Below are 57,422 nucleotides of genomic sequence, written 5' to 3'. Positions count from 1 at the left end.
CGTTGCGCCGCTGGCGGAAATTGTTGATATCAAACGTCGTCTCGGCGGATATTTAATTGTCGATGAAGCTCACTCGTTCGGCGTGTTAGGCGCAACGGGGCGCGGACTGGCTGAAGCTGTCGGCGTTGAAGATGATGTGGATATTATCGTTGGCACCTTCAGTAAAAGCCTGGCCTCGATTGGTGGTTTTGCCGTGGGTTCGGAAGCGATGGAAGTGCTGCGCTACGGCAGCCGTCCGTATATTTTTACCGCCTCCCCTTCTCCTTCCTGCATTGCGACCGTGCGCTCGTCGTTAAGAACCATTGCCACTCAACCAGAGCTGCGGCAAAAGCTGATGGATAACGCCAACCATCTGTATGACGGTCTGCAAAAACTGGGTTACGAGTTAAGCTCACATATTAGTCCGGTAGTGCCAGTAATAATCAGTTCGAAAGAGGAAGGTTTACGCATCTGGCGTGAGCTTATTTCGCTGGGCGTGTATGTGAATCTTATCCTGCCACCTGCCGCGCCGGCGGGCATGACGCTGCTGCGCTGTAGCGTTAATGCTGCCCACAGTCGCGAGCAAATTGATGCCATCATTCAGGCGTTTGCTACTCTGAAGCAGTAACGTGAGCCCGCCGTGGTGTTGCGCCACGGCGGGTTTAATGTTGACTGTCATACCAATACACCAGGCTCAACGCCACCAGCACAAACGCTATCGGTAAACCGAGCGCGGTAACGGGTGCGCTCAACGCAAATAGCAATCCCAGATTGACCATGATTTGATAGCTGATCCAGGTGAGTAAGCCAACGATGACGCCTACAGCGAGACGGCTACCCATCCCTGGCGAGCGCGGAGCGCTAAAAGTAAACGGTACAGCCAGCAAAATCATCGCCAGGGTTAAGATCGGTTGCCCCAGTTTTTCCCACAGTGCAAGGCGGTATTCACTGCTGGGTTGCCCGGTTTCCTGCAAATAATGGATGTAATGATTAAGCTGACGGACAGAAAAAGTATTCCCCGGCATCGATAACTCTTCAAGATTCATACTGGTGAAGGCCGATTGCCAGGCAAGATTATCTAATGTTTCCAGCGTTTCTTTGCCATTCAGCCATTTTTTATGATTCACACCATGCAGGATCCACGTTTTGTCGTCTTCAATGGTGGCGCTGCGTGCATAAATGTAGGATTCGAGCGAGAGATTGTCGCGGTAATGAAATATCTCCACGCCCACCGGCTGGCCCTGCTCGTTTAGCGATTTCACCGTCACAAATTCATTACCGCGCCTGGCCCACAGCATATTGCCGGTAATGTCATCGTCCTCCCCCAACGCGGTGGCAGTCGATTTGATTTGCAGCGCCTGTTGCTGCAATGGTGACGCCACCCACTCATCTATCGCGCCTAACGAAACAGTCCACGATATCCCGGCAACCAGCGCCACCAGTGCAATACGGAAGATAGAAAACCCCGTGCTGCGAATGGCGGTAAGCTCACTGTTTTTCGATAACTGCCCCAGGCCAACAATACCACCCAATAAGGCGATAAACGGCGAAAGTTCGACCAGTGTGCGCGGTAAGTTCATCAGCACCACCAGCACCGCCTGAGTCCAGCGATAACCGCCCGGACTGACATCATCCAGTTCGTTAATCAGGTTGAAGGTGGTAAAAAGCGGCAGCAATAGCCCTGCGGCGGCGGCAAAACCGAGAAAGAGGTAACGGATTAAATAGCGACTGAAAACATTCATCGGGAAAATTTCTGCAGCAAGGAGAAGTCGCGTGCGACCAGCATCAACAGGCCCATTAGCATGAGTCCGGGCACTAACCACAAACCAGGAATGAGGGGAATAGCGCCGTTAGCCACCAGCGTACGGCAGACGTCGCCGCCATAAAAAATGGCAACAAACAGCAACGTCAGTGGCAGTAACGTTGAAAATCGCCCTTGCCGCGGTTTTACCCGACTTAAAGAGATAGCCAGCAGAGCCATTAACAACGCTGTCAGGCCACGGCTTTGTCGCCATTGCAGTTCGGCATGATCGGCAGGAAATACAGAGCGCGCCAATTCCGCGACCGATTTCGCTTTACGTTTGACGTTGGCACTTTGATCCAGTGGATTGAGATGTAATTGCAGATTACGGTAGATCTGTTCGTTGTCGTCACTGCCCTGATGATCGAGTATATAAGCCGTGCCGGTATGCAACATAACGGTTGGCTTCTCCGGAGAGGGGTCAACAACATCAAGCGAACGGGCACGGAAAATGCGGGTTCGGTTGGCGGTAGAGGTGTAAATCAGCGCGTCAGTCAGGCGATTATTGTCTTGATCAACCGTCTGCGAAAGGATCATTCGTCCGTTATCGTTAGTGTTAAATTTCTTTGCCCGCAACTGGCGAACATCCAGCTCCGACTGCGACTGTTGTTCCAGTTGATAAATCTGCGCATAAGCCCAGGGCCGACCATACATCGACAACAGCGTGACAAAAATGCTTAATGGAATTGCCAGATACAGAACGGCTTTATACAAACGTGCGGGACTGGCGCCCGCCGCAGAGATAGCGGTAATTTCTGAGTCGGTATACATCTGCCCAAGTGTCACACCAACCGACACATACAGGCCCACTGGGAGTAACATTTCAAGCGCTATCAGCACGTTATAGAAAACAACATTAAGTACTACATCAAGCGCTAAAGTCCCATTGGCTGCTTCGGTCAGGTAACGCTGTGCAGAGTAACTGGCGAAGATAAAGATCAAAAAACCAACGATAATCAGCACCAGACGGCGTGTACCACGCATGATGTAGTGTTCAACCAGCTTCATCTCACTAACGCCCTCAATCCTTTGAGTTTTTTATTCATTGATCAGCTTCTGCGCCAACGCAATGACCTGATCAACCTCTTCTGGCGTCAGGCTGCCGTCCTTCGCCCACTGAATTTGCCCGTATTTATTCAGCACCAGAATGGTTGAACTCTGTTCCGGCAGTTGCCAGGCAACGCGCCCCAGACCGCTGCCGTCGATTACGAATTGCGCCCACGGATAACGACGTTTATTTTTTTCAATTTTACCTGTCACAAAATAGCCGGTGCCGAAGATGGCATCATCGGTGTTCACAATGGTGGTGGGCTGAAAACGATCCTGAGGAAAGTTTGCTGTTTCTACTGCTTTGATTAACAGAGAGTTCTTCTTCTTCGCTGACTTTCGTCCGGCGATATACTGAATAATGCGGACTTTTCCCTTCAGCTGCGTGCTGTTCCACTTTTGATAGTAAATTTCGTCATTTTTGAGCAGCAATTCACCACCGTCCTGAATATAAACAGGTGTAACCGGTTTTCCGATGACGAAATTGTGCGCAGTAGCGCCGAACGAGAAGAGTGAAAATATCAGCGCAGTAATCAGACGAGAGGGCATCATTACTCCGGTTATAGCGGAAAACGCGAAATCAGCAGTTCTAAGCGCTGACGAATATCGCTGTCGAGTGCCACTGGCGCATCATACGATTGGCGATTTTCCAAATCATCCGCCACCATATCGTCGTGCTTATCCCCCATCAGGCCATTAATGGCCGCCAGGAAGCGGGAAATCTGCAACGCCTCTGTATTTTCGGGATCAAGCGATCTTAGAGTGTCGTAATAAGAAACCTGCTGACTGATGATTTTTCGCACATCATGAAATTCCCTGCCGGTTAGCTGCGGCCTGGCAATAATTTCTTTCAGGATGCGCATTTGCTTCTGCCGATAAGCGATAAAACCATTAACGCTTTCTAGCTGGCTATGGCGTAATGAATAGTTCACCAGCCACCAGACAGGAGAGCTTAAATAAATCCGTAACAGGTTGCCGTAATACGACACAATATTTTTCTTACCGTTACGAAAACCATCCTGAAAACGCCCCAGAAAAACGGTCGTTTTGCCAAATAAAAAACCAGCCTGATGCTTCTTTAAATACAGCCGTTGCGCAAAACGCAGATGCTTGTAGCGCGCTCGCATGTATTTATACTGTTTGCGTTCTTCGTCGGTAAGAGGGTCACCTTTAGCCTGCTTCAGGGTCAGGTGGAGTAACGCCTTGCGATTGACTCCGTCCAACCAGAATCTCAGGCATAATGCATAATTATCATGAATAATTTCCGATGAACAACGCAGTGCGATCGTTGGTGGTAAGCTAACTTGAGCGTCAACAACATCATCTTCTTCGACCGCGATAAATAAACGCTCACTGACCTCAAGTGGAAAATATTTTTTCATCATTGGGATTTTTCTCCCACTGCGTTATAGGCCAATAAATGGCGTTGAAAGAACGCCTTCAATGTCGGAATTAACGAGAGCACCACATCAAGACATTGCCCACCGAAGTAAGCAAATGCTGCCCCCAGCACGCCAAACAGATGGCAGAACATGAACAGCAACACGATGTAGCCGATAGAGGCGATGGTTTGCGCCACGAGAAAGGCACGCTGTTTCCCCGCCATTAGCAATAATGACTCCTGTGGGAAGCCCAGCATCGAAATAACAATGGCTCCGAGCATCACCTGGATCAGGTCATACGCTTCGAGATACTTAACACCAAACACCAGTGAAATAAGTGGCTTGCCAACGATTAACACGGCCAGCGCCACCAGAATGCCAATCCCACCTGCCAGCAATCCAGACTTCACGCCCAGGAGCCACGGTCTGGTAGTTCGTGGATCTAAGCGCATGACTTCAGGGTAAAAACTCTTACCCAACAAACTGGCGGGCGTCCCGGCGGCATCGAAGAATGTCATGGCGATTTTAAATAACCCGGCAGCAGCTGGCCCTAATACGATCCCCACCAGTACCGTGCTACATGAATTACGCGCCGACCAAATGGAATGGGCAATGTTGGTTGACCAGACAAAACTCCATGCGCCTTTGATGTGTCGGGCAGACTCAAACAGATTCAATTTGAACGCGTTATGGATATTTCTGCGGCGTAATTCGCGCGCGGCAAACCACCAGTACATAGTGCCGCCAACCAGATTCGATGCGTACCAGGCGATAACAAATCCGGCAAAGCCAAAGTTAAAATACCAGGCTATTACGCTGCCCGCCGCACGCAGAAAAGGTTTCGTCGCCTGCTGTACAGCAATTAAGTCGAAGCGATCAACCGCACGCAAAATGCCGGTCGGCGTGGAGGAAGCCATTGAAGGAATGAGCGTGCAATAGAGCGCCGCCAGCCAAAAACTTTGGTCATCCAGACCTAATGAATGGGAAAGGAATGGCAGTAAGGCAATGCCGCCGACAATCGCCACCGCGCCGCTGACGATATCCAGCGAGAAGGAAAATGAGACGACATTGCGGAATTGCTGGGGATTATTGTTGGTTAATGCTGGCGTTCCGTACTGCACCACCAACTGCCATGTCTGAAACTTAATAAAATCACTAATCGACTTGGCATAAGACTGTATGACGACAAGTACGCCAAACATCGCTGGTGTCATCCCTTTACCGGCGCACGAAAGCGCCAGTAATCCCAGCAAGGCACTCACGACATTGCTGGAACCTAACCAGGCGCTGTTACGAATAATGGTGCGAAAGGCTCCATCTGCAAACCAATGTTTGATGTTAAAACCTGCCAATTCAGCCTGACCTTATCGTTGAAAAATGAAAAATATCCCACCTGCCTTAAGTCAAACTTCGGCGGTCAGAAACGATGGCAACCAGAGAAACCGCTTTCAGTGCCTGTTCCAGTACTTCGCTGTAGGGCGCTCTGGAATCAATCTCTAAAATTTTTGTGCCGTTATAGCCAATCTTCGACATGACGCCGATTTTGTCCTGCAGCTCGGCATAGTCATGGTCAGGCTTGCGGGAAATGGCAGTATCAATATCAATCCCCAAACGAATGATTAATTCAGGACGGTACTGCGCCATTTGTTGGTATAACTGTCGCTCGCGCTGCGCCAGAAATTGGTTGATTTTCCCGGTCGCGCGCTCGACGCCAATCCCCGGCCCGTCATAATAAAAACCGGAAATTTCCGCCTGCGGAAAGCGATCGCTGACCACCAGAACGCCGCTTTGCGCCAGTCGCTGGACCTTGCGCAGATTCGCCATTCTTCGCAGCGAGAAGCAGTACATAATCACCGCCGCCCAGAGCGCCGGAGAGCGAGTTTTCATGCTTTGGGTTTTAGAGGATTTGCCGCCAGTCGCCGCTCCAGCCAGACACCAACCAACGGTAATCGTTTGATTTTGTCACCGTCTTCGCCCGAGAGCAGCCCCAGATAGCGCCGCTCGGTTTGCCAGTGCTGTTGCAATGATTTCACCAGATCGGTGGTCAGCGTGGATTTGCCGGTGCCATCGCACCCGACCACCGCAATTAGCCCCGGAATGTAGCTGGGCCGCGGCGCGGTAGTGCTGTTAACAGCTTGCGTTTGTAGTGCATCCATTCTTTAAATCATCCCCTATCCATTTTGGTGATCAGGAAAGTGCGGCGTGAATTGCACGTAGTGACGCTTGCAGGATTTTATCGGCTGGTTGCCGACCATCCAGTTCAAGGATCCTGGCGCCGTTGAAAGTCAGTTGCGGCGTAACGGCGATTTTTTCCTGTAACGCCGCCAGTTGATGGTCAGGTTTACGCGAAAACGCGGTTTGTTCATCAATGCCAAGACGAATCAACAATACGGGCAAATAAGACGCCATCCATTGGTACAGCTTCAACTCGCGCTGCCTTAACATTTTTACCCAGCCATTACCGCCTTTAGTTTTAGCCAGTTGTGGGCCATCAAAACGAAAGCCAGGGACTTCAACCTGCGGGTAACGGTCGGTAATCAACAAAAAGCCATGCTGGCTTTTTCTCAACATTTTGCGAAACTTGTACGCCCGCCAGCAGGAAAGCAGATAGATAACCAGCGCGGTAATATTGCCGGGCGGTGTTGAGGGTTTTTCATGCACATGGGCTGCCTTACCCCGCAGATAACGCCCAAAAGGGGCGCCAATTATAGGGAGCTGTGAAATCCATTCGCCAATTCGTCCGGAAGACTGCCCAAGATAAATGTGTTCTGTTGGCATTATTGCTGCCAGTTCATTCACCAGGCTTGCCGTGAGGGTCGATTTACCTGAACCATCACATCCCACAATGGCAATAACACGCACTGGCATGGAATTAATTATTGACATATTACGTTGATTCACGAAAAACCCGGCAGCAAATAATGTATTGAATATTACGTGGTCCGTGCTCAGAATATCCGTTCAACCTTATTGTGACAATGGTTAATTGCGACATTGACCTGAATTACGCTTTCATTAAAACATATTAACCAGATAAATATTTGGGATGGATATTTAAATTTAAGGATATATTCATGCAGTCTATAACACCTCCATTAATAGCCGTTATTGGTAGTGATGGTTCAGGCAAGTCAACGGTTTGTGAACATCTCATTACCGTTGTCGAAAAATATGGTGCCGCAGAAAGAGTTCATTTAGGAAAGCAAGCCGGAAATGTCGGTCGTGCAGTGGTAAAACTGCCCTTAATGGGAAAATCGCTTAATAAATCAATTGAACGCAATAAAGTGAAAACAGCGAAAAAATTGCCTGGGCCAGTTCCGGCGCTGGTAATTACAGCGTTTGTCGCCCGCCGCTTACTGCGCTTTCGTCATATGCTTGCCTGTCGTCGTCGCGGGTTAATTGTTTTAACCGACCGTTATCCACAGGACCAGATTCCTGGCGCTTACGATGGTACGGTGTTCCCGCCTAACGTTGAAGGTGGTCGTTTTGTGTCATGGCTGGCAAGTCAGGAACGTAAAGCATTTCACTGGATGGCGAGCCATAAGCCTGATCTGGTCATCAAACTCAATGTCTCCCTGGACGTGGCCTGCGCGCGTAAGCCTGACCACAAACGAGAATCTCTGGCGAAGAAAATTGCCATAACGCCAAAGTTAACCTTTGGAGGCGCGCAACTGGTTGATATCGATGCCAATCAACCGCTGGAACAAGTGCTGGTTGATGCGGAAAAAGCGATAATGGATTTTATGACAGCGCGAGGTTATCACTAGTCAGAAGTGATAATGCCCGATCGCAGGACCGGGCATTAACAGGAAGGTTAGATAAGCTGCAATGCAATCCAGTACAGACTACCAGACAGAAAAATTGCCGCCGGTAAGGTAAACACCCACGCCATCAGGATACTGGTTACCGTTTTACGCTGTAACCCACCGCCATCTACCACCATCGTCCCCGCCACCGCAGAAGAGAGTACGTGAGTTGTGGAAACAGGCATCCCAATATAACTGGCAAGACCGATAGATACCGCCGCCGTCATCTGCGCCGCCATCCCTTGCGCATACGTCATGCCGCGCTTACCAATTTTCTCACCGATGGTCATCGCTACACGGCACCAGCCAATCATGGTGCCAATACCGAGTGCTAAAGCCACCGCCATGATTATCCACACTGGAGCATATTCAATGGTGCTTAACATATCGCTGCGCAGTTTTTTCAGCAGGCTCTGGTCTTCTTTGCTAACGCCTGGCAGTTTCGCCAGCTTCGCGGAGGTATCAGAGATGCAAAGCATAATACGGCGTAGCTGACTGCGTTGACTTACGTTTAACGGCTCGTAGCTTTCCATATTACCCGGCAGCATCGTTTTGACGCGCGCAATCGCATCAAAGGTATTTGCTGGATGACAGTGAAACTCCGTCGCTTGCGTGCCATCAGTCGATGCCGCAGGCAATGGAGGTTCCATCGCAATTAACTTCTGCGGCAGTTCAGGATGCTGTTGCAGATAGTGTTCGAAGTTAGTCACTGCATCGCGGGTACGGGTAATTTCATAGCCAGACGCATTCATATTGACGACGAAACCAGCAGGGGCAATCCCCACCAGTACCAGCATCACCAGGCCGATCCCTTTCTGCCCGTCGTTCGCGCCGTGCGAAAACGCCACGCCCGCAGCGGAAACAATCAGCGCAATACGCGTCCAGAATGGCGGCTTACGTTTGCCTTTTTTCTTTTTGCGATCTTCAGGAATGCGGTGAATACGGTCACGCTTTTTCGTCCCGCTCCAGAAACGGCGCAGCAGGAAAATCAGACCACCCGCAATGACCAGGCCGACGATGGGGGAGACAATTAACGAGGAGAAAATCTTGGTCACTTCACGCAGGTTTAACGCATCCATCACCGACGAGCCGGTCAATAGCGCGTTGGTTAAGCCGATGCCGATAATCGCGCCAATCAAGGTGTGCGAACTGGAGGCCGGTAAACCAAAGAACCACGTTCCCAGGTTCCAGATAATCGCCGCCAGCAGCATGGAAAAGACCATCGCCAGACCGTGGGTTGACCCCATATTCAGCAACAAATCAGTTGGCAACATATGGACGATGGCATAGGCGACGCTAAGTCCGCCAAGCAATACGCCAAAAAAGTTAAAAAATGCCGCCATCACCACGGCAAGTTGTGGCTGCATGGCACGAGTATAAATAACGGTTGCCACCGCATTCGCCGTGTCATGAAAACCATTGATTGCTTCGTAGAACAACACAAATGCCAGAGCAAGTAATAACAAAAGCCCTGTGTATATATCAAGGCCAACAAATAAATTTAGCATATATTAGATTACGCCATTTTGAATTTACGAACGGACGCATTATCAGTGACTTTAACGGCGTGGGCAAAGTGAAATATCATTTTTTAACGATAAAAAGAGTGTTATTTCTTTAGTATCAGATAATAAGTTGCTATTCAGAATTTTAAGAAATAATTAATGGCGAATCATTTCAATCATTAATATATTCATATTGTGAATTTATTAATTTAATATATTTCAATATTCAATATTTTGAGCATTCCATGAACGATTATCCGTGCTGATTATTTTTGATAATCAGCACGGGTTTGCGAAAAAGTCTATTACTCTTTCACCACAATTAACGGCTCAATATCACTCTCTTTTTTGATGACCAGAGATTCATCGCCGCGCAAACACGTCCCGCCGTAGTTGCCGCCCACGGTGAAGGTACATACCTGAATGTATTTACCGTCCACTTTTGGCAGGCACCACAGTTGCTGGTAGATATTTTTCTGCTCGGCAAATTTACCGCTGGTTTGGTCGAGCACCTCTTCATGATGGCTGACCAGGTCGATATTGCTACCACAGCGACCGGCAATCGGTTTCACGGCGTAACCGGTTTTCACCAGTTCATCATTAACAGTGAAATCGGTATCCAGCAGATAACGATGATGCGGGAACAGCGACCAGAGAATTGGCAGAATCGCTTTGTTGCCAGGGATCACCGTCCACAGCGGTTCAAAGACCAGCACTTCCGGACGCAGCAGAACGTCGATCAGGCGCACTTCATTTTGCGGATGACCGGTACGAATCGGTACTGCGGCAAACTCACGGTCGCTGACTTCGCGAATCTGATCAAACGCCGTTTCCCACGCCCAGGTCTTCCACACGCAGTTAACCAGTCGCCCTTCCCCATCAATCAGTTGTCCGGCAGCATCCCAGCCCAGTTCATCTAGCCCACGCAAGATACGCGTTTCAAAGCCCGCCTGTTGCAGCGCCTGCTCCATAAACTGCGCGTGATAGTTTTCCTCGATATCTTTGTCCTGCATGATATGGACAAACGGACGCGCGCGACTGTGTTTCCACGCGCCAGCCAGTTCGTTAATCAGCCCTTCCGCCGGATTGAAGCCGTTGCCTTTATAGCCCTGCTCCGCCCAACGTTCGAGGATCAAGCCCGCTTCAGTATGACAGGAGGCGGAGTCGGCGTTGTATTCATAGACCTTCAGGCCACGCTCATCCATACAAAAATCCATACGACCGGTGATCATATGGTGACGACGACGCTGCCAGGAGAGGCGCAAACGCGGCCAGAGGATTTTCGGAATATCGAACAGTGCCAGCAGGTTGTCATCTTTCAGCACTTTATCGGTAGCGTGAAGATACATCAGATGCAGCTCGTTGGTGGCTTTAACCAGCTCCTGTTCGGCGCTCTCCGTAATGGTGTAGTAATGATACGGATCCTGATTGATCACCTGACCGTTCGCCTGCACGTAGGCGTTTTGCAGCGGATCTTTTTCATCCAGCCATTTACCGTCAAACTGGCCATTGTCTTCCAGGCGCGCTCCGCTGATCTTCAACAAATCGCCTGCGATTTCCGGCTGCGGTAAGCTGTATTCAGTATCTTCCGTCTGGATCATCCAGCCCAGAATAGTGGTGTCATCGAAGGTGTCTTTGAGGGTATAGCAGCCGTTTTCTACTACCATCTCCAGCTCGCGCGTCCACTGTTGCCCTTGCGGCAACGGGGAATGAATCACGTTCTGTTCGGCAATACGGACTTTGTTGCCATGCAATTGGGTAATAATGGCGACATGGCCGGTGTCTTTAAATTCACCGCCTTTATCCCAGATAAGAAGCGCGCCCGCGACCGGCGCACGCGGCGAACCGTTAGGAAATGCCTGCAATGGCAGAATGTTGTCATTAACCACTTCACGCAGGAAGCGCAGCGAGAAAATCTCCCACGCCATGCCCACGTCAGTGAAGACCACACCGTAGTTCAGAAAGAGAAAACGGCGAGCAAACTCAACGCATTGCCATTTGTGGCCCATATATTCGTCGTCGATATAGCTACGGAATACGGCGTCATCTTCGTATTCCTGCGGATCGAGAGAACTGTAATCTGAAGAGTAGATTGCTACACCACCGGGGGCGTAGCCCAATAACGTCCCGAACGGGGCATCCTGGCTGGTCGTTCCTTTGCTCATCACTTTACCTTTAACAATACAACCTAAGCAGTTGGCGTAATTGTTGTGCTCTGATTACCTGCTCAGCGACATTAACCGGACAGAGGTTAGACTTATCATACACCTCAACGCAGCGGCTGGCGCAAAGGGTTAAAAAATTCACATTCTGTACAGCAAGTGACCTGCTACACTGCTTCAACACTACCACTCAGAAGGCAACTCACTATGGCAGACAATACTTATCAGCCCGCGAAAGTCTGGACGTGGGATAAATCCGCTGGCGGCGCGTTCGCCAATATCAATCGCCCGGTTTCTGGTCCGACACATGAAAAAACGCTGCCCGTTGGCAAACACCCATTGCAACTCTATTCGCTGGGAACGCCGAACGGTCAGAAAGTAACGATTATGCTTGAGGAGCTGCTGGCGCTGGGCGTCACCGGCGCAGAGTACGACGCGTGGCTGATTCGCATTGGCGATGGTGATCAATTCTCCAGCGGTTTTGTCGAAGTGAACCCGAACTCGAAAATTCCCGCTCTGCGCGATCATACGCATAACCCGCCAATCCGCGTGTTTGAGTCAGGATCGATTCTGCTTTATCTGGCCGAGAAATTTGGCTACTTCCTGCCGCAGGATCTGGCGAAGCGAACTGAAACGATGAACTGGTTGTTCTGGTTACAGGGCGCTGCGCCGTTCCTCGGTGGTGGTTTTGGTCACTTTTATCATTACGCGCCAGTGAAAATTGAGTACGCCATCAATCGCTTTACCATGGAAGCCAAACGTCTGCTCGACGTGCTGGATAAGCAACTGGCGCAGCATAAGTTTGTTGCGGGCGATGAGTACACCATTGCGGATATGGCGATTTGGCCGTGGTTTGGCAACGTGGTGTTAGGCGGCGTGTATGATGCCGCAGAGTTTCTTGATGCGGGCAGTTATAAGCACGTGCAACGCTGGGCGAAAGAAGTGGGCGAACGTCCGGCTGTGAAACGTGGGCGTATTGTTAACCGCACCAACGGACCGCTGAACGAGCAGTTGCATGAACGCCATGACGCCAGTGATTTCGAGACAAATACGGAAGATAAGCGCCAGGGGTAATGGTTACCGTTCGTCGCAGCAAGCCATCCAGACCAATGTAGGCCGGATAAGGCGTTCACGCCGCATCCGGCAATCAGGCACAATGCCTGATGCGACGCTCGCGCGTCTTATCAGGCCTACGAAAGCATCCGGCTTTAATCATCACGCGCTGGTAATGTCGTAATCCATTTGGCGCAGCGCGTCTAATGTGGCTTTGGCTTCATCTTCGTCGATGATGCTCATGGCAAATCCGACGTGCACCAGTACCCACTGGCCCAGCAGATCGGCAGGGTTACCTTCGCAAATCAGGGCGATATTCACGTCACGCTTGATACCACATACTTCAACCTGCGCAAGCTGGTGAATATCTTCACCGACAGCCAGCACCTGGCCTGGAACGCCAATACACATTGTTAACTCCGGTTATTCAACTTCAATACTTTTGACGATCAGCGAATCGCCGGTATCGACACGCAACCGCTCGCCGTGACAGAGCGGGCACTGCGCATCGTGCTGATGAATCTCCACCACCTGGCTGCAATCCCAACACCAGGCCTGGGCGGGTTTATAGACGATATGTAAATCGCACCCTTGCGCCACCGTTCCCTGGCAGACAATTTCAAAACTAAAACGGACGGCGCTCTCCTCAACGCAGGAGAGCGCACCAATTTCCAGCCACACGGCGGTGACGCGCTTAACATCGTGCTGCTCCGCCTGCCGTTGGATAATCTCAACGGCGCTCTGGCAAAGCGACAACTCATGCATTTTCGCCACTCCTGCGACCAAACAGCAGGGCGCGACGCCCTGCATGTGGTACATCCGGATTAGTGACTGGCAGCGAAAGGATCATTCGTGCGCAGTCATCCGTCAGGCGTTGGCCCTCTTCAATCGACATGCTGTGCGAAAGCGGCGACATCAGCGAACAGGAGAGGTATTGCGACACACCGTCCAGTTCGCCAACGGTAAAGGTCATAGTGCCATACGGCAGTTGCAGACCGATTTTTTCACTCACTTTGCGCAGCGGCCAGAGTTGATCCGGGCCGGGGAAGATAACTGCACTCAGCATCCACGGGGTGATCACACACCCCGTCCACTGACCTTCGAACAGCGTAAAATCAGAAACATACACCGGCATTGAAGGATGCAGAAAAGAGAGATCGTGCATCGAACGCCGGGCAATTTCTTCAAACGCTGCCTGTACTTGCGCCTTCGGGGAGGTCTGGAAACCTGCTATCTCTTCAGTCATGAATCGCCTCCCGTGGGATAGCTTCCACGCCAGATTCACGCAGCGCAGCCAGAACCTGCTCAAGCGCAGGTTCAATCATCGCTTCGACCGTCGGCGTCAAGCCGATGTGCGGCTCCAGTGATTCCGGAATTACGCCGACCAGGGTCAGCTTTTTCGGAAACTCGCCGGTGAAGCGCAGGGCCGACAAGACGTCGGCCAGGCCAAGCTGATGCGGAGAGATTTTGTTGGTAAACAACGCCGGAACTTCTTCATCCCGCAGGATCATCATCGTTCCCGGCGCGCTCTTCTTCGACACAATGGCATCCGCAATAATCAGATGATCGCGATTTGCCATGTCGCCAAGCAGCTCCATTCCCGCCGTGCCGCCATCGAGGATCTCAACATAATCCGGCAGAATGTATCGTTGCTCTAACGCTTCAACAATCCGCACACCGATGGCTTCATCGGTCAGCAAAATATTGCCGACCCCTAAGACTAAAATACGCATTACAGAACCTTCACTGAAACCACTTCGTTGCCGTCGGCATCCACTACGTGTACCGCACAGGCCATGCACGGGTCGAAGGAGTGAATGGTACGTACCACTTCCAGCGGTTTATTTGGATCGGCAACCGGTGTACCCACCAGCGACTGCTCGTAAGGACCGACGTCATCATTGAAGTTACGCGGGCCAGAGTTCCAGGTTGATGGAACAACTGCCTGGTAGTTGCTGATGATACCGTCTTTGATCACCATCCAGTGAGAGAGCATACCGCGCGGCGCTTCGAGGAAGCCAACGCCTTTAAACTCACCCGTTGCCGGAATGTTCGGCTTCACAAAGGTGGTGTGATCGCCTTTGCCGATATTGGTGATCAGTGCACTGTATTGGTTTTGCAGGATATCCTGCAATTCACAGCAGTGAACGGTACGACCAATAATACGGCCCAGCGTGGAGTGCAGCTGTGCCACTTCCAGCGTGTTGCCAGTCAGTTTCTGATAAATCGCAACGATTTCATTCAGTTTGTTCTGGGTAGATTCGCGACCTGCCGCCAGTTTCACCAGCATATTAGCCAGCGGACCCACTTCTACCGTTTTGCCGTAGAAAGTCGGCGATTTCACCCAGGAGTATTTACCGTCGTCAGACCAACCGTCGTAAGCCGGAATGGTGGTGCCTTCCCACGGTGCCTGTGGCGCTTCGTCCTTATACCAGGAGTGCTTCGCGCTTTCCTGAATTCCTTTGATCAGGTATTCATCGGAATGAGAAGTGATCGGACGATACGAGGACAGATCCGCATTCTCAATGTAGCCGCCCGGGAACAGGAAGCTGCCGTTTTTACTGTCGGTCGGGAATTCCGGCACGCTCAGGTAGTTCACCGCACCTTTACCGCGCGTCAGCCATTCCGGGTAGAACGCGGCGATAACTGCGGTATCAACCTTGTAAACCTGCTCAACAAAGTCGCTCAGCTTGTCGATGAAGGACTTGATGTACATCAGGCGCTCAAGGTTCAGCACGCCCAGACCGTCGAGGTTGATTGGGTTAGCGACCCCGCCTACCGCCAGGTTCTGAATGTGCGGCGTTTTACCGCCCAGCAGCGCCACGACGCGGTTAGCGTCACGCTGGCACTCCAACGCTTGCAGGTAGTGCGCTACCGCAATCAGGTTCACTTCCGGCGGCAGTTTCATCGCCGGGTGACCCCAGTAGCCATTGGCGAAAATACCCAACTGACCGCTGGCAACCAGATCTTTGATCTTGTTCTGAACTTTGGTGAACTCTTCCGGGCTGTTCAGATGCCAGGTCGAAACGCCTTTCAGCATTTCGGAGGCTTTGGTTGGATCAGCTTGCAATGCAGAAGTGATGTCCACCCAGTCCAGCGCCGAAAGCTGATAGAAATGAACGATATGGTCATGCGTGGTGTGCGCAGCCAGAATGATGTTACGGATGTATTGCGCGTTAACCGGAACGTCGATATTCAGCGCACTTTCTGCCGCACGGACGGAAGACAGCGCGTGAGTAGTAGTACATACGCCACAGATACGTTGCACAATCATCCATGCATCGCGCGGATCGCGGTTTTTCACGATCTCTTCCATGCCGCGCCACATGGTACCGGAAGCCCATGCTTTCGAAACGACGCCATTTTCGATTTCGCAATCGATGCGTAAATGCCCTTCAATTCGGGTTACCGGATCAATAGTAATTCTCTGGCTCATGCTTTGCTCGCCTCATGACGATTATGATCGTTTTGTTTTAAAGGAGGAAGTATCGGCAGTAGACGAATGAGTACGATGTAAGCGCAAATCTCAATAGCCACAAAACCAATAGAAATCAACAGTTCTTCCCAGGTCGGGAAGTAGGCGTAACCGCCGCCCGGGTTGAATGCCACCAGCGAATAGGTCAGACGCCAGGTTGCACAACCTAACAGCGCGCTCAGTGCCGACAGGAACAGCATGCGGGAATCATTACGCAGCTTCGCCACACGCAGAACCACCAGCGGGAAGAGCATCAGCAGGACTTCAATCCAGAACATCACGGAGTAGAAGTCACCGGCAAACGCTAACGACAGCTTGTCGCGATAGATAAGCTCGCCAAAGCGCAGCACGATGAAAATCGCCAGCAACACACTGATGGTGTTGGTCAGCTTGACGAACAGGCTCTTTTCATCTGGACCATTGCCACGCAGACCCGCCTGCACCAGTGAACCTTCAAAGATGACAATCGAGAAGCCCATGATGAACGCCGTCAGCAGCGAGAACAGCGGCAACATTTCATAGCTCTGCCACAGCGGATGCACCTTGTAGCCCGCCGAGATCATCAGCGACCCCATTGAAGACTGGTGCATAGTTGGCAGCAGCGCACCGAGCGCGATGATGAAGAACATCACCTTGTTCAGACGCTTGAGCGACACTTTCCAGCCCAGACGTTCAAACAGTGCCGGAGCAAACTCCAGTGCCATCACGCCGATGTAGATGGTCATACAGACCGCCGTCTCGAACAGTACCGAGTTCACGTTGAAGTGACCCGGAATGTAGAAGTACGGCAGGTTCCAGTAGCGACCAACGTCGATGGTGATCGACAAGCCACCCAGTGAGTAACCAAACAGACTCGCCAACAGCGCCGGACGCACCAGCGGATGGTATTGCCCACGGTTAAAGACGTATACCGCCCACGCCAGCGCCCAGCCGCCACAGGCAAAGCCGGTGCCGATCAACAGGTCAAACGCGATCCACACGCCCCACGGGAAGCCGCCGTTCAGGTCAGAGACAGAGCCCAGACCGAACACCAGACGCTTCACAATCAGGAGCATACAGATGACGATTAACGGTCCAAAAATCATGACCGGTTTACTGATGATTTTGCCGCCCAGCGGTTGTGGATCATGACTCATGATCGTCTCCTCCGTCGTGATGGTCGTTTTTGGTGTTGCGACGAACCAGCACGGTTAAGCCCGCCAGCACAGCCAGTGGTAGCATCATGCCTTTATACAGGGTGTGTTGAATATTTTCGGAACGCGCACCGGTAGAAAGATCGTCCAGTTTCGGCAGGTCGAGATTTTCATAAGGCACACCCGTCAGTACCAGAACCTGAGTACCGCCGCCCTCTTTCTCGCCGTACAGATGCGGATAATATTTCGGCACCGTGTGCAGGTAAGTGTCGCCAGATTTCAGCGTCTGACGCGGATAGTGGTATTCGCTGCCAGGCTTCAGCGCCAGACGTTTTTTCGCCTCCGCCATCAGCTCTTCACGCGTACCAAAAATCACCGCGCCCGCCGGACACACTTCTACGCAGCCAGGCAGACCGCCTTTATCGAGACGTTCCACACCTTTCTGGTTGCACAGTTCGCACTTATGCAGCGCACCAAACGGGTTGTTGTAGTCGTACTTCGGCACGTTGTACGGACAGGCAACCATGCAGTAACGGCAGCCGGTGCACACGTCTTTGTCGTAATGGACAATGCCGGTTTTCGGATCTTTTTTCAGTGCAGAAACCGGACACACGGAGACACAGTTCGGATCAACGCAGTGCATACACTGTTTCTTAATGTACGCGTAGCCGTTCTCCTCCTGGTCTTTGTTGACGCCCGTGCCGCTGGTCCACACCTGAATGATGTTATTGGTGTACGGCGACAGTTTGTCGTTGTTCGACCAGGTCTGTTCCCCTTGCGGGTTACGCTCAGGGAAGTTGATATCCTGACACTTGGTGACGCAAGCCTGACAGCCTACGCACAAGGTCGAGTCGTACAACATCCCCAGCGATCCCGGAATTGGCGGGCGGTTTTCAGCAGCCGCATGGCTGACAGATGGCAGTGCGCCCGTCAGCAATGCCCCGCAGGAGGCTGCTTTAATAAAATTACGTCTGTTCACGGTTATTCTCCCCGTGAGTCAGCGTTATCTTTCTTTTGCTGACGACCCAGTTCACGCACCGCCATCACGCTGACACCGGCAACCAGCCCAACCACACCGCCGAGCAAACCGATAGCGCCCGCAGAGACGTTGCCGCCTTCTTTAGCGTTGACGTCCGGTTTTTGTGAACGCGGAGTCTGGTTTTCGACGTTGGCAAGCTGATGGATGCCTTTATGGAAGCCGATACCTTCTTCGTTACAGCCGTAGCACGGGTGACCAATCGCCACCGGCCACACGCCGCCAACGTCGCAGAATTGCAGCGTTGAGCAGTTGCCGTAAGTTTCTGGCCCTTTACAGCCGAGGTGGTACAGGCACCAGCCTTCACGGTGGCCTTCATCACCGAACTCTTTGGCAAAACGACCAGCATCGAAGTGCGGGCGGCGTTCGCAGTGTTCGTGAATCAGACGACCATAGGCGAAGGTCGGACGGTTTTTATCATCCAGCTTCGGCGGTTTGCCGTAAGTGATGAGGTGCGCAACGGTCGCGAGGAAGTTGTGCGGGTTTGGCGGGCAGCCAGGAATGTTGATTACAGTTTTGCCTGGCAGAACTTCTTGCAGGCTGACTGCGCCGGTTGGGTTAACTCCAGCCGCGGCAACACCGCCCCACGCGGAGCAGGAACCGATAGCGATAATTGCTGCTGCGCCTTCTGCCGCTTTGCGGATGTGATCCACAATCGGCTCACCGGCAACCATGCAATAAATACCGTTATCTTTTAATGGGATGGAACCATCCACAACCAACACATACTGCCCTTTGTACTTCTCAAGTGCGTTGTGTTTGTTCTCTTCAACCTGATGGCCGAAGGCGGCAGAAAGCACTTCGTGATACTCCAGAGAGATAGTCTCCAGCACGAGGTTTTCTACCGTTGGATGCGTCGCACGAAGCAGAGATTCCGTACAACCGGTGCATTCCTGCGCGCCAATCCAGATAACCGGCGGGCGCTGCGGGTTAGTGACCGATTCGGCCATCTCTGCGGCGGCTTTGCTACTTAACCCCATGGTGGCGGCTAATGCTGCACAAAGCTTCATGAAATCACGACGATTAATGCCGTGAGAATGGATGAGGGTGTTATCTCCAGTCATTTATTGTTATTCCGTTGCGAAGACCTGGCATATATTTTGCCTCAACCGCAAAATCAATAATGCGATCGATGCGCCATTTACCACACATTTATTATGGTTATCATTACAATGATACTGCGGCGGGGCGCTAAAACGAAGGGAATAAGCATTAGTGTAATTAATTAAAGCAAGATAATACGTATGTTTGATCAATTTTCGAGGCGATAACCAGCCATAAAAAAGCGCAACGTAGAACAGGAATTATTCTCACGAAAGAAATCCATTACCATCTCTTTATCCAGCCCATAACGGCGCGTCAGAATACCCGCTTCCCAGGCGCTGAGCTGGCGATCGCCGGTCTTTTCATACATCCGGTGCGAGTAGCCTAATACAAAACCACGTTTATAATCGGCGCAAAATTTAGTCACATTAACTGCACTGTCGGCATGCGTTGCTTTTAATCCCGCCATTAAGCCTTTACCGAAATGGTTATTCATCGTTTACCTCAAACGCTATATATCAGTATATATAGCGATATTTTAGGCAAACTCCGACTTTTACGCACGCTATTTTTTCCTGCACATGTAGGACGTTATCCTTTAAGGGATAAACACTTCAGGAAAGATATTTATCGAACCATGTCAGCGTCCTTTGCCAGGCAAGATCGGCGGCTGATTTGTCATAACGTGGCGTGGAATCATTATGGAATCCATGGTTAACCCCCGGATAGATATACGCTTCATAGACTTTGTTATTGGCCTTCAACGCCGCCTCATAAGCGGGCCAGCCCTCGTTGATTCGGGTATCCAGTTCCGCGTAGTGGAGCAGTAAAGGCGCTTCAATCTTCGCCACATCGGCAGTGGGTGCCTGACGACCATAAAACGGCACCGCGCAGGCCAGTTCCGGATACGCCACGGCAGCCGCGTTCGATACGCCACCGCCATAGCAAAATCCGGTAATACCCACTTTGCCTGTCGCTTGCGGATAGCGTTGCATAAACTCAATTGCGGCAAAGAAATCATTCATCAGTTTGGTTGGATCAACCTGCTGTTGCAGCTCACGACCTTTATCATCATTACCCGGATAACCTCCAACGGAACTTAAGCCGTCAGGTGCCAGGACGATATACCCCGCCTTCGCCACCCGCCGTGCTACATCTTCGATATACGGATTCAGCCCACGATTTTCATGCACGACCACCACAGCGGGTGTTTTGTCGCTCATCTTCGCAGGCTTCACCAGATAACCACGAACCTCGCCGTGACCATTTGGCGAAGGATACGTGATGTACTCAGCGACAATCTCCGGGTCAGTAAACTCCACCTGGGTCGCCCACGCGTAATTTGGCTTGAGCAAATCAAACAACGCTAACGCCGTCATCCCGCCCACCGCGTACTTCGCTGCCAGGTTGAGAAACTCACGTTTTGATATTTTCCCATGAGCGTAATAGTCGTAGTAATCCAGCAACTCTTGCGGAAAATCTTTGGCGGTCAAACGCGGCATCGTTTTACTCCTCAGCTGTTGTTTTTTTAAGCAAAGCATAAGCGTGTGTTTTTGCCCAGTTTTTCGTCACTCTGTGAGCGATGCTACGGGATACGTCCTGGTAAATCGCTAGACTAGAAACATTGTTTCGAAATTGAATGGTGGAAAGGAGATGTCATGGTCTGGTTAGCGAATCCCGAACGTTACGGGCAGATGCAGTACCGCTATTGCGGAAAAAGCGGTTTACGCCTGCCCGCGTTATCGCTCGGTTTATGGCACAATTTCGGTCACGTTAACGCGCTGGAATCACAGCGTACGATCCTGCGTAAAGCGTTTGATTTAGGCATTACGCACTTTGATTTAGCCAACAATTACGGCCCGCCTCCAGGAAGTGCAGAAGAGAACTTTGGTCGTCTGTTACGGGAAGATTTTGCGCCTTATCGTGACGAGTTAATTATCTCCACCAAAGCTGGCTATGATATGTGGCCTGGCCCGTATGGCTCTGGCGGGTCGCGTAAATACCTGCTCGCCAGTCTCGACCAAAGCCTGAAGCGTATGGGGCTTGAGTATGTCGATATCTTTTACTCGCACCGTGTCGATGAAAATACGCCAATGGAGGAAACCGCCTCTGCGCTTGCCCATGCGGTGCAAAGTGGTAAGGCGCTGTATGTTGGGATCTCTTCATACTCGCCAGAGCGGACGCAAAAAATGGTCGAGTTGCTGCGCGAGTGGAAAATTCCGCTGTTAATTCATCAGCCTTCATACAATTTACTGAACCGCTGGGTGGATAAAAGCGGCCTGCTGGATACCCTGCAAAATAACGGCGTGGGCTGCATTGCCTTCACCCCACTGGCCCAGGGATTGCTGACCGGAAAATATCTCAACGGCATTCCTGAAGATTCACGGATGCATCGCGAAGGTCATAAAGTGCGCGGCCTGACACCGAAAATGCTCACCGACGCTAACCTCAACAGCCTGCGGTTATTGAATGAAATGGCACAGCAGCGCGGTCAGTCTATGGCGCAAATGGCGTTAAGCTGGTTGCTGAAAGATGAGCGAGTGACGTCGGTATTGATTGGAGCCAGCCGTGCGGAGCAACTGGAGGAGAACGTGGAGGCGCTGAATAATCTGACGTTTAGCACCGAGGAGTTAGCGCAGATTGACCAGCATATCGCTGATGGCGAGCTGAATCTGTGGCAGGCGTCGTCCGATAAATGACGTATTGATAACGGGCGCGAGAACCGCGCCCGAATCAGATCAGTGATTATGACGAGTTAGTCGGTCAAGATAGCCCATCACAAATGCAGAAAGCACAAACGTCAGATGGATAATGACGTACCACATCAGTTTGTTATCCGGGACATTTTTCGCATCCATAAAGACGCGCAGTAAGTGAATGGAAGAGATTGCCACAATCGACGCTGCCACTTTGTTTTTTAGCGACGTTGCGTCCATTTTCCCCAGCCAGTTCAGTTTCTCTTTGTTCTCGGAGATATCCAGCTGCGAAACGAAATTCTCATAACCGGAAAACATCACCATCACCAGCAAACCGCCAACCAGCGTCATATCCACCAGCGACAGCAACACGAGGATCAAATCTGATTCTGCCATTGAGAAGATATTCGGCAGGACGTGAATAATCTCCTGGAAGAACTTCAGTGCCAGGGCAACCAGCGCCAGCGAAAGGCCAAAGTACACGGGGGCAAGCAGCCAGCGAGAAGCATACATTGCATTTTCAAGAAAACGTTCCATACATTCCTGTCGTGTAGTTAAAACGGGCAACAGTATATCGCAATTGAGTTAACAGCACGCAACAGCAAATCAACATATACGTTAACCCGTTATCGCATAAATCCGAGGTTTAGGGATCTTCCTGGTTCCCTGATTACCGTGGCGCGTGCGTCTACCCTTAAAGGACGTTGAACCTGAAGGGAGAAAAGCGATGTCTCATTTAAAAGACCCGACCACACAGTATTACACTGGTGAATATCCCAAACAGAAACAACCAGCGCCCGGCATTCAGGCGAAGATGACGCCCGTGCCAGATTGCGGCGAGAAAACCTATGTCGGTAGCGGTCGCCTGAAAGATCGTAAAGCACTGGTGACAGGGGGCGATTCCGGAATCGGTCGCGCTGCCGCCATCGCTTACGCGCGTGAAGGGGCTGACGTGGCGATCAGTTATCTTCCCGTGGAAGAAGAAGATGCTCAGGATGTGAAAAAGATCATTGAAGAATGCGGACGCAAAGCCATTCTGCTGCCGGGCGATTTAAGCGATGAGAAATTTGCCCGTTCGCTGGTTCACGACGCGCATAAGGCATTAGGCGGGCTGGATATTATGGCGCTGGTCGCCGGGAAACAGGTTGCCATTCCTGATATTGCAGACCTCACCAGCGAACAGTTTCAAAAGACCTTTACCATTAACGTTTTCGCGCTGTTCTGGCTAACCCAGGAAGCAATTCCCCTGCTACCGAAAGGCGCCAGTATCATCACCACTTCCTCAATCCAGGCCTACCAGCCAAGCCCGCATTTGCTGGACTATGCGGCAACGAAGGCGGCAATTCTGAACTACAGCCGTGGCCTGGCAAAACAGGTCGCGGAGAAAGGTATTCGGGTGAATATTGTCGCGCCAGGCCCTATCTGGACAGCACTGCAAATTTCCGGCGGACAGACGCAGGATAAGATCCCGCAGTTTGGTCAGCAAACGCCGATGAAACGTGCGGGGCAACCGGCGGAGCTGGCCCCTGTATATGTTTATCTGGCAAGTCAGGAGTCGAGCTATGTCACCGCAGAAGTGCACGGCGTGTGTGGCGGCGAACATTTAGGCTAAAAAATACCCGGTTGTGTGATAGCAACCGGGCATCATTGTGCTTTTAACCTTGCCGGATACGGCGTGAACGCCTTACCCGGCCTACAAACTTATGAAAACTCAACACGTTGCGATAAATTTTGTAGGCCTGATAAGACGCGCCAGCGTCGCATCAGGCAATTCTCTTTACTTCGCTTTGGCTGTTTCTTCGCCGACCAGACCAATCTTCAGGTAACCTGCCTGATGCAGCTTATCCATTACCTTCATCAACATCTCGTAGTCGACGGTCTTATCTGCACGGAAGAAGATGGTGGTGTCTTTCTTACCTTCGGTTAACGCATTCAGCGCCGTAACCATCGTTTCATCGGTGACCGGATCGTTACCGATAAACATTGAGTTGTCCGCCTTCACCGACAGATAAACCGGTTTTTCCGGGCGCGGCTGCGGCGTGCTGGTAGAAGCAGGCAAGTTCACCTTCACATCTACCGTCGCTAACGGTGCCGCCACCATAAAGATAATCAGCAGAACCAACATCACGTCGATAAACGGCGTCACGTTGATATCATGCATTTCGCCGTTATCGTCGAGGTTTTCGTTAAGATGCATTGCCATCGGACATTATCCTGCGCGTAATTTTTGTGCAACACGAACCGGATGCGCAGCGGCGCTGGCTTCCAGATCCAGGTCACGGCTTTGCAGCAACAATACCTGCGCTGCGACATCGCCAAGCATCGCTTTAAAGCCGCCAATCTGGCGTGCAAATACGTTATAGATAACGACCGCCGGAATCGCTGCCACCAGACCGATTGCCGTTGCCAGCAACGCTTCTGCAATACCCGGTGCAACCACTGCCAGGTTGGTAGTTTGCGTTTGCGCGATACCAATAAAGCTGTTCATGATGCCCCAAACCGTACCAAACAGACCAACGAACGGCGAAATTGCGCCGATGGTAGCAAGATAACCGTTACCGCGGCCCATTTGACGACCTACTGCGGCGACCCGACGCTCAAGGCGGAAACTGGTACGCTCTTTAATACCTTCGTTATCGTCGCTGCCTTCCGACAGTTCCAGCTCATTTTGCGCTTCATTGAGCAAATGCAAGCTTAAGCTTTTGCTACCAAAATCAGCGGCGATATCGCTGGCCTGGTTTAAAGAGCGTGCTTCAGCCAGCAGTTGCTGCTCGCGCTTCAGGCGACGCTTCTGGTTGAAAAACTCTACGCTCTTACTGAAAAAGATTGCCCAGGTGACTACGGAGGCCAAAATAAGCCCAATCATCACGCACTTAACGACAATATCGGCGTGCTGATACATACCCCAGACGGAAAGGTCCGTCTGCATTAAATTATTACCCACTGTGTATCTCCAGGACGCAAGTCACAAAATCTGCGCACAATAATATCAAAACGACGTCGAATTGATAGTCGTTCTCATTACTATTTGCATACTGCCGTACCTTTGCTTTCTTTTCTTTGCGTTTACGCAGTAAAAAAGTCACCAGTACACCTTTTGCGAAATTTTTCTGCTTTATGCCAATTCTTCAGGATGCGCATAACCTCATTCGTGCTAGTTTAGACATCCAGACGTATAAAAACAGGAATCCCAACATGGCAGACAAACAACTTGATACTCAACTGGTCAATGCAGGACGCAGCAAAAAATACACTCTCGGCGCGGTAAATAGCGTGATTCAGCGCGCCTCTTCGCTGGTCTTTGACAGTGTGGAAGCCAAAAAACATGCGACGCGCAATCGCGCCAATGGCGAGTTGTTCTATGGACGGCGCGGAACGTTAACACACTTCTCATTACAAGAAGCGATGTGCGAACTGGAAGGTGGCGCAGGTTGCGCGCTGTTTCCTTGCGGGGCGGCTGCGGTTGCAAATTCCATTCTTGCTTTTGTTGAACAGGGCGATCATGTGTTGATGACAAATACCGCCTACGAGCCGAGCCAGGATTTCTGTAGCAAAATCCTCAGCAAGTTGGGCGTAACGACATCATGGTTTGATCCGCTGATTGGTGCCGATATCGTTAAACATCTGCAGCCAAACACTAAAATCGTGTTTCTGGAATCGCCAGGCTCCATCACCATGGAAGTCCACGACGTTCCGGCGATTGTTGCCGCCGTACGCAGTGTGGTGCCGGACGCCATCATTATGATCGATAACACCTGGGCTGCCGGAGTGCTGTTCAAAGCTCTTGATTTTGGTATTGATGTTTCTATTCAGGCCGCCACCAAATATCTGGTAGGGCATTCGGATGCGATGATTGGCACTGCTGTGTGCAATGCCCGTTGCTGGGAGCAACTGCGGGAAAATGCCTATCTGATGGGGCAGATGGTCGACGCCGATACCGCCTATATGACCAGTCGTGGCCTGCGTACACTGGGCGTGCGTCTGCGCCAACATCATGAAAGCAGCCTGAAAGTGGCTGAATGGCTGGCCGCACATCCGCAGGTTGAGCGAGTTAACCACCCTGCTCTGCCAGGCAGTAAAGGCCATGAGTTCTGGAAACGAGACTTTACAGGTAGCAGCGGACTATTTTCCTTTGTCCTGAAGAAAAAACTTAATGACGAAGAACTGGCGAACTATCTGGATAACTTCAGTTTATTCAGCATGGCCTTCTCATGGGGCGGGTATGAATCCTTGATCCTCGCGAACCAGCCAGAACATCTCGCCGCCATCCGCCCGCAAGGTAAGATCGATTTTAGCGGCACCTTGATTCGCCTGCATATTGGTCTGGAAAACGTCGACGATCTGATTGCCGATCTGGACGCCGGCTTCGCGCGAATTGTGTAACATTGCCAAATTTGGACAATTTTGCAGACATTTAATTGTGAATAGTCTTAAATTGTTGCGTCCGGGATCAAGGCGTCCCGGACGATTCAGGAGTACAATAGTCAAATTAAGGCTTAAACGCTGTTCCACAGGAAAGTCCATGGCTGTTATTCAAGATATTATCGCTGCGCTCTGGCAACATGACTTTGCCGCGCTGGCGGACCCTCACATTGTTAGCGTTGTTTACTTTGTCATGTTTGCCACGCTGTTTTTAGAAAACGGCCTGCTGCCCGCCTCATTTTTGCCTGGCGACAGCTTGTTGATTCTGGCTGGCGCATTGATTGCCCAAGGGGTTATGGATTTTCTGCCAACAATCACGATTCTGACTGCCGCAGCCAGCCTGGGTTGTTGGTTGAGTTATATTCAGGGACGCTGGCTGGGTAATACCAAAACGGTGAAAGGCTGGCTGGCACAGCTTCCGGCCAAATATCACCAGCGCGCCACCTGTATGTTTGACCGCCACGGTCTGCTGGCGCTGCTTGCTGGACGTTTCCTCGCCTTTGTCCGCACGCTGCTGCCAACCATGGCGGGGATTTCCGGTCTACCAAACCGCCGCTTCCAGTTTTTCAACTGGTTAAGCGGGTTGCTATGGGTCAGCGTGGTAACCAGTTTTGGCTATGCCTTAAGCATGATCCCGTTTGTAAAACGCCATGAAGATCAGGTGATGACGTTCCTGATGATCCTGCCGATTGCCTTGCTAACCGCTGGCTTGTTAGGCACGCTGTTCGTGGTGATTAAAAAAAAGTACTCTAGTGCCTGACGATTTCCTCCGTTCCCGGTGGCCATGCCGGGAACACATTTAACTCCCCTGCATCGCCCGCATTCTGGCTGCATCTTCTCCCGGCGTCACACCGAAATAACGTTTAAACTCACGGCTAAATTGCGACGCGCTTTCATAGCCGACGCGCATCGCCGCCGCGCTGGCCTTCATGCCGTCGTGGATTATCATCATTCGCGCCTTATGCAGACGGTAATTCTTCAGATACTGCAACGGCGAGGTACTGGTGACAGACTTAAAATTATGGTGGAACGCTGAAACGCTCATATTGGCTTCTGCTGCCAGTTGCTCAACGCTCAGGTTTTCGGTGTATTTATTCTCAATTCGTTTCAGCACGCGGCTAATCAGGCTGAAATGCGTCTGGCGACTTACCAGTGCCAGTAACGCGCCGCCGCAAGGCCCCGTCAGCACATAGTAAAGAATCTCGCGGATAATCTGTTTACCGAGAATGCGCGCATCCAGCGGTCGTTCCATCACATCCAGTAACCGCTCCGCCGCGCATAAAATCTCTTCGGACAATGTAGCGGAATTAATACCGCTGGCAGCCATCGACGGCTGGAAATGTTCATCTTCGCCAATGTCCATCAACAGCTCTTGTAACTGCAAAATATCGACATTGAGACGCACCCCCGCCAGTGGCACCTCTGGCGTGGCATAAGTTTCGCACTCAAACGGCAACGGCACCGTCAGCAGCAGGTATTCATTGGCGTCATAGCGAAACACGCGTTCATTGATATAACCGATTTTATGCCCAGAAAAGAGAATTATGATGCCAGGTTCATACATCACTGGCGTACGCGCACCGGGGTTCTCGCCATACAATAAGCGCACATCAGGCAACATATCCGACAAACTATTTTCTTTATCTTTCAGTCTATTAATTTTATCCGTCAGTAGGCGGCATATCTCTTCACGTTTCATATCGCGTAATTTCTTAGGAATAATGCGGCAATTTGATTGTGCGCAATTTTGTACCATTTCTCCAGTACTCTGGAGAAATAGGCAAGACATTGGCAGAAATGAGCATTGAGAGCCACGGCGCTGGCGACCACAATGAAAAACATCAGGCAGACCGATCTCTGCCCTCATATTGGCCCAGCAAAGGGAGCAAGTAATGAACAACTTTAATCTGCACACCCCAACCCGCATTCTGTTTGGTAAAGGCGCTATCGCTGGTTTACGCGAGCAAATTCCTCATGGCGCCCGCGTATTGATTACCTACGGCGGTGGTAGTGTGAAAAAAACCGGCGTCCTCGATCAAGTTCTGGATGCACTGAAAGGTATGGACGTGCTGGAGTTTGGCGGTATCGAGCCAAACCCGGCTTATGAAACGCTGATGAACGCCGTAAAACTGGTTCGCGAACAGAAAGTGACTTTCCTGTTGGCGGTTGGCGGCGGGTCCGTGCTGGATGGCACCAAATTTATCGCCGCAGCGGCAAATTATCCTGAAAACGTCGATCCGTGGCATATCCTGCAAACTGGCGGCAAAGAGATTAAAAGCGCTATCCCGATGGGCTGTGTGCTGACACTGCCTGCAACTGGTTCAGAATCCAACGCAGGCGCGGTTATCTCCCGTAAAACCACTGGCGACAAGCAGGCGTTCCATTCTGCCCATGTTCAGCCGGTATTTGCCGTACTCGATCCGGTTTATACCTATACCCTGCCGCCGCGCCAGGTGGCTAACGGCGTAGTGGACGCCTTTGTGCACACCGTAGAACAGTATGTGACCAAACCGGTTGATGCCAAAATTCAGGATCGCTTCGCAGAAGGTATTTTGCTGACGCTGATCGAAGATGGTCCGAAGGCCCTGAAAGAACCAGAAAACTACGATGTGCGCGCCAACGTTATGTGGGCGGCGACCCAAGCGCTGAACGGTTTGATCGGCGCTGGCGTACCGCAGGACTGGGCAACGCATATGCTGGGCCACGAACTGACCGCTATGCACGGTCTGGATCACGCACAAACTCTGGCTATCGTCCTGCCTGCTCTGTGGAATGAAAAACGCGACACCAAGCGTGCGAAACTGCTGCAATACGCTGAACGCGTCTGGAACATCACCGAAGGTTCCGACGACGAGCGCATTGACGCCGCGATTGCCGCTACCCGTAACTTCTTCGAGCAATTAGGCGTGCCGACACATCTTTCCGACTACGGTCTGGACGGCAGCTCTATCCCGGCATTGCTGAAAAAACTGGAAGAACACGGCATGACCCAACTGGGCGAAAATCATGACATTACACTGGAGGTCAGCCGCCGCATCTACGAAGCCGCCCGTTAAGCTTTTTACGCCTCAAACTTTCGTTTTCGGGCATTTCGTCCAGACTTAAGTTCACAACATCTCACCGGAGCCTGCTCCGGTGAGTTCATATAAGGAGGAACGTATGGCTAATCCAACCGTTATTAAGCTACAGGACGGCAATGTCATGCCCCAGCTGGGACTGGGCGTCTGGCAAGCAAGTAATGAGGAAGTTATCACCGCTATCCAAAAAGCGTTAGAAGTGGGTTATCGTTCAATTGATACCGCCGCAGCCTACAAGAACGAAGAAGGTGTCGGCAAAGCCCTGAAAAATTCCGCACTTAACAGAGAAGATCTGTTCATCACCACGAAACTGTGGAACGACAACCACAAGCGCCCCCGCGAAGCCCTACTCGACAGTCTGAAAAAACTCCAGCTTGATTATATCGACCTCTACTTAATGCATTGGCCCGTTCCCGCAATCGACCATTATGTCGAAGCATGGAAAGGAATGATTGAGCTGCAAAAAGAGGGATTAATCAAAAGTATCGGCGTCTGCAATTTCCAGATCCACCATCTTCAGCGTCTGATTGATGAAACTGGCGTGGCGCCTGTCATTAACCAGATAGAACTTCACCCGCTGATGCAGCAACGTCAGTTGCATGCCTGGAACGCCACACACAAAATCCAGACCGAATCCTGGAGCCCATTAGCCCAGGGCGGGAAAGGCGTATTTGATCAGAAAATCATTCGCGATCTGGCAGATAAGTATGGCAAAACCCCGGCGCAGATTGTTATCCGCTGGCATCTGGATAACGGTCTGGTCGTAATCCCGAAATCGGTCACCCCTTCACGAATTGCCGAAAACTTCGATGTCTGGGATTTCCGTCTCGACAAAGACGAACTTGGTGACATTGCAAAACTCGACCAGGGTAAACGCCTCGGCCCCGATCCCGACCAGTTCAGCGGCTAACGCACAAATTCTCCCGGTAGCGGTAATGTTCCGCTACCGGACTTTTCAGAAATCATTTATTCCCCTCGCCTCCCGCCCGTTGTTACTCTCCCCTGTTCAGGAACACCAAATATAAGGACATCATCATGCGGAGCTGGAAGCTCTTAAAGGAACAACTCATCTACACCAGGGATAAACGCAATGGAGAGGTGAAAAACAGATGAAAATAATGGTTCTGTTTTTGGCAGTCTTTTTAAGTTTTACCCTCCAGGCGCAATCCCCCTCGCTAACCGCTGAACAAACAGTCAGGCAGATTTATCAACACTATACCGGTGGGGCTAGTGTTCCTTATTTCGCTGATAACAGTGAGCAAGCAATAACATCAACGCGAATGCAAAAGGCACTAACCCTGAATGACAATCTCACACTGCCGGGTAATATTGGCTGGCTGGATTACGATCCGGTTTGCGATTGTCAGGATTACGGCGATCTGGTGTTAGAAAGTGTCGCGGTTACTCAAACGGATGCCGATCACGTGGATGCCCTTGTGCGCTTTCGTCCCTATAAAGACGATAAAGAAAAGACCACGCAAACACTGAAGATGGTGGCAGAAAATGGTCGTTGGGTGATTGATGATATTGTCAGCAATCATGGCAGCGTCTGGCAGTCGGTTAATGGTGAGAATGAAAAAATATTGGCGGTACTGACATCGCTACAAAAAGAGCAGCCTGAAGCCTTTGTCGCCGAGTTGTTTGACCATATCACTCATTATAGCTGGCCCTGGACGTGGGTTGTTTCCAACACCTATCGCCAGGCTGTTAATGCCTTCTATAAAACCACCTTCAAGACTGACAGTAACTCCGATGAAAATATGCAATTAGAGCGGCAATTTATCTACGACAACCCAATCTGTTTTGGCGAAGAGTCGTTATTTTCACGCGTTGATGAAATTCGTGTGCTGGAGAAAACTGCCGACTCCGCTCGTATTTATGTTCGTTTTGCATTGACCAATGGCAACAGCGAAGAGCAAGAATTTGTTTTACAGCGGCGTGAAGGTAAGTGGGAAATTGCCGATTTTATCCGCCCAGGCAGCGGAAGCTTACTTAAACAGATTGAAGCGAAGACTGCCGCCAGATTAGCTGAATAATTAACACCAGATAAAGGAAACTGGAAATGAATAATCAACTGTTACTCTTTTTTCTAATGTTCATACTCACAGGCTGCGTCAGTAATGAAAAAATCAGTCATGTAGAAAATGATATTCATCTGATAAATATAAAAATCGATCAACTCCAACAAGATATCGACGCTTTACGTCAGGAAATTCAGATAGCGAAAGAAGCGGCAGAAAAAGTTAACACACGGCTGGATGATGAAGGGAGATGGCCTGACGGAATTTGGGCGCACCCGCCACGGTGGTAATACTCCACTAAACGTCAATCAACTATTAACCATAACAATAAAAGACAGGGAGAAATAAATAATGAAAAAGACTTTCAGCGTGGGAATACTAATTCTGATAACCGGCTTATTAAGCGGGTGCGTCAATGAGCAAAAGGTCAATCAACTGGCGAGCAATGTGCAAACATTAAATGCCAAAATCGCCCGGCTTGAGCAGGATATGAAAGCATTACGCCCGCAAATCTATGCAGCCAAATCCGAAGCTAACAGAGCCAATACGCGTCTTGATGCGCAGGACTATTTCGATTGCCTGCGCTGCTTGCGTATGTATGCGGAATGATAAAAATATCCCCGGCAGCATTCAGTTACCGGGGATGTTTTTTTAACGTCCAACCGCCGCTTTAGGGCGTTTCTTCGCGCCAGCATTCACCGGACGAGATTGCGTAGACGACGCTTTTTTTGCCGTAGCAGGCGTCTGACGCTGGGTCGCCATCGGCGTATGTTTGGTCAACGCCGGACGGGTATTGCGGTTCTGACGGCGAGCTTCGCGCATCTCTTCAATGGTTGGCGCAGGCACTAAGCAATCGCGACGGCTGCCAATCAGATGCTTTTTACCCATCGCTTCCAGCGCCTGGCGGATTAACGGCCAGTTTGCTGGATCGTGGTAACGCAACAACGCTTTATGCAAACGACGCTGTTTGTCGCCCTTCGGTACGAAGACGTCTTCACTCTTATAACCAATCTTCGCCAGCGGGTTTTTGCCGGTGTAATACATGGTGGTCGAGTTAGCCAGCGGCGACGGGTAGAAGTTCTGTACCTGGTCGAGACGGAAACGATGCTTTTTCAGCCACAACGCCAGATTCACCATATCTTCATCACGCGTACCGGGGTGTGCAGAGATGAAGTATGGGATCAGATACTGCTCTTTACCTGCCTGTTTCGAGTAGGTATCGAACAGCTCTTTAAAGCGGTCATAGCTCCCCATGCCCGGTTTCATCATCTTCGACAACGGCCCTTCTTCGGTATGTTCCGGGGCAATCTTCAGATAACCGCCGACGTGATGGGTCGCCAGCTCTTTGATATAGCGCGGGTCTTCCACGGCAATGTCGTAACGCACGCCGGAAGCGATGAGGATCTTCTTGATACCTTTGAGATCGCGAGCACGGCGATAGAGATTGATCGTCGGTTCGTGATTCGTGTCCATATGCGGACAAATATCCGGGTAAACGCACGACAAGCGACGGCAGGTCTGTTCAGCGCGTGGCGATTTGCAGCGCAACATATACATGTTGGCAGTTGGCCCACCGAGATCGGAAATCACGCCAGTAAAGCCAGGAACGGTGTCGCGGATCGCTTCGATCTCATTGATGATCGAATCTTCGGAACGGCTCTGAATAATGCGCCCTTCATGCTCGGTAATAGAGCAGAAAGAGCAGCCGCCAAAGCAGCCGCGCATAATATTGACCGAGAAACGAATCATTTCGTAAGCCGGAATACGGGCATTACCGTAAGCCGGATGCGGCACGCGCTTGTACGGCAGCGCAAAGACGCTGTCCATCTCTTCGGTAGAAAGCGGAATAGCAGGCGGGTTGATCCACACATAGCGGTCGCCATGTTTTTGCATCAACGCGCGGGCGCAGCCTGGGTTAGTTTCGTGGTGCAGAATACGCGAAGCATGAGCGTATAGCACTTTGTCGCTCTTCACTTTCTCGAAAGAAGGCAGCAACACGTAGGTTTTTTCCCACGGTTTCGGGCGCGGCGGCTGCACGGTAACAGCTTTGGCTTCTTGTTTTTTCGGTGCCACTGGTTTGTTATCCGCGCACGGCAGGTCTTCACCATACGGATGCGGAATTGGGTCGATTTTTCCAGGTGTGTCGAGACGGGTGGAATCCACGCCGCTCCAGCCTAGCAGCGCCTCTTTCACGATTATCGCGGTATTACGCACATCGCGGATTTCACTAATCGGCTCGCCCATCGCCAGACGATGCGCCACTTCAACCAGCGGACGTTCACCGTTACCGAACATCAGCATGTCGGCTTTCGAATCCACCAGCACGGAACGGCGCACGGTATCGGACCAGTAATCATAATGCGCGGTACGGCGCAGACTAGCCTCAATACCGCCGAGGATCACCGGCACATCTTTCCACGCTTCTTTACAACGCTGGGTATAAACCAGTGTGGCGCGATCCGGGCGCTTACCCGCGACGTTATCCGGTGTGTAGGCATCGTCATGACGCAAACGGCGATCGGCAGTGTAACGGTTGATCATCGAGTCCATGTTGCCTGCGGTAACGCCGAAAAACAGATTCGGTTTACCCAGACGCATAAAATCGTCTTTGCTGCTCCAGTCCGGCTGGGCGATGATCCCAACGCGAAAGCCCTGCGCTTCCAGCATACGACCGCAAATCGCCATCCCGAAGCTTGGGTGATCGACATACGCGTCGCCTGTAACCAAAATGATGTCGCAGCTATCCCAGCCAAGTTGATCCATCTCTTCACGAGACATCGGCAAAAACGGTGCCGGTCCAAAACAGGCGGCCCAGTACTGCGGCCAGGAGAACAGGTCGCGATCCGGTTGGATCAGGGAGATAGAGCTCATTTTGCTTCCAGAAATGGTAAAAAAATAATCAAAGGCCGGGGATTATACGCTGTATCGCGCGCGGAAATGAAGTGGTGTTGATGAAAGGTTACGAAATACCCTGGTGAAGTTTTTCACTGCCGATCGAGGCAAACACATTTAAGGCTAGCGGTAGCGTGGCAACTGCCGCTACTATTTATGCCGATCAGCAACGTTCAGGTCATGTTGCACGACGATCAGCTAACCGAGGACACCCACAGTAAGGCAAGGTATGGAACAGGTTATTACAAAGCGCCGCTATTACGATATTGGTCTACAGATTGAAGAGCTGCTGTATTCAGGCGTATTTAAAGCCGGAGAGCGCTTACCTTCAGAACGTGAACTGAGCGAGCGGTTTAATACCAGCCGGACTACCATTCGTGAAGCTATCATTATGCTGGAACTCAAAGGCGTGCTGAATGTGAAGCAAGGGTCAGGGATCTTCTTTGTCGATTCCACCGATAAGCTCAATCAGAAATCATTAATGCCTTATTCAGAAATTGGCCCGTTTGAACTGTTGCAGGCGCGTCAGGTGATCGAGAGCAATATTACTGGTTTTGCAGCCAGCCAGATCAGCTTTAACGAATTACAAGAATTAAAGAAAATCATTAGCTTGCAGGAAAAGGCTATCGCAGCGGAAAGTGATAAATTTGAAGAGTTGGATCACCGTTTTCATAGCCTTATTGCCGAAGCAACGCAAAATCGGGTGCTGATCAAACAAGCGGCCGAATTATGGCGGGCAGTGCGCACAGAAAACCCCCGCTGGAAGAAGCTGAACTACAAATACCTTCACGAAAAGCATTTGCGTCTGCAATGGCTGGAAGATCACCAGGCTATTTTCCTTGCGCTGCAACAGAAAGATTCAGAGCTTGCCAGAGAAGCGTCCTGGAACCATCTGGAAAACAGCAAAAATGAACTGATCAAAATCTTCAAACAAGACGCTTCCATCAGCGACTTTGATGACTTTTTCTTCGCTCGTTAACCTTCATTAGTCCAGAGCTGACGTGAAAAATAACGCTGGCTCTGTGTTCCGCCCTCCACTGGTACACGCTCTCTTTTCAATTGGTCTAATAAATCGATTATCATCAGATATCTTAGATTAGCGGCAATTATCCCAAAAACTTACCTCTAAAAAACTTTCCTTTCAATTTATTCTTATAATCCATTGATACAGATATAAAAAACACCTTGTTGTTCTGTTTCGTACTTTTACCTTTCTCTGCAAGCGTGATGCATCTCTCTGTTTTTGGTCTAGTGAATTATGTAAATTGGTCTACACACACCAGCTACCAGGAGTAAGAGCATAATGTCAGGGAACGAAAGCATCGCTGTCGCCAACTATGATCAGGTAACCATCTGGCCTCGGGACAGGTTACAGGCAGATATTGTCCATATTGGTTTTGGCGCGTTTCATCGCGGACACCAGGCTGTCTACACGGATCTCACTAATCAGCTCTCGGACACCCGCTGGGGGATCTTTGAGATCAACCTGTTTGGTGATGCTCAACTGATTGAAAACTTAAATGCGCAAAATGGGCTGTTTTCGGTGGTGGAAACGTCTGCATCGCAATCTACCTCACGCCTTGTGCGTTCGGTGACTGGCGGTATTCATACCCCCGTGGATGGCATTACCGCAGCAATCCAGAAATTGACTGAACCTCAGGTAAAAATCGTTTCATTAACCATCACCGAGAAAGGCTATTGCCTCGATTCGCAAACGCGATCACTTGATCTCACCAATGGATTAATCAAACACGATCTACAAAATCCGGATGCGCCTCAGTCGGCTATTGGGTTGATCGTTTGTGCTTTGCAACAACGTAAAGCGGCAGGACTCGCCGCTTTTAGCGTGCTCTCCTGCGACAACTTGCCAGACAATGGGCATCTGACGCGAAATGCCGTTCTCGGTTTTGCCCGACAACTGGATCAGCCCCTGGCTCAGTGGATCGAAGAAAATGTCTCATTTCCAGGCACGATGGTAGATCGCATTGTTCCGGCAATGACCGAATCGCAATTCGCCTTACTGGAAACTAAAACCGGTTATGCCGATCCCTGCGGGATTGTCTGCGAATCATTTCGTCAGTGGGTGATCGAAGATAATTTTGTTCACGGGCGACCACAATGGGATAAAGCAGGCGCGATGTTTGTCAGCAATGTTCAGCCTTATGAAGAGATGAAGTTACGCATGTTAAACGGTAGCCATTCATTTCTGGCTTATAACGGCTCACTGGCAGGCTATGAATTTATCTGGCAATGCATGGAAGACGCTGATTTTCGTTCCATTACCCGCCAGTTGATGATTAATGAACAAGCCCGAACACTTAATCCAGACTTAAATATCGATGCCCAGGAATACGCCGACCTGTTAATTGAACGCTTTAGCAACCGTAATGTTGCACACCGTACCGGGCAAATCGCTATGGACGGTTCGCAAAAGCTTCCCCAGCGGGCGCTGACTCCCTGGCTCAAATTGCATCAGCAAAAGCAAAACAATGCAGGTCTGTCACTGCTCGTTGCTGGCTGGTTGCATTATGTCATTGAAGCTGTTGAGAAAAGCCAGTCTGTCGCTGATCCAATGAGTGAACAATTTCATGCGCTAATTAAGGAACAACAAGACGCATGGCAACAGGCGCTCGCATTACTGCACCTTAGCGCCATATTTGGTGAATTAAGCAATCATCAACCATTTATAAATGAAATAAAAATCGCTTTTGCGAATATAAAAAACAAAGGCATTAAGGCCACCATCAGCCAGTTATTATCGGATGAGCAGAAATGAAAACATTAATTTGTCAGCAGCCTGGCGTTATGGAATATGTGGAAAAGGATATTCCCACACCAGCAGATAATGAAGTGCTATTAAAAATCAAAGCTGTGGGTATTTGTGGTACTGATATTCACGCATTTGCCGGCAGACAGCCTTTTTTTAGCTACCCACGTGTATTAGGTCATGAAATATGCGCCGAAGCAGTTTCGCGAGGCAGCCAGTGCCAAACAGCACAATCAGGCCAGCGCTATTCCGTCATCCCATGCATTCCGTGTGGCGAGTGCGCAGCCTGTCGGGAAGAGAAAACGAACTGCTGCGAACGTGTTTCGCTGTATGGCGTGCATCAGGATGGGGGTTTTAGTGAGTACCTTGCGGTACGTGAAGACAACCTTGTGCCTCTCCCTGACGAGGTCAGCGACAGTGCCGGAGCATTGGTTGAATGTTTCGCCATTGGTGCACATGCCGTTCGTCGGGCAGAGATCAAGGCTGAACAAAACGTACTGGTGATTGGCGCTGGGCCAATCGGTCTGGCTACCGCAGCCATCGCTAGGGCTAAAGGGGCACATGTTGTTGTTGCTGATATTGACTGTCAACGTCGCCAGCACGTTGTGGATAATCTTGCTATTAATGCCTTCGATCCCACACAGGAAGGTTTTATTGCCGCGCTTAGTGAAGTGTTTGGCGGCGAACTGGCTTGCGTAATACTGGATGCCACCGGAAATAAAGCCTCAATGAGTCAGGATGTCAATCTTATTCGTCATGGCGGCAAAATTGTTTTTATCGGTTTGTATATTGGTGAACTCGTTATTGACGATCCGACTTTCCATAAAAAAGAGACAACGTTACTCAGTAGTCGCAATGCCACACGGGAAGATTTCGCATTGGTAATTGAACTGATGCGCAGCAATAAAATTCACGAAAACTTAATGAAAAACCAGGAGTTTAATTTCTTTAATGTTGGCGAAAATTACCAGCGTAACGTTGTAGAAAATAAAAATATGGTCAAGGGTGTGATCACTTTTTAAGGGAACAAAGATGACAACTGTTTATGTCGGTGAAGCAAATTTAAAATCACTGGTACACCACAAATTATATACTGCCGGGCTGGATACTAACACCGCACAACAAGTTACGGATGTTTTAGTACATGCCGATATTACCGGTGTGCATTCTCACGGTGTTATGCGTGTCGAACATTATTGCACTCGCCTTGCTGCCGGAGGGTTAAATAAAACCGCGCAATTTAGTATTGAGCAAATATCACCGTCAGTGGCCATTCTCGACTCTGATGACGGGATGGGGCATTCAGCATTAATTAGTGCCACAGAGCACGCCATCAAACTGGCACAGGAAGAAGGTCTTGGGTTTGTTAGCGTTAAAAACGCCTCTCACTGTGGCGCGTTATCTTATTTTGCAGAGATGGTCACCAACCAAGAATTGATTGCTATCGTAATGACGCAAACCGATACCTGTGTGGCTCCTTATGGCGGTGCCGAGCGCTTTTTAGGAACGAACCCCATCGCCTTTGGTTTCCCGGTGGAAAACAGCCATCCGATGATTGTTGATATGGCGACCAGTGCCACGGCTTTCGGCAAAATACTTCATGCAAAAGAAACCGGAAAACATATTGGTGAAGGACTGGCGATAGATAAAGACGGTAATGGCACCACTGATCCGCATAAAATTGAAAACCTGTTACCTTTCGGTCAGCACAAAGGTTCAGGCATTGCGCTGGCTATAGATGCACTGACTGGCGTGCTGATGAATGCGAATTTTGGTAACCATATTGTTCGCATGTATGGCGATTATGACAAGATGCGTAAGCTGGCAAGTTTGGTTATTGCCATCGATCCGAAAAAGCTCGGCAATCCTGTTTTTGCAAAAACCATGGCGCAAATGGTCACGGAGCTGCATGCCATTAAACCGGTTCCCGGCGTTGAAAAAGTATTAGCGCCGAACGATCCACAAATGCACTATAAAGAAAAATGTCAGCAGGAAGGCATTCCAGTTCCGGCAGGGATTTTCCATTATCTGACAACGAATTAATAACCACTTTTTATTATAACGATAGAAAAGCGCTGTATTTATCGTTTCTGTTATATTAACCAGGAGCAGGATATGAAAGCACTTCGTCCTCTGACGGCATCGCTTATGCTGTTGACCAGTTGTTTATTAATTTCCAATACCACACTGGCAAAAACAACATTAAAACTCAGTCATAATCAGGATAAAAGCCATGCTGTCCATAAAGCATTAAGCTATTTAGCTGATAAAACAAAAGAATATTCAAACGGTGAATTAGTTATTCGTATTTACCCAAATGCGACATTGGGTAACGAGCGCGAATCACTGGAGTTAATGAACTCAGGCGCATTACAGATGGTGAAAGTGAATGCTGCGTCACTGGAATCTTTCGCCCCGGATTACAGTCTTTTCAGCCTGCCTTTCTTATTCCGTGACCGTGATCATTATTATCGCGTTCTGCAAAGTGATTTAGGTAAAAAAATACTCAAATCATCAGAAAGCAAAGGCTTCGTCGGTATCACATATTATGACGGCGGAGCGAGAAGTTTTTACGCCAATAAACCAATTACTAAACCTGAAGATTTAGCAGGAATGAAAATCAGGGTTCAGCAAAGCCCCAGCGCCATTGCAATGATGAAAGCACTTGGCGGTGTCGCCACACCGATGGCTCAGGGAGAACTTTACACTGCGCTCCAGCAAGGTGTTGTTGATGGCGGAGAGAACAATACCGTTGTCTATTCTGATATGCGTCACGCCGAGGTGGCAAAAGTCTATTCACGTGATGAGCACACCATGGTGCCTGATGTGTTAATTATCAGCACCAATGTGTTGAATAAACTTGGCGACAAAGAGCGTACGGCATTATTAAAGGCAGCCGATGAATCAATGATGCAAATGAAAGATGTCATCTGGCCTGCCGCTGAAAAAGAAGCCTACGACAAAATGAAAGAGATGAACGCAACAGTGGTTGATGTTGATAAATCCGCTTTCAAAGAACGCGTAAAACCGCTATACGATGAATTCAAGGCGAAAGATGCACAATCGGCCAAAAACCTTGAGCAAGTAGAAAGTATGTAACCCTAATGGGCAGGTAATCCCTGCCCTTTCATGGAAGACTTATGCGCACACTCACTCATATTCTTAATAAGATCCTTTCCGGATGCTGCTGTATTATTCTCGCCATTATGGTGTTCTGCGTAACATGGCAAGTTATTGCTCGTTTTATTTTTAACGCTCCCAGCACCGTGCTTGATGAATTTACCCAGATTTTATTTATGTGGATGATTTTACTTGGCGGTGTATATACCGCTGGGTTAAAAAAACATCTGGCGATTGATTTGTTGGCTCAGAAACTTCCTGCGGCATCTGTTCTGACGCTTGACAGTTTTATCCAAATTATTATTACCGTTTTTGCAGTTATTTTTATGATCTATGGAGGAAACATTGTTGTTGAAAAAGCACAACATGTTGGACAAATTTCTCCTGTATTAAAATGGCCGATGGATAAGGTCTATTGGGTTATGCCTGCCAGTGGGCTTATTCTGGTCTGGTATTCAGTGATGAATATTATTGACAACTATCGTAAACGGAATTCTCATTAACGAGGGAAGTATGGACTTTGAATATATCTACCCCGTCTTAATTTTATTTGGCAGTTTTGCCGTCATGCTGGCAATAGGTGTGCCAATTACTTTTGCCATTGGCCTTTCTTCGCTGTTATCTATTATTACTGCGTTACCGCCAGATGCCGCCATTTCGGTTATTTCGCAAAAGATGACTGTAGGCCTGGATGGATTTACGCTATTAGCCATTCCCTTCTTCGTATTAGCCGGAAACATTATGAATACCGGTGGCATCGCCCGACGATTGGTTAACCTGGCGCAAGCATTAGTTGGGCGTCTGCCAGGCTCTCTGGCTCATTGTAATATCCTTGCAAACACGCTGTTTGGTGCTATTTCAGGTTCTGCTGTTGCGTCAGCCGCCGCGGTAGGTGGGATTATGTCACCACTGCAGGAAAAAGAGGGCTATGATCCGGCGTTCTCTGCGGCGGTTAATATTGCCTCTGCACCTATTGGCCTGATGATCCCACCGAGCAATGTATTGATTGTCTATTCACTCGCCAGCGGAGGGACTTCTGTTGCTGCATTGTTCTTAGCCGGATACTTGCCAGGCATTCTCACCGCTATTGCTTTAATGTTTGTGGCTGCACTTTATGCGCGACGTAACCATTATCCGGTGGCAGAACGCATCAATTTTCGTCAGTTTTTGCAGATATTTCGCGAATCAATTCCCAGCCTGATGCTTATTTTTATCATTATTGGCGGTATTATCGCAGGGGTATTCACGCCCACGGAAGCATCGGCAATTGCGGTAATTTATAGTTTAGCCCTGGCAATGATTTACCGGGAAATCACCATCAAGAAACTCAATGATATCCTGTTAGACTCCGTAGTAACCAGTTCAATTGTTCTGTTACTAGTAGGCTGTTCAATGGGGATGTCATGGGCCATGACGAATGCTGATGTTCCTGAGTTGATCAACGAACTGATTACCAGTGTTTCGGATAACAAATGGGTCATTCTATTTATTATTAATATCATTCTGTTGATCGTCGGTACCTTTATGGATATCACGCCGGCGATCCTGATATTTACACCTATTTTCCTGCCGATCGCCCAACATCTGGGGATAGATCCGATTCACTTCGGCATTATTATGGTTTTCAACTTAACCATTGGCCTTTGCACACCACCTGTTGGCACCATTCTGTTTGTGGGGTGCAGCATTGGTAAGGTCAGTATCGACAGGGCAATAAAACCATTACTGCCAATGTTTCTGGCATTGTTTGTAGTAATGGCAATGATTTGTTATTTCCCGCAGCTTAGTCTGATGCTGCCAGGATTATTTTCAACCTGATAAACAGACGGGCCTGAATGATTCAGGCCCGTCTGTTTACGTCTTTCCTCACCGTGACTGCATATCGCCAGGAGATTTAATTGGTCCATTACGGTATCGGATTGACCAACAGCTGCCCTATCGAGCCGCGATCGGCCATTTCCAGCGTCTGGCTATTAAAGTAGAACGGGAAGTGCGCCCAGGAAGGCTGACCGAAATAGACAAGCAGCTCCACTTGTCCGTCGACCCAAACGGTATCTTTCCAGCCTCTGTCTTCCGGGAACGGCATTGCGCCGTTAACGTTACGGATCTGGAACATCACGCCTTCAATATGGAACGCTTGCGGTTCGTCCGCGCGTACCGTCCAGCGCTCCCACGTTCCTTGCTGCGCGGTGACATCAATACGGTTGACGTCCCACAACTTCCCATTGATACCAGGATCGTCACCCAGGCTAATATCACGACTACGAATCGGTGAACCGGCCATAATTTCAGTCGGCAACAGGCGCATCGGCAGGCTGTCAGTGACCAGCGGCAATAGCCCAGTTGGGCGCAGCGTTAGCACCAGCGTAGAAACCAGAATGCTGGATGGCTCAAAGAAGCCACGAATACGATCAACAATACTCGCCGCTTCGCCACAGGTGATAGACACTTCATCACCGTTGCTCATATCCACCAGAATCTCACGACGCTCGCCCGGTGCCAGCGAAAGTTGCTTCACCGATACAGGAGCTGGCAGGAATCCCTGATCGCCTGAAATTACATGCAATGGGCGTCCGTCACTCATCTGTAGTTGATAGCGACGAGAGTTCGACGCGTTCAGCAGTCGCAAGCGCACCCAGCCACGCGAGACTTCAACGTACGGGCTTTGTACACCGTTAACCAGCAGCGTATCACCAACAAAGCCGCCGCTTCCCGGTTCGTTGTATTCTGGCGTACCAAAGTTATCCAGCCGTTTATCCTGAATAATGACCGGAAAATCATCCACACCATAATGGTTGGGAATAGGCAGCGACTTGCTGACTTCATCTTCCACCAGCCACATCCCGGCAAGGCCGTTATAGACCTGCTGAGCCGTGCGGTTGGGGGTATTGGCGTGATACCACAAGGTCGCGGCGTTCTGGCGAATGGGGAGTACGGGCGCCCAGTCAGCATTAGGCGACATCATCCGTGCCGGACCGCCCATCAGCGGGCCAGGTACCTGTAGCCCGGCCACCGTCATTGAGACATTTTCTGTCAGGCGGTTGCTGTAAATAAGCTTAACATCGTCGCCCTTCCAGACGCGGATAGTCGGCCCCAGGTAACGGCCATTGATTCCCCAGACCGACGCGCGCGTTCCTGGCGTAAATGACCAGTGCGCACGTTGTACAGTCATAAACAGCGGTTGCCCACGGCGAGATTCAAGCAGCGGCGGAACGGGTAGCGGTTGCTGTTGCCCGGCTGCGCTGGCCTTCAGGGGAACAGCGCCTGCACAAAGTGCAATCCCCGATGCCTGAATGAACTGACGCCGACTGAGTGACATATTTGCTCCATGTAAAACTGGCTAAAGTAATACCGTGCAGGAAAGTGTTCCCGCAAAAATACAGATTGCCGACTTAAACTTTTCCGGCGGCTTCGCGTTCTGCGACTTCTTTATCGAGCTCGGCGATTTTTTGTTCCATTATCGAACGACAATGGGCCGCCAGCTCGCGAACCTGATCTTTACCATATTGACTGACATCAATTGGCGGCAGCATTTCGACAATCACCAGACCGTTGTGTAGCCGGTTAAGATTAATCTTATTCGAAGTTGTAGAGACGCACACGGGAATAATCGGCACACCTGCTGCAATTGCCGCGTGAAATGCCCCGGTCTTGAACGGTAGCAGGCCGCGACCACGGCTGCGGGTACCTTCCGGGAACATCCAGATGGAAATACGGCGTTTTTTGAAGTGATTCACCACTTCCGCGATAGTGCCGTGTGCCTTAGTACGGTTGTTTCTGTCGATCAATAAGTTACCGGTTAACCAGTACAACTGCCCAAAGAAGGGGATCCACAGCAAACTCTTTTTACCTACAGTGACTGTCGGCGGCTGCACGATGTTTGATGCCGTCACCATGTCATAGTTGTTCTGATGGTTAGCAATATAGATAGCATTACCGTAGCTTTCGGCATCAGCAGGTTTGCGACATTCGACCTTCAGGCCGTACAGCGGCGCAAGACGACCAAACATATGCCCGAAGGTAGCCACATGCTTCGGATTACGCGGGCTGAAAAGGCAGTAAATGGAGCCGAATACACAGACTAAGATGCTGTAAATAACGGTAATAATAAGACGAAAGATATATAGCATAACACCCTCTGAAGATCTGAGAGACTGGCATTGTACGTCACCTGAAATCAGGTTAGGGCATTGTTAAAAGCCGCTCTCTGGAAAAACGTATTGTTAATCGCAACGCATGAATAAACAACGGTTTCAAGGGAATTTTTATTGTTTATACAGACTAAATGCGGCACCGGATGACGACTTCAACGTTTCATCCGGTTCACCTTTTTGACAGGAGAAGGTACGGCCCTCTCCTGCATTTTACTCTTCGCTGTCAGCACGCCGCGGGGAGTCAATCTCGACACGGTCAATACGCTGTAAACCACGCATCAAGGTGCCGCGACGGCCACGCTCACCGGTCACTTTCAGCAACTCTTCCGGCCGCAGTTTGATTTTGCGTTTCCCGACATGAATCGTCAGCGTACTTTGTGGGGGCAGGACATATAGATGTGCAAGACCATCCTCGCCACGAGCGGCTTCTGCCGACGGGATGTTAATGATCTTGTTGCCTTTACCCTTCGACAGTTGCGGGAGCTCACTGACCGGGAACATCAGCATACGTCCAGCCAGAGTAATCGCCAGCAACATATCGGAAGGATCCTGAATCACCACTGGAGGCATAACATGCGCATTTTCTGGGAGAGTAATCAGTGCCTTACCTGCACGGTTACGCGCCACCAGATCGTTGAAGGTACAGACGAATCCGTAACCTGCATCGGAAGCCATCAATAGTTTCTGATCGTCGCTTTCCATTAGCATGTGATCAACGGTAGCGCCTGGCGGCAACGTCAGTTTACCGGTGAGCGGTTCGCCCTGACCACGCGCTGAAGGCAGCGTAATGGGGTCGATGGCGTAGCTGCGTCCAGTAGAGTCTACAAACACCACAGGCTGGTTACTCTTACCTTTCACCGCAGCTTTAAAGCTGTCACCTGCTTTGTAATTCAGACCAGGGGCGTCGATATCATGACCTTTGGCACTACGCACCCAGCCCATCTGCGACAACACAATGGTAACCGGCTCAGACGGCAGCATGTCGTGCTCGCTCATCGCTTTCGCTTCTTCGCGTTCCTGCAGCGGCGAACGGCGATCGTCGCCATACGCTTGTGCGTCGGCCTGTAGCTCTTTCTTCAGCAGGTTATTCATTTTGCGCTCGGAAGCCAGAATGCCCTGCAACTGATCGCGCTCTTTTTCCAGCTCGTTCTGCTCACCGCGAATCTTCATCTCTTCCAGTTTGGCGAGGTGACGCAGTTTCAGTTCGAGGATGGCTTCGGCCTGGGTTTCCGAGAGATCAAAACGCGACATTAGCGCCGGTTTCGGTTCATCTTCATTACGAATGATGTCTATCACATCATCGATGTTGAGAAACGCCTTCAGCAAACCTTCCAGGATATGCAGGCGCTTGAGGACTTTCTCCAGACGATAGTTCAGACGGCGGCGTACGGTATCACGACGGAACACCAGCCATTCGGAGAGGATTTCCCGCAGGTTTTTCACCGCCGGACGCCCATCCAGACCGATCATATTAAGGTTAATACGATAGCTCTTTTCCAGATCGGTGGTGGCGAAGAGGTGATTCATCACCTGCTCCATATCCACGCGGTTGGAACGCGGCACGATCACCAGACGGGTCGGGTTCTCGTGGTCAGATTCATCGCGCAGATCGTCAACCATCGGCAGCTTCTTGTTGCGCATTTGCGCAGCAATCTGCTCCAGCACGCGCGCGCCAGAAACCTGATGCGGTAGTGCGCTGATAACCACCGCGCCATCTTCTTTCTTCCACACCGCGCGCATCCGCACAGAACCGCGACCGTTTTCGTAGATTTTGCGGATCTCCGCTCGGGAGGTAATGATTTCCGCTTCGGTCGGGTAGTCCGGCCCCTGCACGATATCCAGTAACTGGTCGAGCGTGGTATTGGGCTGCTCAATTAAGGCGATTGCCGCCTGCGCGACTTCACGCAGGTTGTGCGGCGGAATATCCGTCGCCATGCCGACGGCAATGCCGGTGGTGCCGTTAAGTAAAATATTCGGCAAGCGGGCGGGGAGCATTTTCGGCTCTTGCAACGTGCCATCGAAGTTTGGCACCCAATCCGCCGTTCCTTGCCCCAGTTCACTTAATAAAAGCTCGGAATATTTCGACAGGCGGGATTCGGTGTAACGCATTGCTGCGAACGATTTCGGATCGTCCGGCGCCCCCCAGTTCCCCTGCCCGTCCACCAGCGGATAACGGTAAGAGAATGGCTGCGCCATCAGCACCATCGCTTCATAGCAGGCGCTGTCGCCATGCGGATGGTATTTACCCAGTACGTCACCGACAGTACGAGCCGACTTTTTAAATTTGGCGGTCGCATTCAGGCCCAGTTCTGACATCGCATACACAATGCGGCGTTGAACGGGTTTCAGACCATCACCAATAAACGGCAACGCACGGTCCATGATCACGTACATGGAGTAGTTTAAGTAGGCGTTCTCCGTAAACTCATGCAGCGCAAGGCGCTCTGCCATATCGCTCATTAATTCTGATTCCTCAACTTATTCGCCAGCCTTCAAAGGGGCAATATTGCTGGAGATACTACATTATCTGCCGCGTCGAGTCACAGGAGATCAGCGTCATTAGCGCCGCCGGACGTGCTCCGGCGGCGATAAAGGCATCAATGTGCCTTGATATACAACTCTTTGCTGTAGACATAATCCTGAGGATTATGCAGCGGGAAACCGCCAACGTAGGGTTTAAGCAGTTTGATCAGCGGTTGATAGTAGATGGGAATGAGCGGAGCCTGCTGGTTGATAATGGCCTCGGCCTGTTGATACAGCGCATTACGTTTCCCCGCATCGGTGGTTTGCGCCGCCTGATTCAATAACGCGTCATACTGCGTGTTTTTCCAGTGACCGACGTTCTCTTCACTATCGCTTTTAAGCGTGTTCAGGAAAGTGGAAGCATCATTATACGTCGCATCCCACGACTGCCGCGACAACATGAAATCACCGCTACGCCGGGCATCAAGATACGTTTTCCACTCCATCGTGCGCAGCGTCACCTGTGCGCCAAGCCATTTTTTCCATTCGGAAGACAAGGCTATCGCCGTTTTCTCATGCAGATCGTATTTGTTGTAGAACAGTTCAAAGCGTAGCGGGTGAGAGGCGTCGTATCCCGCCTGTTTCAGCAATGCTTTTGCCGTCGCCACGCGCTCACTCATTGGCTGTTGCAGTTCATCGAACGTCGGCGCGTTAAAGCCTTCAACTTCTGGCGGCGTCAACGTAGTTGCAGGGGTTCGCAGCCCAAGTACCTTTTGCGCGATTAACTGTCTGTCGACCGTCAAATATAACGCCCGCCGCACACGCACGTCGTCAAACGGCGTTTTCTGCATATTGAAGTTGTAATATTCGCTGTTCAGACGCGGGATAATCTGCAACTCGCCTGGCAACGATTTTTCGATAGCAGGAATTTGCTGCGCCGGAACCCAGGTCAGATCAACCTCTCCCGCGCGATAACGGTTATAACCAGTGACCGAATTATCCAGCGCCAGATACTCGACCTGCTGCAAAACGGTATGCTCTGCATCGCGGTACTTAGAATTTTTGCGAGCAGTAATCTTTTCGTTAACGACCCACTTATCAAGCACAAAGACACATTTGGCTCACAAGATTCCCCATCACACCAACGGCACATAAACATCCGTTTCCAGTCGCTGCTCTGTCATCCCTTCGGCAAGATTGGTGTAGTGAAACAGGAGCGGTGCTTTACGCATTTTCTCACCACTTTCAGGAAGCCAGCGGCGAATGATGGCCCAGATGGTATGAGATATGTTATCCAGGTCGCCAACATGGCGGGCTACGGCATAACGTCCCGAAGTAAGTTCACCATTACTCACGCCATAACGATTATCCGGAATCGGTTCGTTAACGCTGCCGCAGATATCAAAGCGAAATGCTTCAGGCGCGGTGGTGGCAGGATCGTCCCAGGCGACGCCAAAAGTCTGGCTTTGGTTAACAGGAGAAAGCCCCGTCTCTTTGCGCCACATGATAAATTTTGCCACGCTGTAGTTGAGCAACTCAGGGCTACAGCGATGTGGCAACATCGCCACGCGGGTTGAAGGGAAATCGATAATGTTTACATCCAGTGTCAGGTTTGTCATTTTGCCTCCCTGCGAAATTATTCCCGGGAACGCGTCCCGGGAGCGGTAAAATTACGGGTTTACTTTGCGGATCTGTTTAACGTCAATTTCAACAGAGTTCCAGTCTTTATCCACTTCGCCCTGAATCTCAACCGTATCTTTCGGCGTTACCGTCACACCGTTCCAGCGTTTGTGGTCGATATCTACATTGATGGTGCCGCTGGCATCTTTGAACAGATACAGATCGTCAGAGATGCGCTCAACGATATTGCCACGCAGAGTTACCCAGGTGTCGTCACGCAGAGATTTCGCGTTTTCTACGTTAGTTACGCTGCCGTTCGGCCCCTGGAATCCTCCGGTCTGACTTTGTGTTGCCGATGGGCCAGAAAAACCCCCCTGCTCTGCTGCCATTACCGGTGCGCTGCACAGGGCTATTACTGCAATTGCTGCTGCGAATTTTTTCATGTTTGTTACTCCCTTTAATGTCTGTTTCCGAGTATTAAACAAGATAGTCCTTAACAACTTCTTAAGGAAAAAAAAGAAAATTTAGGGCTGTACAGAGCACGTTACAACACGGTTTACTTGCAACAAATACAGTTATCGCAGGGATGAAAAGATGCGAATTTTACTGATAGAAGATGACATGCTGATTGGCGATGGCATCAAAACAGGTCTGAGTAAGATGGGTTTTAGCGTCGACTGGTTTACGGAAGGCCGTCAGGGAAAAGAGGCGCTTTATAGCGCGCCTTATGACGCGGTGATCCTTGATCTCACCTTACCGGGAATGGATGGTCGCGATATTTTACGCGAGTGGCGGAGTAAAGGTCAGCGTGAACCGGTACTGATTCTCACCGCTCGCGACGCTCTGGCCGAACGCGTGGAAGGTTTGCGCCTGGGAGCCGACGATTATCTGTGCAAACCTTTTGCATTGATAGAAGTGGCCGCCAGGCTGGAAGCTCTGATGCGCCGAACCAACGGCCAGGCCAGCAACGAGCTGCGCCACGGTAACGTCATGCTCGACCCCGGCAAACGTATCGCCACGCTGGCTGGCGAACCCTTAACGCTGAAACCAAAAGAATTTGCCCTGTTGGAATTACTGATGCGTAACGCTGGTCGGGTACTGCCACGCAAACTGATTGAAGAAAAACTGTATACCTGGGACGAAGAGGTCACCAGCAATGCCGTTGAAGTGCATGTGCATCATCTGCGGCGCAAACTTGGCAGTGACTTTATTCGTACCGTTCACGGTATAGGCTACACATTAGGTGAGAAATGAAATTTAACCAACGTCTTAGTCTGCGAGTCAGGCTGACGCTAATCTTTTTAATTCTGGCCTCGGTGACCTGGCTGCTTTCCAGCTTTGTCGCCTGGAAGCAAACAACGGATAACGTCGATGAACTGTTCGACACCCAACTGATGCTGTTTGCCAAACGGTTAAGTACGCTCGATCTCAACGAGATTAACGCTGCGGATCGCATGGCACGGACACCAAATAAATTAAAACATGGTCATGTGGATGACGATGCGTTGACCTTTGCCATCTTTACCCACGACGGCAAAATGGTGCTCAATGATGGCGATAACGGAAAAGACATTCCCTACAGCTATAAACGTGAAGGATTTACTAACGGTCAACTGGTAGATGAAGATGATCCCTGGCGTTTTGTCTGGATGACGTCGTCTGATGGTAAATACCGCATCGTTGTAGGTCAGGAATGGGAATACCGTGAAGACATGGCGCTGGCGATTGTCATCGGACAACTGATCCCGTGGCTTATCGCCCTGCCCATTATGTTAATCATCATGATGGTACTACTGGGGCGTGAACTCGCACCGCTGAACAAACTGGCGCTGGCGCTACGTATGCGTGACCCTGACTCGGAAAAACCACTCAATACTACTGGCGTACCCAGCGAAGTAAGTCCACTGGTCGAGTCGTTGAATCAACTGTTCGCCCGCACACATGCGATGATGGTCCGTGAGCGCCGCTTTACCTCTGATGCAGCTCACGAACTGCGCAGCCCATTAACAGCACTGAAAGTACAAACCGAAGTCGCACAGCTTTCTGACGATGATCCGCAGGCACGGAAAAAAGCACTGATGCAATTACATTCGGGGATCGATCGCGCCACCCGCCTGGTTGATCAGTTGCTCACCCTGTCGCGGCTCGACTCACTGGATAACCTTCAGGACGTCGCGGAGATCCCGCTTGAAGACCTCCTGCAATCGTCGGTGATGGATATTTACCATACAGCGCAGCAGGCAAAAATTGACGTGCGGCTGACGCTCAATGCCCACGGCATCAAACGTACCGGACAACCACTATTGCTAAGTCTACTGGTACGAAATCTGCTGGATAACGCAGTACGTTACAGTCCACAGGGCAGCGTGGTGGACGTCACTCTAAATGCAGATAATTTCACCGTAAGAGACAACGGCCCCGGTGTGACGCCAGAGGCGCTGGCGCGAATTGGTGAACGTTTCTACCGCCCACCAGGACAAACCGCTACCGGCAGCGGGCTTGGGCTATCGATTGTCCAGCGAATCGCCAAATTGCATGGCATGAATGTTGTGTTTGGGAATGCGGAACAAGGTGGATTTGAGGCGAAGGTAAGCTGGTAGTGGTGATATTTTTGCAAAATTCGCAAAAGACTTTGCACATTTTGCTAATTTCACCGCACCGCTCTGTGACGTACTATAGTCGGCAAACGTCTCACCCTGAGGATAAAAAATGAGCAACATCCTGATTATCAACGGCGCGAAGAAATTCGCCCACTCCAATGGTCAACTGAACGACACCCTGACCGAAGTCGCGGATGGTACGCTGCGCGACCTCGGGCATGATGTCCGCATCGTTCGCGCCGAGAGCGACTACGATGTCAAAGCCGAAGTACAAAACTTTCTCTGGGCTGATGTGGTGATCTGGCAGATGCCAGGTTGGTGGATGGGCGCACCGTGGACGGTGAAGAAATATATCGATGATGTGTTCACCGAAGGTCACGGCACGCTGTATGCCAGCGATGGTCGTACCCGCAAAGATCCGTCAAAAAAATACGGTTCTGGCGGCCTGGTACAGGGCAAAAAATATATGCTTTCCCTGACCTGGAACGCACCAATGGAAGCCTTCACCGAAAAAGATCAATTCTTCCACGGCGTCGGCGTTGACGGCGTGTATCTGCCGTTCCATAAAGCAAACCAATTCCTGGGTATGGAACCGCTGCCGACATTTATCGCTAATGACGTGATAAAAATGCCTGATGTTCCCCGCTATACTGAAGAATATCGCAAGCATCTTGTAGAGATTTTTGGTTAACTAGGGCTCTGGCTTTAGAAGGAGTTAACCATGATTACAGTAATCGCAGAAATCCGTACTCGTCCTGGTCAACATCACCGTCAGGCGGTATTGGATCAATTTGCTAAAATCGTTCCAACCGTACTGAAGGAAGAAGGTTGCCACGGCTATGCGCCGATGGTGGATTGCGCTGCTGGCGTGAGTTTCCAGTCTATGGCGCCGGACTCTATCGTGATGATTGAGCAGTGGGAAAGCATCGCGCATCTTGAAGCGCACTTGCAGACCCCGCACATGAAAGCGTACAGCGAGGCCGTAAAAGGCGATGTGCTGGAGATGAATATCCGCATCCTGCAACCGGGGATTTAACATTCCTGAAAAGAGGCCGGTGTTGCAACCGGCCTCAGGTCAGATTAGCCATTCTTTCTTCCCGTTTTCAAACCCCGATGGAAATCGTTGATTCGCTTAATGGTTTTAACCGCACGCTGCGGCACCGCGGAAGCCACCGACCAAACAATCATTTCCAGGCACAACAATACCGTACCATGTAGTGGCGTTTTCCCCTTTTCATCCCCGCGCGGAACATGAATCACGATACTGGCGTCTTTGCTAAAACGTGAATCCAGCGCGTTTGTCAGCAAAATAACAGGGATCCCCAGCCGTCTCGCTTCACGCAGCGTTGTCAGCCCTTCCCGGTGCGCAGATTTTTGCGCCATCATGATCAGAACATCGCCACGTTGAAGCGCGATCAGTTGCTCGGCAAGGCCAATACCCGTACGGTTTAGCGCCGTGGCTGGCAAGCCTATGCGGTTGAATAGTCGTGCGGTATAGTCCGCCAGAATACCCGAAGCGCCAATGCCAAAAATTGCGACTTGCCGTGCCTGCACCAACAACGCTACAGCTTGCGCAAGCGCGTGGCGGTTTTCAGGCTCTGACAGGACATTACAGGTATACAAATGCCCTTCAAGAACAAAGTCGATTGCGGTGTTAACATCGCTCGTCAAGTTACTCACCGTCGTAGACATCTTTTCGCTGGAACTAAGGGCTGGACCAAGCCACTGTTCCAGAGTGCGTTTCAGATCTCGCAGCCCGGCAAACCCCAGGGCCTGTATAGCCCTGATAACTGTGGCATCGGAAGTGTTCAACGTGGCCGCAATTTCCATCGCCGTTTGCTCGAGTACCACTTCACGATGCTCATTAATGTAGCTGGCGACAGCTCTTAACCCAGGCGTTAACTGACTCGCGCGAGTGCGAAAACGCTCACCATAAATATCAACCCGCGTTTTGTCTTTCTGGATCATTTAGCCTCCGGTAGAGGTCGTCCCGCAATTTGTGATTGTATCTGCGCAGCCATTAGCCCCAGAGATGCAAAGGAGTTAGAAATCGCCTCTTCACGAGAAATCAGCACATAGCGCCCGGAACGACAGGCCGTCAGAAACTGACACCATCCCGGCATGACTTTTTCCATTGCTGCCAGCTCATCCTGAGGTTTACCACCGGTGTCACCGCGCCAGGTTGCAAAAACAAAATCGGCATCCAGTTCAGGTAAACGCTCCGCGCTCACATCCATTCGTCCACCTTCAGGAATGCTCTCAATCAGCGGCGGAAAACGAAAACCAGCATCGCGTAATACCCGCCCCAGCGAATGATAGCTATGCATCACATTAATTTTTCCCTGATTTGCCTGAATCACCGATACCGTTATTTTTTGGCTGTCCAGCGTCGCCTTCAGCGCATTGATTTGTGCCTGATAGCGGCGTTCAAGTATCGCCAGCTGCGACTGCGTTCCTGTAAGTTCTGCCAGCTTGCGGTAGATTTCTGGCGCGCCCCCTTTGAGATGATCAATGCTCACCGTGGGCGCAATTTTTTCCAGTTGTTCAATGGGCGTATTACGGGTCGGTTCTGTGATGATCAGATCAGGCTTTGCCGCCACAATCGCTTCAATATCAATATCAGCGGTGCCAATAAAAGCGATCGATGAATTATCAAAGTCGACACCTGTCAATAACGCGCCTGATCGAATGAAATGGCTACCGTCAGGCCGGGTTCGCCCGTGGCTGGCGACAGGAGGTACACCGAGCTCAATCAGAGGAATAGTGATATCAAGATCGTGTAAAGAGACAATTCTCTTTGGATGAGCAGGAACTGTGACTTTGCGCCCTAAATCATCAGTAAAGACCTGAACAGGTTCTGTCGCGCGGGCAAAGAATGACAACAGTATCAGCAGAGAAAAAAATAAACGCATATAACTCCCATTAAAAACTGTTCCTGCGCTGCCAGAGCAGTAGCAAAAAGAATGGTCCACCAATCAATGAAATAATGATTCCGGCAGGCAGTTGCAAAGGCAAAAAAGCCAAACGACCAATGCTATCCGCCAGGATAACTAACAACGCCCCCGATACGGCGCTCCCCAGCAGTAATGTCGTCTGCCCGCCACGTAGAATAAAACGTGATATATGGGGTGCTATCAATCCGACAAAACCGATGTTACCAACACACGAAACGCAGACGGCTGTCAGGATTATTGGTGCGGCGACACGTAGCAACGCCAGACGAGAACTATTCACCCCTAACCCGGTGGCAACCTGATGACCAAGCAGAGCGATATCCGCCGTCCGGGCGGTGAATAGCAATAAAAGAGCGGCTGGCAACATCCAACAGGCTGAAATACCGACTAACATCCAGTTAGCTGCATGCAGGCTTCCCGATAGCCACATCAATGCAGTTTGTACATCTCGAACATCTGCAGTGGTCATAAATACACCGATACCGGCGGCGAAAAACCAGGAAACACCAATGCCAATCAGAACAAATCGCGGACGGGAAATATCGCGCGCGCAAAAAATCACGATTAAAGCCACCAACAAGCCACCAGCAAGACCAGCCACTGGACGCCAGAACATTCCCAGCATTGGAAACTGGAAAATCAGCCACAGCACCGCCACGCTACATCCTTCTTTGACGCCGATTAAACCGGGATCGGCAAGGCCGTTACGCGCAATGGATTGCATTGCGGCCCCCGCCATACCTAACATGGCCCCGCATAGCAATGCCATGATGGCTCTCGGCAAGCGAATATCCTGCACAATATAACGTGCGTCTGTGCTTACGTTTTCAGGAGAGAACAATGCTCGTCCTACTTCCGATGCCGGGACGGAGAAAGAGCCATGCATCAGACCGAATATCAGTATTCCAACCGCAAACAGAAACAGCCCACCAAGCAACACCAGATTTTTAGGGCGTACCAGTGTCGAAAACTTACCAACACGTAGTGGGCGTAGCCCGACGTTCATTATCCGACTCATTTGAACATCCTCGTCGCCATAATGACAAAAACGGGCGCACCAACTAACGCCGTCATGACACCGGTCGCTAACTCATGGGGCGTGAAAAGCGTCCGGGCAATAATATCTGCCAGTAATAACAAAAGCGCGCCGACACAAGCTGAAAGAGGGAGCAGAACGCGCAGATCCGCTGATACCAAACGCCGGACAATCTGCGGTACTAGCAAACCGACAAAGCCAATGGGGCCAGCAATCGATACGGCAGCACCGCAGAGCAACGCGATCGCGATCAAAGTGAATGTCCGCGTCCGTAGAACCGAGACGCCCAGACCTTGCGCCATGCGATCGCCCAGAGCCAGCATATTAAGAGAGGGCGCGAGGTAAAGGGCTAATACAAATCCCCCCAGAGAAAACCAGCCGGACGTACCCAACGTCGCCCAATCCTGCCCCGCTAAATCACCCGCTAACCATGTCCGCATTGCCAGCAGCGTTTGCTCGTCAAGAATCAGGATTGCCGCCGTTATTGAGGACACGAACGCCGATAGCGCCACGCCGCATAAAGTAACTTTCATTGGCGTTAACCCTGAACGCCCTGCGGAGGAAAGCAGCAATATCAACAGGAACAATAACGCGCCCCCCGTAGATGCCAGCAGTGGGCGTCCAACAGGAAAGGCCAGTCCAAGCGCACTGGCGGCAACGACAGCAAGAGCGGCTCCGGCATTTAAGCCTAAAATATGTGGCTCCCCCAATGGGTTACGAATGACAGCCTGCAACAAAGCACCGGCAACACCAAGAGAAGCACCGGTAAGCAATGCTGCCGCTAAACGCGGCAAACGGAGTCTTACAATTACGTTGTGATCGAAGTTTTGCGGATCAAAATGAAGAAATGCCTGCAACACCGTTTGTGGTGCAATAAATCGGGCACCAATCCCTGGATATACCACGCATCCCACCAGCAGTAAGGCGAGGAAAATTACAGTAACCAGCCCTGTGCGCATCATACTTTTTCTACACCACGAAACGGCATGAAGAACGGTTTTCCCGTCAGAGGATTTATTGATGCGTGAACATCAACGTCAAAGACAGCTTTTACCAGCTCAGGCGTGCAATGCTCCCCCTCATTCAACACACGCACCACTTTCCCCTGGCGTAAAAATATCAACGTATCGCCATAATTGACGGCAAAATTCAGATCATGCAACACCACGACGACTGTACGCCCGTGATGACGCGTTAAGTCATGTAATAACTCAAGAATTTCAACCTGATAACGTAAATCAAGCCAGGTTGTGGGTTCATCCAGCAGGATATAAGGCGTCTTTTGCGCTAATACCATCGCAATCCAGCAACGCTGGCGCTGCCCACCAGAGAGTTTTTCAACCGGTAAATGCGCAAACTCCTGCGTTCCGGTTAATTTCAGGGCCTCTTCTACCGCCTGCTCGTCGGCGTCGCTCCATTGACGTATGAAATTCTGCCAGGGAAAACGCCCACGCGACACCAGTTCATAAACGGTTAAGCCCTCCGGCAATAATGGCGACTGCGGCAAGATCCCAAGTCTACGGGATAACGCTTTCGTTGGTTGCTCGTGAATCGCTTTACCATCCAGCAATATCGAGCCGCCCATAGGTTGCAAGATACGTGCAATGGTGCTGAGCAACGTCGACTTTCCACAGCCGTTTGCCCCAACCAGAACGGTCATTTTTTCTGTGGGAACGGAGAAAGAAACACCATCAACAATGATTTTCTTGTGATACCCGGCAGAAACATTGTCGAGGATCAGCCCCTGCCCTTTTGCGTTATGTGCCACGTGTACGCCAACTTAATCAAAGACAAACAAAAATAAAACTCATTCTCTTTTGAGAGTTTGACGCCACAAAATGTAGTAGTCAAGAAGTTAAAAGCCATACAAAAACAAGGTAAATAACAGGTGAAATATTTTTAAATACAAAAATAAAACTATTAAATATTAATAAATTACCATCAATTTAATTGCATTAACCTCTCATAAAAACACATGTAGCAATTTTTTGTTATTTCTCATTTACTACTACATCACCTCATGATTGAATGATTCTCAATTACATATCCGATGGCGAAATAACAAACGGATAGTGCTTAGTGAGCAACAAGAAACAATTTTCACTCACGACAATCCGTGAGTTTTTGGGATAACAGACTAAATGGCTAAGTTCACACCTTCATTCTCAGGAATCAAA

At 50.4% G+C, this 57,422-nt stretch carries 57 protein-coding genes and 2 pseudogenes (2 of these 59 cut by a window edge); 24 read left to right on the top strand and 35 right to left on the bottom strand.

The genetic code is table 11. From position 1 onward, the window contains the following. A protein-coding gene (locus tag D9736_RS07015) for an aminotransferase class I/II-fold pyridoxal phosphate-dependent enzyme (protein WP_130258001.1) crosses the window boundary here: on the top strand, window positions 1-607 show its 3' portion. The gene continues 566 nt to the left of window position 1, outside the view; the window shows 607 of its 1,173 coding nt (coding positions 567-1,173); its start codon lies beyond the left edge, outside the window; it ends in the stop codon at window positions 605-607. Between the two features lie 34 nt (window positions 608-641). Here D9736_RS07015 and lptG read toward each other — a convergent pair whose 3' ends face one another. The 7 genes and pseudogenes from lptG to D9736_RS06980 all read right to left on the bottom strand — a co-directional run bounded on the left by lptG (window position 642) and on the right by D9736_RS06980 (window position 7,110). After that, on the bottom strand, window positions 642-1,721 hold the full coding sequence (gene lptG / locus D9736_RS07010) for an LPS export ABC transporter permease LptG (protein WP_130258000.1): 1,080 nt from the start codon (window positions 1,719-1,721) through the stop codon (window positions 642-644). Further along, entirely contained in the window at window positions 1,718-2,788 is a 1,071-nt protein-coding gene (gene lptF / locus D9736_RS07005) for an LPS export ABC transporter permease LptF (protein ID WP_130257999.1), read from the bottom strand. The genes lptG and lptF overlap by 4 nt, the downstream gene beginning before the upstream one ends. Before the next feature lie 30 nt (window positions 2,789-2,818). Further along, on the bottom strand, window positions 2,819-3,376 hold the full coding sequence (locus D9736_RS07000; RefSeq protein WP_130258130.1) for a YtfJ family protein: 558 nt from the start codon (window positions 3,374-3,376) through the stop codon (window positions 2,819-2,821). 11 nt (window positions 3,377-3,387) lie between these two features. Further along, window positions 3,388-4,212 carry a hypothetical protein gene (locus tag D9736_RS06995; protein WP_130257998.1) on the bottom strand — a complete coding sequence of 275 codons (825 nt, stop codon included), beginning with the start codon at window positions 4,210-4,212 and terminating at the stop codon, window positions 3,388-3,390. Further along, complete coding sequence (locus D9736_RS06990) at window positions 4,209-5,561, bottom strand: lipopolysaccharide biosynthesis protein (RefSeq protein ID WP_130223985.1); 1,353 nt, start codon at window positions 5,559-5,561, stop codon at window positions 4,209-4,211. The genes D9736_RS06995 and D9736_RS06990 overlap by 4 nt, the downstream gene beginning before the upstream one ends. 46 nt (window positions 5,562-5,607) lie before the next feature. Next, window positions 5,608-6,365 (bottom strand): annotated as a pseudogene (locus tag D9736_RS06985) (hypothetical protein). A gap of 31 nt (window positions 6,366-6,396) precedes the next feature. Beyond that, window positions 6,397-7,110, bottom strand: coding sequence for a dTMP kinase (locus tag D9736_RS06980; protein ID WP_130257997.1), 714 nt, complete (start codon window positions 7,108-7,110; stop codon window positions 6,397-6,399). Window positions 7,111-7,283: 173 nt separating this feature from the next. Between D9736_RS06980 and D9736_RS06975 the strand changes: the two genes are divergently transcribed. Beyond that, window positions 7,284-7,976 (top strand): dTMP kinase, encoded by a 693-nt coding sequence (locus tag D9736_RS06975; protein ID WP_130257996.1) that lies wholly within the window; start codon window positions 7,284-7,286, stop codon window positions 7,974-7,976. 47 nt (window positions 7,977-8,023) lie between these two features. Here D9736_RS06975 and pitB read toward each other — a convergent pair whose 3' ends face one another. Both pitB and gss read right to left on the bottom strand, forming a co-directional pair. Then, on the bottom strand, window positions 8,024-9,523 hold the full coding sequence (gene pitB / locus D9736_RS06970) for an inorganic phosphate transporter PitB (RefSeq protein ID WP_130257995.1): 1,500 nt from the start codon (window positions 9,521-9,523) through the stop codon (window positions 8,024-8,026). Between the two features lie 302 nt (window positions 9,524-9,825). Then, window positions 9,826-11,685, bottom strand: coding sequence for a bifunctional glutathionylspermidine amidase/synthase (gene gss, locus D9736_RS06965; RefSeq protein WP_130257994.1), 1,860 nt, complete (start codon window positions 11,683-11,685; stop codon window positions 9,826-9,828). Between the two features lie 204 nt (window positions 11,686-11,889). Here gss and yghU point away from each other — a divergent pair, with 204 nt between their 5' ends. Continuing rightward, window positions 11,890-12,756 (top strand): glutathione-dependent disulfide-bond oxidoreductase, encoded by an 867-nt coding sequence (gene yghU / locus D9736_RS06960; protein ID WP_126665286.1) that lies wholly within the window; start codon window positions 11,890-11,892, stop codon window positions 12,754-12,756. Between the two features lie 141 nt (window positions 12,757-12,897). On the opposite strand, the gene hybG is transcribed toward yghU, so the two are convergent. From hybG to yghX, 10 genes are all read right to left on the bottom strand, one after another. Then, complete coding sequence (gene hybG / locus D9736_RS06955) at window positions 12,898-13,146, bottom strand: hydrogenase maturation factor HybG (protein WP_000334896.1); 249 nt, start codon at window positions 13,144-13,146, stop codon at window positions 12,898-12,900. A 12-nt stretch (window positions 13,147-13,158) separates the two neighbouring features. Next, the gene (gene hypA / locus D9736_RS06950) at window positions 13,159-13,500 is read right to left on the bottom strand and encodes a hydrogenase maturation nickel metallochaperone HypA (RefSeq protein WP_000544957.1); all 342 of its coding nucleotides are present in this window, start codon (window positions 13,498-13,500) and stop codon (window positions 13,159-13,161) included. Beyond that, window positions 13,493-13,981, bottom strand: a complete 489-nt coding sequence (gene hybE / locus D9736_RS06945; protein WP_000134014.1) for a hydrogenase-2 assembly chaperone — start codon at window positions 13,979-13,981, stop codon at window positions 13,493-13,495. The genes hypA and hybE overlap by 8 nt, the downstream gene beginning before the upstream one ends. Further along, a complete protein-coding gene (locus D9736_RS06940) occupies window positions 13,974-14,468 on the bottom strand; it encodes a HyaD/HybD family hydrogenase maturation endopeptidase (protein WP_001221953.1) in 495 nt (164 codons plus the stop codon). Before D9736_RS06940 ends, hybE begins: the two co-directional genes overlap by 8 nt. After that, a complete protein-coding gene (gene hybC, locus D9736_RS06935; RefSeq protein ID WP_000083065.1) occupies window positions 14,468-16,171 on the bottom strand; it encodes a hydrogenase 2 large subunit in 1,704 nt (567 codons plus the stop codon). The genes D9736_RS06940 and hybC overlap by 1 nt, the downstream gene beginning before the upstream one ends. Then, complete coding sequence (hybB, locus tag D9736_RS06930; protein WP_000017694.1) at window positions 16,168-17,346, bottom strand: Ni/Fe-hydrogenase cytochrome b subunit; 1,179 nt, start codon at window positions 17,344-17,346, stop codon at window positions 16,168-16,170. The genes hybC and hybB overlap by 4 nt, the downstream gene beginning before the upstream one ends. Next, window positions 17,336-18,322 carry a hydrogenase 2 operon protein HybA gene (hybA, locus tag D9736_RS06925; protein ID WP_001081870.1) on the bottom strand — a complete coding sequence of 329 codons (987 nt, stop codon included), beginning with the start codon at window positions 18,320-18,322 and terminating at the stop codon, window positions 17,336-17,338. The genes hybB and hybA overlap by 11 nt, the downstream gene beginning before the upstream one ends. Window positions 18,323-18,324: 2 nt before the next feature. After that, window positions 18,325-19,443 carry a hydrogenase 2 small subunit gene (hybO, locus tag D9736_RS06920; RefSeq protein WP_130218140.1) on the bottom strand — a complete coding sequence of 373 codons (1,119 nt, stop codon included), beginning with the start codon at window positions 19,441-19,443 and terminating at the stop codon, window positions 18,325-18,327. 188 nt (window positions 19,444-19,631) lie between these two features. Beyond that, window positions 19,632-19,919 (bottom strand): DUF2623 family protein YghW, encoded by a 288-nt coding sequence (yghW, locus tag D9736_RS06915; protein WP_001059136.1) that lies wholly within the window; start codon window positions 19,917-19,919, stop codon window positions 19,632-19,634. Between the two features lie 118 nt (window positions 19,920-20,037). Continuing rightward, window positions 20,038-20,925, bottom strand: coding sequence for a YghX family hydrolase (gene yghX, locus D9736_RS06910; protein ID WP_130257993.1), 888 nt, complete (start codon window positions 20,923-20,925; stop codon window positions 20,038-20,040). 156 nt (window positions 20,926-21,081) lie between these two features. Between yghX and gpr the strand changes: the two genes are divergently transcribed. Then, window positions 21,082-22,122 (top strand): L-glyceraldehyde 3-phosphate reductase, encoded by a 1,041-nt coding sequence (gene gpr, locus D9736_RS06905; protein ID WP_130257992.1) that lies wholly within the window; start codon window positions 21,082-21,084, stop codon window positions 22,120-22,122. A 39-nt stretch (window positions 22,123-22,161) separates the two neighbouring features. Here the strand turns inward: gpr and D9736_RS06900 are convergent, their stop codons facing one another. Further along, window positions 22,162-22,656 (bottom strand): TIGR00645 family protein, encoded by a 495-nt coding sequence (locus tag D9736_RS06900; protein ID WP_000439331.1) that lies wholly within the window; start codon window positions 22,654-22,656, stop codon window positions 22,162-22,164. A 190-nt stretch (window positions 22,657-22,846) separates the two neighbouring features. Here D9736_RS06900 and yghA point away from each other — a divergent pair, with 190 nt between their 5' ends. Continuing rightward, window positions 22,847-23,731 (top strand): NADP(+)-dependent aldehyde reductase, encoded by an 885-nt coding sequence (gene yghA / locus D9736_RS06895; RefSeq protein ID WP_130257991.1) that lies wholly within the window; start codon window positions 22,847-22,849, stop codon window positions 23,729-23,731. 165 nt (window positions 23,732-23,896) lie between these two features. On the opposite strand, the gene exbD is transcribed toward yghA, so the two are convergent. Then, window positions 23,897-24,322, bottom strand: a complete 426-nt coding sequence (gene exbD, locus D9736_RS06890) for a TonB system transport protein ExbD (RefSeq protein ID WP_130208035.1) — start codon at window positions 24,320-24,322, stop codon at window positions 23,897-23,899. A gap of 6 nt (window positions 24,323-24,328) precedes the next feature. Then, window positions 24,329-25,063: a tol-pal system-associated acyl-CoA thioesterase gene (gene exbB, locus D9736_RS06885; protein WP_130208037.1), complete on the bottom strand. Its 735-nt coding sequence runs from the start codon at window positions 25,061-25,063 to the stop codon at window positions 24,329-24,331. A 251-nt stretch (window positions 25,064-25,314) separates the two neighbouring features. Here exbB and metC point away from each other — a divergent pair, with 251 nt between their 5' ends. After that, window positions 25,315-26,502 (top strand): cystathionine beta-lyase, encoded by a 1,188-nt coding sequence (gene metC / locus D9736_RS06880; protein ID WP_130223967.1) that lies wholly within the window; start codon window positions 25,315-25,317, stop codon window positions 26,500-26,502. Between the two features lie 139 nt (window positions 26,503-26,641). After that, the gene (yghB, locus tag D9736_RS06875; RefSeq protein ID WP_064529651.1) at window positions 26,642-27,301 is read left to right on the top strand and encodes a DedA family general envelope maintenance protein YghB; all 660 of its coding nucleotides are present in this window, start codon (window positions 26,642-26,644) and stop codon (window positions 27,299-27,301) included. A 39-nt stretch (window positions 27,302-27,340) separates the two neighbouring features. Here yghB and yqhC read toward each other — a convergent pair whose 3' ends face one another. Further along, complete coding sequence (gene yqhC, locus D9736_RS06870; RefSeq protein WP_138158408.1) at window positions 27,341-28,240, bottom strand: DNA-binding transcriptional regulator YqhC; 900 nt, start codon at window positions 28,238-28,240, stop codon at window positions 27,341-27,343. Between the two features lie 193 nt (window positions 28,241-28,433). Here yqhC and yqhD point away from each other — a divergent pair, with 193 nt between their 5' ends. The 5 genes from yqhD to yqhH all read left to right on the top strand — a co-directional run bounded on the left by yqhD (window position 28,434) and on the right by yqhH (window position 32,248). Then, entirely contained in the window at window positions 28,434-29,597 is a 1,164-nt protein-coding gene (gene yqhD, locus D9736_RS06865; protein WP_130218152.1) for an alcohol dehydrogenase, read from the top strand. A 103-nt stretch (window positions 29,598-29,700) separates the two neighbouring features. After that, complete coding sequence (dkgA, locus tag D9736_RS06860; RefSeq protein ID WP_130218154.1) at window positions 29,701-30,528, top strand: 2,5-didehydrogluconate reductase DkgA; 828 nt, start codon at window positions 29,701-29,703, stop codon at window positions 30,526-30,528. A 199-nt stretch (window positions 30,529-30,727) separates the two neighbouring features. After that, entirely contained in the window at window positions 30,728-31,654 is a 927-nt protein-coding gene (locus D9736_RS06850; protein ID WP_130257989.1) for a YbjP/YqhG family protein, read from the top strand. A gap of 26 nt (window positions 31,655-31,680) precedes the next feature. After that, window positions 31,681-31,929, top strand: coding sequence for a hypothetical protein (locus D9736_RS06845; RefSeq protein WP_130223961.1), 249 nt, complete (start codon window positions 31,681-31,683; stop codon window positions 31,927-31,929). 61 nt (window positions 31,930-31,990) lie between these two features. Next, complete coding sequence (gene yqhH / locus D9736_RS06840; protein ID WP_130257988.1) at window positions 31,991-32,248, top strand: lipoprotein YqhH; 258 nt, start codon at window positions 31,991-31,993, stop codon at window positions 32,246-32,248. 42 nt (window positions 32,249-32,290) lie between these two features. Here the strand turns inward: yqhH and D9736_RS06835 are convergent, their stop codons facing one another. Continuing rightward, the gene (locus tag D9736_RS06835) at window positions 32,291-34,510 is read right to left on the bottom strand and encodes a YgiQ family radical SAM protein (protein ID WP_130257987.1); all 2,220 of its coding nucleotides are present in this window, start codon (window positions 34,508-34,510) and stop codon (window positions 32,291-32,293) included. A gap of 250 nt (window positions 34,511-34,760) precedes the next feature. On the opposite strand from D9736_RS06835, the gene D9736_RS06830 reads away from it, so the two are divergent. The 7 genes from D9736_RS06830 (at window position 34,761) to D9736_RS06800 (ending at window position 42,236) form a co-directional block, all read left to right on the top strand. After that, window positions 34,761-35,510, top strand: a complete 750-nt coding sequence (locus tag D9736_RS06830; protein WP_130218160.1) for a FadR/GntR family transcriptional regulator — start codon at window positions 34,761-34,763, stop codon at window positions 35,508-35,510. 324 nt (window positions 35,511-35,834) lie between these two features. Continuing rightward, window positions 35,835-37,307: a mannitol dehydrogenase family protein gene (locus D9736_RS06825; protein WP_130257986.1), complete on the top strand. Its 1,473-nt coding sequence runs from the start codon at window positions 35,835-35,837 to the stop codon at window positions 37,305-37,307. Then, the gene (locus tag D9736_RS06820; RefSeq protein WP_130257985.1) at window positions 37,304-38,320 is read left to right on the top strand and encodes a zinc-binding alcohol dehydrogenase family protein; all 1,017 of its coding nucleotides are present in this window, start codon (window positions 37,304-37,306) and stop codon (window positions 38,318-38,320) included. Before D9736_RS06825 ends, D9736_RS06820 begins: the two co-directional genes overlap by 4 nt. Before the next feature lie 10 nt (window positions 38,321-38,330). Continuing rightward, on the top strand, window positions 38,331-39,341 hold the full coding sequence (locus D9736_RS06815; RefSeq protein ID WP_130257984.1) for an Ldh family oxidoreductase: 1,011 nt from the start codon (window positions 38,331-38,333) through the stop codon (window positions 39,339-39,341). Between the two features lie 72 nt (window positions 39,342-39,413). Beyond that, complete coding sequence (locus D9736_RS06810) at window positions 39,414-40,397, top strand: TRAP transporter substrate-binding protein (RefSeq protein ID WP_130218168.1); 984 nt, start codon at window positions 39,414-39,416, stop codon at window positions 40,395-40,397. 41 nt (window positions 40,398-40,438) lie between these two features. Continuing rightward, complete coding sequence (locus D9736_RS06805) at window positions 40,439-40,921, top strand: TRAP transporter small permease (RefSeq protein ID WP_130257983.1); 483 nt, start codon at window positions 40,439-40,441, stop codon at window positions 40,919-40,921. A gap of 10 nt (window positions 40,922-40,931) precedes the next feature. After that, window positions 40,932-42,236, top strand: coding sequence for a TRAP transporter large permease subunit (locus D9736_RS06800; RefSeq protein ID WP_130218172.1), 1,305 nt, complete (start codon window positions 40,932-40,934; stop codon window positions 42,234-42,236). An 88-nt stretch (window positions 42,237-42,324) separates the two neighbouring features. On the opposite strand, the gene ftsP is transcribed toward D9736_RS06800, so the two are convergent. The 6 genes and pseudogenes from ftsP to ygiW form a co-directional block, all read right to left on the bottom strand. Then, window positions 42,325-43,737 carry a cell division protein FtsP gene (ftsP, locus tag D9736_RS06795; RefSeq protein WP_130218174.1) on the bottom strand — a complete coding sequence of 471 codons (1,413 nt, stop codon included), beginning with the start codon at window positions 43,735-43,737 and terminating at the stop codon, window positions 42,325-42,327. A 73-nt stretch (window positions 43,738-43,810) separates the two neighbouring features. Next, window positions 43,811-44,548 carry a 1-acylglycerol-3-phosphate O-acyltransferase gene (gene plsC / locus D9736_RS06790; RefSeq protein ID WP_130223945.1) on the bottom strand — a complete coding sequence of 246 codons (738 nt, stop codon included), beginning with the start codon at window positions 44,546-44,548 and terminating at the stop codon, window positions 43,811-43,813. Window positions 44,549-44,782: 234 nt separating this feature from the next. Continuing rightward, the gene (gene parC, locus D9736_RS06785; RefSeq protein WP_130257982.1) at window positions 44,783-47,032 is read right to left on the bottom strand and encodes a DNA topoisomerase IV subunit A; all 2,250 of its coding nucleotides are present in this window, start codon (window positions 47,030-47,032) and stop codon (window positions 44,783-44,785) included. Between the two features lie 137 nt (window positions 47,033-47,169). Then, window positions 47,170-48,144 (bottom strand): annotated as a pseudogene (locus D9736_RS06780) (ABC transporter substrate-binding protein); the annotation flags it as partial. 27 nt (window positions 48,145-48,171) lie between these two features. Beyond that, on the bottom strand, window positions 48,172-48,654 hold the full coding sequence (locus D9736_RS06775) for a GyrI-like domain-containing protein (RefSeq protein ID WP_130218178.1): 483 nt from the start codon (window positions 48,652-48,654) through the stop codon (window positions 48,172-48,174). Window positions 48,655-48,705: 51 nt separating this feature from the next. Further along, entirely contained in the window at window positions 48,706-49,098 is a 393-nt protein-coding gene (gene ygiW / locus D9736_RS06770) for an OB fold stress tolerance protein YgiW (protein WP_130257981.1), read from the bottom strand. A 151-nt stretch (window positions 49,099-49,249) separates the two neighbouring features. Here ygiW and qseB point away from each other — a divergent pair, with 151 nt between their 5' ends. From qseB to D9736_RS06750, 4 genes are all read left to right on the top strand, one after another. Further along, entirely contained in the window at window positions 49,250-49,909 is a 660-nt protein-coding gene (gene qseB / locus D9736_RS06765; RefSeq protein WP_130223937.1) for a quorum sensing response regulator transcription factor QseB, read from the top strand. Next, window positions 49,906-51,255 (top strand): quorum sensing histidine kinase QseC, encoded by a 1,350-nt coding sequence (gene qseC, locus D9736_RS06760; protein WP_130257980.1) that lies wholly within the window; start codon window positions 49,906-49,908, stop codon window positions 51,253-51,255. Before qseB ends, qseC begins: the two co-directional genes overlap by 4 nt. Window positions 51,256-51,364: 109 nt before the next feature. Continuing rightward, window positions 51,365-51,946: an NADPH:quinone oxidoreductase MdaB gene (mdaB, locus tag D9736_RS06755; protein WP_000065441.1), complete on the top strand. Its 582-nt coding sequence runs from the start codon at window positions 51,365-51,367 to the stop codon at window positions 51,944-51,946. Between the two features lie 30 nt (window positions 51,947-51,976). Next, window positions 51,977-52,291, top strand: a complete 315-nt coding sequence (locus D9736_RS06750; RefSeq protein WP_000633737.1) for a putative quinol monooxygenase — start codon at window positions 51,977-51,979, stop codon at window positions 52,289-52,291. A 44-nt stretch (window positions 52,292-52,335) separates the two neighbouring features. Here the strand turns inward: D9736_RS06750 and D9736_RS06745 are convergent, their stop codons facing one another. The 5 genes from D9736_RS06745 to D9736_RS06725 are packed head-to-tail and all read right to left on the bottom strand — an operon-like array spanning window position 52,336 to window position 57,013. Continuing rightward, window positions 52,336-53,223, bottom strand: coding sequence for a MurR/RpiR family transcriptional regulator (locus tag D9736_RS06745; RefSeq protein WP_000614954.1), 888 nt, complete (start codon window positions 53,221-53,223; stop codon window positions 52,336-52,338). Beyond that, on the bottom strand, window positions 53,220-54,167 hold the full coding sequence (locus tag D9736_RS06740) for an iron-siderophore ABC transporter substrate-binding protein (RefSeq protein WP_001305988.1): 948 nt from the start codon (window positions 54,165-54,167) through the stop codon (window positions 53,220-53,222). The genes D9736_RS06745 and D9736_RS06740 overlap by 4 nt, the downstream gene beginning before the upstream one ends. Before the next feature lie 10 nt (window positions 54,168-54,177). Next, on the bottom strand, window positions 54,178-55,215 hold the full coding sequence (locus D9736_RS06735; RefSeq protein WP_130258129.1) for an iron ABC transporter permease: 1,038 nt from the start codon (window positions 55,213-55,215) through the stop codon (window positions 54,178-54,180). An 8-nt stretch (window positions 55,216-55,223) separates the two neighbouring features. Beyond that, a complete protein-coding gene (locus D9736_RS06730; protein WP_130257979.1) occupies window positions 55,224-56,207 on the bottom strand; it encodes an iron ABC transporter permease in 984 nt (327 codons plus the stop codon). Then, window positions 56,204-57,013 carry an ABC transporter ATP-binding protein gene (locus D9736_RS06725; RefSeq protein WP_000940874.1) on the bottom strand — a complete coding sequence of 270 codons (810 nt, stop codon included), beginning with the start codon at window positions 57,011-57,013 and terminating at the stop codon, window positions 56,204-56,206. The genes D9736_RS06730 and D9736_RS06725 overlap by 4 nt, the downstream gene beginning before the upstream one ends. 373 nt (window positions 57,014-57,386) lie before the next feature. Here D9736_RS06725 and D9736_RS06720 point away from each other — a divergent pair, with 373 nt between their 5' ends. Further along, window positions 57,387-57,422, top strand: partial view of a TonB-dependent siderophore receptor gene (locus D9736_RS06720; RefSeq protein ID WP_130257978.1) — the 5' portion only. 2,106 nt of this gene lie beyond the right edge of the window; 36 of the gene's 2,142 nt are visible here — the first part of the coding sequence; its start codon is at window positions 57,387-57,389; its stop codon lies beyond the right edge, outside the window.

This window comes from Escherichia sp. E10V10, from assembly GCF_004211985.1.
GTDB lineage: Bacteria > Pseudomonadota > Gammaproteobacteria > Enterobacterales > Enterobacteriaceae > Escherichia.
This window is presented reverse-complemented; position numbering and strand designations above follow the sequence as displayed.

What these genes read in the sequence shown, in the direction of transcription:
- lptG (WP_130258000.1), bottom strand. Translation starts at nt 1,721, where the DNA reads ATGAATGTTTTCAGTCGCTATTTAATCCGTTACCTCTTTCTCGGTTTT.
- lptF (WP_130257999.1), bottom strand. Translation starts at nt 2,788, where the DNA reads ATGAAGCTGGTTGAACACTACATCATGCGTGGTACACGCCGTCTGGTG.
- D9736_RS07000 (WP_130258130.1), bottom strand. Translation starts at nt 3,376, where the DNA reads ATGCCCTCTCGTCTGATTACTGCGCTGATATTTTCACTCTTCTCGTTC.
- D9736_RS06995 (WP_130257998.1), bottom strand. Translation starts at nt 4,212, where the DNA reads ATGATGAAAAAATATTTTCCACTTGAGGTCAGTGAGCGTTTATTTATC.
- D9736_RS06975 (WP_130257996.1), top strand. Translation starts at nt 7,284, where the DNA reads ATGCAGTCTATAACACCTCCATTAATAGCCGTTATTGGTAGTGATGGT.
- pitB (WP_130257995.1), bottom strand. Translation starts at nt 9,523, where the DNA reads ATGCTAAATTTATTTGTTGGCCTTGATATATACACAGGGCTTTTGTTA.
- gss (WP_130257994.1), bottom strand. Translation starts at nt 11,685, where the DNA reads ATGAGCAAAGGAACGACCAGCCAGGATGCCCCGTTCGGGACGTTATTG.
- yghU (WP_126665286.1), top strand. Translation starts at nt 11,890, where the DNA reads ATGGCAGACAATACTTATCAGCCCGCGAAAGTCTGGACGTGGGATAAA.
- hybG (WP_000334896.1), bottom strand. Translation starts at nt 13,146, where the DNA reads ATGTGTATTGGCGTTCCAGGCCAGGTGCTGGCTGTCGGTGAAGATATT.
- hypA (WP_000544957.1), bottom strand. Translation starts at nt 13,500, where the DNA reads ATGCATGAGTTGTCGCTTTGCCAGAGCGCCGTTGAGATTATCCAACGG.
- hybE (WP_000134014.1), bottom strand. Translation starts at nt 13,981, where the DNA reads ATGACTGAAGAGATAGCAGGTTTCCAGACCTCCCCGAAGGCGCAAGTA.
- D9736_RS06940 (WP_001221953.1), bottom strand. Translation starts at nt 14,468, where the DNA reads ATGCGTATTTTAGTCTTAGGGGTCGGCAATATTTTGCTGACCGATGAA.
- hybC (WP_000083065.1), bottom strand. Translation starts at nt 16,171, where the DNA reads ATGAGCCAGAGAATTACTATTGATCCGGTAACCCGAATTGAAGGGCAT.
- hybB (WP_000017694.1), bottom strand. Translation starts at nt 17,346, where the DNA reads ATGAGTCATGATCCACAACCGCTGGGCGGCAAAATCATCAGTAAACCG.
- hybO (WP_130218140.1), bottom strand. Translation starts at nt 19,443, where the DNA reads ATGACTGGAGATAACACCCTCATCCATTCTCACGGCATTAATCGTCGT.
- yghW (WP_001059136.1), bottom strand. Translation starts at nt 19,919, where the DNA reads ATGAATAACCATTTCGGTAAAGGCTTAATGGCGGGATTAAAAGCAACG.
- yghX (WP_130257993.1), bottom strand. Translation starts at nt 20,925, where the DNA reads ATGCCGCGTTTGACCGCCAAAGATTTTCCGCAAGAGTTGCTGGATTAC.
- gpr (WP_130257992.1), top strand. Translation starts at nt 21,082, where the DNA reads ATGGTCTGGTTAGCGAATCCCGAACGTTACGGGCAGATGCAGTACCGC.
- D9736_RS06900 (WP_000439331.1), bottom strand. Translation starts at nt 22,656, where the DNA reads ATGGAACGTTTTCTTGAAAATGCAATGTATGCTTCTCGCTGGCTGCTT.
- yghA (WP_130257991.1), top strand. Translation starts at nt 22,847, where the DNA reads ATGTCTCATTTAAAAGACCCGACCACACAGTATTACACTGGTGAATAT.
- exbD (WP_130208035.1), bottom strand. Translation starts at nt 24,322, where the DNA reads ATGGCAATGCATCTTAACGAAAACCTCGACGATAACGGCGAAATGCAT.
- metC (WP_130223967.1), top strand. Translation starts at nt 25,315, where the DNA reads ATGGCAGACAAACAACTTGATACTCAACTGGTCAATGCAGGACGCAGC.
- yghB (WP_064529651.1), top strand. Translation starts at nt 26,642, where the DNA reads ATGGCTGTTATTCAAGATATTATCGCTGCGCTCTGGCAACATGACTTT.
- yqhC (WP_138158408.1), bottom strand. Translation starts at nt 28,240, where the DNA reads ATGAAACGTGAAGAGATATGCCGCCTACTGACGGATAAAATTAATAGA.
- yqhD (WP_130218152.1), top strand. Translation starts at nt 28,434, where the DNA reads ATGAACAACTTTAATCTGCACACCCCAACCCGCATTCTGTTTGGTAAA.
- dkgA (WP_130218154.1), top strand. Translation starts at nt 29,701, where the DNA reads ATGGCTAATCCAACCGTTATTAAGCTACAGGACGGCAATGTCATGCCC.
- D9736_RS06850 (WP_130257989.1), top strand. Translation starts at nt 30,728, where the DNA reads ATGAAAATAATGGTTCTGTTTTTGGCAGTCTTTTTAAGTTTTACCCTC.
- D9736_RS06845 (WP_130223961.1), top strand. Translation starts at nt 31,681, where the DNA reads ATGAATAATCAACTGTTACTCTTTTTTCTAATGTTCATACTCACAGGC.
- yqhH (WP_130257988.1), top strand. Translation starts at nt 31,991, where the DNA reads ATGAAAAAGACTTTCAGCGTGGGAATACTAATTCTGATAACCGGCTTA.
- D9736_RS06835 (WP_130257987.1), bottom strand. Translation starts at nt 34,510, where the DNA reads ATGAGCTCTATCTCCCTGATCCAACCGGATCGCGACCTGTTCTCCTGG.
- D9736_RS06830 (WP_130218160.1), top strand. Translation starts at nt 34,761, where the DNA reads ATGGAACAGGTTATTACAAAGCGCCGCTATTACGATATTGGTCTACAG.
- D9736_RS06825 (WP_130257986.1), top strand. Translation starts at nt 35,835, where the DNA reads ATGTCAGGGAACGAAAGCATCGCTGTCGCCAACTATGATCAGGTAACC.
- D9736_RS06820 (WP_130257985.1), top strand. Translation starts at nt 37,304, where the DNA reads ATGAAAACATTAATTTGTCAGCAGCCTGGCGTTATGGAATATGTGGAA.
- D9736_RS06815 (WP_130257984.1), top strand. Translation starts at nt 38,331, where the DNA reads ATGACAACTGTTTATGTCGGTGAAGCAAATTTAAAATCACTGGTACAC.
- D9736_RS06810 (WP_130218168.1), top strand. Translation starts at nt 39,414, where the DNA reads ATGAAAGCACTTCGTCCTCTGACGGCATCGCTTATGCTGTTGACCAGT.
- D9736_RS06805 (WP_130257983.1), top strand. Translation starts at nt 40,439, where the DNA reads ATGCGCACACTCACTCATATTCTTAATAAGATCCTTTCCGGATGCTGC.
- D9736_RS06800 (WP_130218172.1), top strand. Translation starts at nt 40,932, where the DNA reads ATGGACTTTGAATATATCTACCCCGTCTTAATTTTATTTGGCAGTTTT.
- ftsP (WP_130218174.1), bottom strand. Translation starts at nt 43,737, where the DNA reads ATGTCACTCAGTCGGCGTCAGTTCATTCAGGCATCGGGGATTGCACTT.
- plsC (WP_130223945.1), bottom strand. Translation starts at nt 44,548, where the DNA reads ATGCTATATATCTTTCGTCTTATTATTACCGTTATTTACAGCATCTTA.
- parC (WP_130257982.1), bottom strand. Translation starts at nt 47,032, where the DNA reads ATGAGCGATATGGCAGAGCGCCTTGCGCTGCATGAGTTTACGGAGAAC.
- D9736_RS06775 (WP_130218178.1), bottom strand. Translation starts at nt 48,654, where the DNA reads ATGACAAACCTGACACTGGATGTAAACATTATCGATTTCCCTTCAACC.
- ygiW (WP_130257981.1), bottom strand. Translation starts at nt 49,098, where the DNA reads ATGAAAAAATTCGCAGCAGCAATTGCAGTAATAGCCCTGTGCAGCGCA.
- qseB (WP_130223937.1), top strand. Translation starts at nt 49,250, where the DNA reads ATGCGAATTTTACTGATAGAAGATGACATGCTGATTGGCGATGGCATC.
- qseC (WP_130257980.1), top strand. Translation starts at nt 49,906, where the DNA reads ATGAAATTTAACCAACGTCTTAGTCTGCGAGTCAGGCTGACGCTAATC.
- mdaB (WP_000065441.1), top strand. Translation starts at nt 51,365, where the DNA reads ATGAGCAACATCCTGATTATCAACGGCGCGAAGAAATTCGCCCACTCC.
- D9736_RS06750 (WP_000633737.1), top strand. Translation starts at nt 51,977, where the DNA reads ATGATTACAGTAATCGCAGAAATCCGTACTCGTCCTGGTCAACATCAC.
- D9736_RS06745 (WP_000614954.1), bottom strand. Translation starts at nt 53,223, where the DNA reads ATGATCCAGAAAGACAAAACGCGGGTTGATATTTATGGTGAGCGTTTT.
- D9736_RS06740 (WP_001305988.1), bottom strand. Translation starts at nt 54,167, where the DNA reads ATGCGTTTATTTTTTTCTCTGCTGATACTGTTGTCATTCTTTGCCCGC.
- D9736_RS06735 (WP_130258129.1), bottom strand. Translation starts at nt 55,215, where the DNA reads ATGAACGTCGGGCTACGCCCACTACGTGTTGGTAAGTTTTCGACACTG.
- D9736_RS06730 (WP_130257979.1), bottom strand. Translation starts at nt 56,207, where the DNA reads ATGATGCGCACAGGGCTGGTTACTGTAATTTTCCTCGCCTTACTGCTG.